The sequence below is a fragment of the Streptosporangium sp. NPDC051022 genome (assembly GCF_040683035.1).
In the GTDB taxonomy this organism is placed as follows: domain Bacteria; phylum Actinomycetota; class Actinomycetes; order Streptosporangiales; family Streptosporangiaceae; genus Streptosporangium.
Genome location: NZ_JBFBCF010000002.1, coordinates 230,004 through 287,674 on the forward strand (window position 1 = coordinate 230,004; position 57,671 = coordinate 287,674).

At 70.5% G+C, this 57,671-nt stretch carries 43 protein-coding genes and 2 tRNA genes (2 of these 45 cut by a window edge); 17 read left to right on the top strand and 28 right to left on the bottom strand.

Going from position 1 to position 57,671, the window contains the following annotated elements:
- On the bottom strand, positions 1–1,455 hold the 5' portion of the coding sequence (locus AB0N02_RS05080; protein WP_363942894.1) for a hypothetical protein. It extends 1,857 nt beyond the left edge of the window; only the first 1,455 of its 3,312 coding nucleotides appear in the window; it begins with the start codon at positions 1,453–1,455; the stop codon falls past the left edge of the window.
- Positions 1,456–1,951: 496 nt separating this feature from the next.
- Here AB0N02_RS05080 and AB0N02_RS05085 point away from each other — a divergent pair, with 496 nt between their 5' ends.
- Genes AB0N02_RS05085 through AB0N02_RS05095 form a run of 3 tightly spaced genes read left to right on the top strand, consistent with a single transcriptional unit; the run spans position 1,952 to position 7,301 of the window.
- Positions 1,952–3,616 (top strand): N-6 DNA methylase, encoded by a 1,665-nt coding sequence (locus tag AB0N02_RS05085; protein ID WP_363942896.1) that lies wholly within the window; start codon positions 1,952–1,954, stop codon positions 3,614–3,616.
- A 46-nt stretch (positions 3,617–3,662) separates the two neighbouring features.
- On the top strand, positions 3,663–5,216 hold the full coding sequence (locus AB0N02_RS05090) for a serine/threonine-protein kinase (protein WP_363942897.1): 1,554 nt from the start codon (positions 3,663–3,665) through the stop codon (positions 5,214–5,216).
- Entirely contained in the window at positions 5,217–7,301 is a 2,085-nt protein-coding gene (locus AB0N02_RS05095; RefSeq protein WP_363942899.1) for a UvrD-helicase domain-containing protein, read from the top strand.
- Between the two features lie 80 nt (positions 7,302–7,381).
- On the opposite strand, the gene AB0N02_RS05100 is transcribed toward AB0N02_RS05095, so the two are convergent.
- Complete coding sequence (locus AB0N02_RS05100) at positions 7,382–8,275, bottom strand: phosphorothioated DNA-binding restriction endonuclease (RefSeq protein ID WP_363942900.1); 894 nt, start codon at positions 8,273–8,275, stop codon at positions 7,382–7,384.
- Between the two features lie 167 nt (positions 8,276–8,442).
- On the opposite strand from AB0N02_RS05100, the gene AB0N02_RS05105 reads away from it, so the two are divergent.
- Positions 8,443–8,727 (top strand): hypothetical protein, encoded by a 285-nt coding sequence (locus AB0N02_RS05105; protein ID WP_363942902.1) that lies wholly within the window; start codon positions 8,443–8,445, stop codon positions 8,725–8,727.
- A gap of 42 nt (positions 8,728–8,769) precedes the next feature.
- Here AB0N02_RS05105 and AB0N02_RS05110 read toward each other — a convergent pair.
- The 9 genes from AB0N02_RS05110 to AB0N02_RS05150 form a co-directional block, all read right to left on the bottom strand.
- Positions 8,770–8,842: transfer RNA gene (locus AB0N02_RS05110), tRNA-Arg, on the bottom strand.
- A 4-nt stretch (positions 8,843–8,846) separates the two neighbouring features.
- Positions 8,847–8,919 (bottom strand) — tRNA-Met (locus AB0N02_RS05115).
- 307 nt (positions 8,920–9,226) lie between these two features.
- A complete protein-coding gene (locus AB0N02_RS05120) occupies positions 9,227–10,417 on the bottom strand; it encodes an aminotransferase class I/II-fold pyridoxal phosphate-dependent enzyme (RefSeq protein ID WP_363942904.1) in 1,191 nt (396 codons plus the stop codon).
- Between the two features lie 243 nt (positions 10,418–10,660).
- The gene (locus AB0N02_RS05125; protein ID WP_363942906.1) at positions 10,661–12,502 is read right to left on the bottom strand and encodes a radical SAM protein; all 1,842 of its coding nucleotides are present in this window, start codon (positions 12,500–12,502) and stop codon (positions 10,661–10,663) included.
- A 372-nt stretch (positions 12,503–12,874) separates the two neighbouring features.
- Positions 12,875–16,189, bottom strand: coding sequence for a glycosyl hydrolase family 18 protein (locus AB0N02_RS05130; RefSeq protein ID WP_363942907.1), 3,315 nt, complete (start codon positions 16,187–16,189; stop codon positions 12,875–12,877).
- Positions 16,190–16,577: 388 nt separating this feature from the next.
- On the bottom strand, positions 16,578–17,792 hold the full coding sequence (locus AB0N02_RS05135) for an SfnB family sulfur acquisition oxidoreductase (RefSeq protein WP_363942909.1): 1,215 nt from the start codon (positions 17,790–17,792) through the stop codon (positions 16,578–16,580).
- A gap of 69 nt (positions 17,793–17,861) precedes the next feature.
- Positions 17,862–19,079 (bottom strand): acyl-CoA dehydrogenase family protein, encoded by a 1,218-nt coding sequence (locus AB0N02_RS05140; RefSeq protein ID WP_363942910.1) that lies wholly within the window; start codon positions 19,077–19,079, stop codon positions 17,862–17,864.
- 113 nt (positions 19,080–19,192) lie between these two features.
- On the bottom strand, positions 19,193–20,368 hold the full coding sequence (gene sfnG, locus AB0N02_RS05145) for a dimethylsulfone monooxygenase SfnG (protein WP_363942911.1): 1,176 nt from the start codon (positions 20,366–20,368) through the stop codon (positions 19,193–19,195).
- A 284-nt stretch (positions 20,369–20,652) separates the two neighbouring features.
- Complete coding sequence (locus AB0N02_RS05150) at positions 20,653–20,937, bottom strand: putative leader peptide (RefSeq protein WP_363942913.1); 285 nt, start codon at positions 20,935–20,937, stop codon at positions 20,653–20,655.
- Between AB0N02_RS05150 and AB0N02_RS05155 the strand changes: the two genes are divergently transcribed.
- The 3 genes from AB0N02_RS05155 to AB0N02_RS05165 all read left to right on the top strand — a co-directional run bounded on the left by AB0N02_RS05155 (position 20,858) and on the right by AB0N02_RS05165 (position 23,894).
- Positions 20,858–21,760 carry a LysR family transcriptional regulator gene (locus AB0N02_RS05155; protein WP_363942914.1) on the top strand — a complete coding sequence of 301 codons (903 nt, stop codon included), beginning with the start codon at positions 20,858–20,860 and terminating at the stop codon, positions 21,758–21,760. The two genes, AB0N02_RS05150 and AB0N02_RS05155, sit on opposite strands and share 80 nt — an antisense overlap.
- 282 nt (positions 21,761–22,042) lie before the next feature.
- The gene (locus AB0N02_RS05160) at positions 22,043–22,759 is read left to right on the top strand and encodes a pyridoxamine 5'-phosphate oxidase family protein (RefSeq protein WP_363942916.1); all 717 of its coding nucleotides are present in this window, start codon (positions 22,043–22,045) and stop codon (positions 22,757–22,759) included.
- A gap of 4 nt (positions 22,760–22,763) precedes the next feature.
- Positions 22,764–23,894 (top strand): globin domain-containing protein, encoded by a 1,131-nt coding sequence (locus AB0N02_RS05165; RefSeq protein WP_363942918.1) that lies wholly within the window; start codon positions 22,764–22,766, stop codon positions 23,892–23,894.
- Between the two features lie 63 nt (positions 23,895–23,957).
- On the opposite strand, the gene AB0N02_RS05170 is transcribed toward AB0N02_RS05165, so the two are convergent.
- The 5 genes from AB0N02_RS05170 to AB0N02_RS05190 all read right to left on the bottom strand — a co-directional run bounded on the left by AB0N02_RS05170 (position 23,958) and on the right by AB0N02_RS05190 (position 28,381).
- Positions 23,958–24,782: an MBL fold metallo-hydrolase gene (locus AB0N02_RS05170; RefSeq protein ID WP_363942920.1), complete on the bottom strand. Its 825-nt coding sequence runs from the start codon at positions 24,780–24,782 to the stop codon at positions 23,958–23,960.
- A gap of 101 nt (positions 24,783–24,883) precedes the next feature.
- Positions 24,884–25,114, bottom strand: coding sequence for a hypothetical protein (locus AB0N02_RS05175; protein WP_363942921.1), 231 nt, complete (start codon positions 25,112–25,114; stop codon positions 24,884–24,886).
- Positions 25,111–26,262, bottom strand: coding sequence for an inorganic phosphate transporter (locus tag AB0N02_RS05180; protein WP_363942922.1), 1,152 nt, complete (start codon positions 26,260–26,262; stop codon positions 25,111–25,113). The genes AB0N02_RS05175 and AB0N02_RS05180 overlap by 4 nt, the downstream gene beginning before the upstream one ends.
- Before the next feature lie 209 nt (positions 26,263–26,471).
- Positions 26,472–27,131 (bottom strand): response regulator transcription factor, encoded by a 660-nt coding sequence (locus AB0N02_RS05185; RefSeq protein WP_363942924.1) that lies wholly within the window; start codon positions 27,129–27,131, stop codon positions 26,472–26,474.
- A complete protein-coding gene (locus AB0N02_RS05190) occupies positions 27,104–28,381 on the bottom strand; it encodes a sensor domain-containing protein (protein WP_363942925.1) in 1,278 nt (425 codons plus the stop codon). Before AB0N02_RS05190 ends, AB0N02_RS05185 begins: the two co-directional genes overlap by 28 nt.
- A 134-nt stretch (positions 28,382–28,515) precedes the next feature.
- Here AB0N02_RS05190 and AB0N02_RS05195 point away from each other — a divergent pair, with 134 nt between their 5' ends.
- Entirely contained in the window at positions 28,516–29,127 is a 612-nt protein-coding gene (locus AB0N02_RS05195) for an NAD-binding protein (RefSeq protein ID WP_363942926.1), read from the top strand.
- A gap of 95 nt (positions 29,128–29,222) precedes the next feature.
- Here AB0N02_RS05195 and AB0N02_RS05200 read toward each other — a convergent pair whose 3' ends face one another.
- Both AB0N02_RS05200 and AB0N02_RS05205 read right to left on the bottom strand, forming a co-directional pair.
- A complete protein-coding gene (locus tag AB0N02_RS05200; protein ID WP_363942927.1) occupies positions 29,223–30,116 on the bottom strand; it encodes a serine/threonine-protein kinase in 894 nt (297 codons plus the stop codon).
- A gap of 25 nt (positions 30,117–30,141) precedes the next feature.
- The gene (locus AB0N02_RS05205) at positions 30,142–32,040 is read right to left on the bottom strand and encodes an N-6 DNA methylase (RefSeq protein WP_363942929.1); all 1,899 of its coding nucleotides are present in this window, start codon (positions 32,038–32,040) and stop codon (positions 30,142–30,144) included.
- Between the two features lie 84 nt (positions 32,041–32,124).
- On the opposite strand from AB0N02_RS05205, the gene AB0N02_RS05210 reads away from it, so the two are divergent.
- On the top strand, positions 32,125–32,922 hold the full coding sequence (locus AB0N02_RS05210; RefSeq protein ID WP_363942931.1) for a PP2C family serine/threonine-protein phosphatase: 798 nt from the start codon (positions 32,125–32,127) through the stop codon (positions 32,920–32,922).
- Positions 32,923–33,025: 103 nt separating this feature from the next.
- Here AB0N02_RS05210 and AB0N02_RS05215 read toward each other — a convergent pair whose 3' ends face one another.
- Together AB0N02_RS05215 and AB0N02_RS05220 are read right to left on the bottom strand one after the other, a co-directional pair.
- Entirely contained in the window at positions 33,026–33,856 is an 831-nt protein-coding gene (locus AB0N02_RS05215; RefSeq protein ID WP_363942933.1) for a phosphoribosylaminoimidazolesuccinocarboxamide synthase, read from the bottom strand.
- Positions 33,857–34,843: 987 nt separating this feature from the next.
- Complete coding sequence (locus tag AB0N02_RS05220) at positions 34,844–35,605, bottom strand: protein phosphatase 2C domain-containing protein (protein ID WP_363942935.1); 762 nt, start codon at positions 35,603–35,605, stop codon at positions 34,844–34,846.
- Between the two features lie 225 nt (positions 35,606–35,830).
- On the opposite strand from AB0N02_RS05220, the gene AB0N02_RS05225 reads away from it, so the two are divergent.
- From AB0N02_RS05225 to AB0N02_RS05235, 3 genes are all read left to right on the top strand, one after another.
- Complete coding sequence (locus tag AB0N02_RS05225; protein WP_363942936.1) at positions 35,831–37,414, top strand: peptide chain release factor 3; 1,584 nt, start codon at positions 35,831–35,833, stop codon at positions 37,412–37,414.
- Positions 37,415–37,596: 182 nt separating this feature from the next.
- Entirely contained in the window at positions 37,597–38,577 is a 981-nt protein-coding gene (locus tag AB0N02_RS05230; RefSeq protein WP_363942938.1) for a Gfo/Idh/MocA family oxidoreductase, read from the top strand.
- Positions 38,578–38,664: 87 nt separating this feature from the next.
- Complete coding sequence (locus AB0N02_RS05235; protein ID WP_363942940.1) at positions 38,665–39,819, top strand: DUF5685 family protein; 1,155 nt, start codon at positions 38,665–38,667, stop codon at positions 39,817–39,819.
- Between the two features lie 174 nt (positions 39,820–39,993).
- On the opposite strand, the gene AB0N02_RS05240 is transcribed toward AB0N02_RS05235, so the two are convergent.
- The 5 genes from AB0N02_RS05240 to AB0N02_RS05260 form a co-directional block, all read right to left on the bottom strand.
- Positions 39,994–40,608: a hypothetical protein gene (locus AB0N02_RS05240; protein ID WP_363942942.1), complete on the bottom strand. Its 615-nt coding sequence runs from the start codon at positions 40,606–40,608 to the stop codon at positions 39,994–39,996.
- 11 nt (positions 40,609–40,619) lie between these two features.
- Entirely contained in the window at positions 40,620–41,048 is a 429-nt protein-coding gene (mscL, locus tag AB0N02_RS05245; RefSeq protein ID WP_363942944.1) for a large conductance mechanosensitive channel protein MscL, read from the bottom strand.
- Between the two features lie 67 nt (positions 41,049–41,115).
- Positions 41,116–41,316 carry a DUF397 domain-containing protein gene (locus tag AB0N02_RS05250; RefSeq protein ID WP_363942946.1) on the bottom strand — a complete coding sequence of 67 codons (201 nt, stop codon included), beginning with the start codon at positions 41,314–41,316 and terminating at the stop codon, positions 41,116–41,118.
- Between the two features lie 256 nt (positions 41,317–41,572).
- The gene (locus AB0N02_RS05255; RefSeq protein WP_363942948.1) at positions 41,573–41,785 is read right to left on the bottom strand and encodes a DUF397 domain-containing protein; all 213 of its coding nucleotides are present in this window, start codon (positions 41,783–41,785) and stop codon (positions 41,573–41,575) included.
- 54 nt (positions 41,786–41,839) lie between these two features.
- A complete protein-coding gene (locus tag AB0N02_RS05260) occupies positions 41,840–42,691 on the bottom strand; it encodes a helix-turn-helix transcriptional regulator (RefSeq protein WP_363942950.1) in 852 nt (283 codons plus the stop codon).
- Between the two features lie 968 nt (positions 42,692–43,659).
- Here AB0N02_RS05260 and AB0N02_RS05265 point away from each other — a divergent pair.
- The 4 genes from AB0N02_RS05265 to treZ all read left to right on the top strand — a co-directional run bounded on the left by AB0N02_RS05265 (position 43,660) and on the right by treZ (position 53,164).
- The gene (locus tag AB0N02_RS05265; protein ID WP_363942952.1) at positions 43,660–46,863 is read left to right on the top strand and encodes a BTAD domain-containing putative transcriptional regulator; all 3,204 of its coding nucleotides are present in this window, start codon (positions 43,660–43,662) and stop codon (positions 46,861–46,863) included.
- Positions 46,864–47,081: 218 nt separating this feature from the next.
- Positions 47,082–49,187: a glycogen debranching protein GlgX gene (gene glgX / locus AB0N02_RS05270; RefSeq protein WP_363942954.1), complete on the top strand. Its 2,106-nt coding sequence runs from the start codon at positions 47,082–47,084 to the stop codon at positions 49,185–49,187.
- Positions 49,188–49,227: 40 nt separating this feature from the next.
- Positions 49,228–51,456, top strand: a complete 2,229-nt coding sequence (gene treY, locus AB0N02_RS05275) for a malto-oligosyltrehalose synthase (RefSeq protein ID WP_363942956.1) — start codon at positions 49,228–49,230, stop codon at positions 51,454–51,456.
- Between the two features lie 4 nt (positions 51,457–51,460).
- Positions 51,461–53,164, top strand: coding sequence for a malto-oligosyltrehalose trehalohydrolase (treZ, locus tag AB0N02_RS05280; RefSeq protein ID WP_363942958.1), 1,704 nt, complete (start codon positions 51,461–51,463; stop codon positions 53,162–53,164).
- A gap of 220 nt (positions 53,165–53,384) precedes the next feature.
- On the opposite strand, the gene AB0N02_RS05285 is transcribed toward treZ, so the two are convergent.
- The 3 genes from AB0N02_RS05285 to AB0N02_RS05295 all read right to left on the bottom strand — a co-directional run bounded on the left by AB0N02_RS05285 (position 53,385) and on the right by AB0N02_RS05295 (position 56,387).
- On the bottom strand, positions 53,385–54,380 hold the full coding sequence (locus tag AB0N02_RS05285; protein WP_363943429.1) for a DUF523 and DUF1722 domain-containing protein: 996 nt from the start codon (positions 54,378–54,380) through the stop codon (positions 53,385–53,387).
- 167 nt (positions 54,381–54,547) lie between these two features.
- The gene (locus tag AB0N02_RS05290; RefSeq protein ID WP_363942960.1) at positions 54,548–55,072 is read right to left on the bottom strand and encodes a sigma-70 family RNA polymerase sigma factor; all 525 of its coding nucleotides are present in this window, start codon (positions 55,070–55,072) and stop codon (positions 54,548–54,550) included.
- Between the two features lie 223 nt (positions 55,073–55,295).
- Positions 55,296–56,387 carry a MerR family transcriptional regulator gene (locus tag AB0N02_RS05295; RefSeq protein WP_363942962.1) on the bottom strand — a complete coding sequence of 364 codons (1,092 nt, stop codon included), beginning with the start codon at positions 56,385–56,387 and terminating at the stop codon, positions 55,296–55,298.
- Between the two features lie 145 nt (positions 56,388–56,532).
- Here AB0N02_RS05295 and AB0N02_RS05300 point away from each other — a divergent pair, with 145 nt between their 5' ends.
- Positions 56,533–57,671, top strand: partial view of a deoxyribodipyrimidine photo-lyase gene (locus tag AB0N02_RS05300; RefSeq protein ID WP_363942964.1) — the 5' portion only. The gene runs 142 nt beyond the window's last position; 1,139 of the gene's 1,281 nt are visible here — the first part of the coding sequence; its start codon is at positions 56,533–56,535; the stop codon falls past the right edge of the window.

Genomic DNA, 57,671 nt, shown 5'->3' on the forward strand with positions numbered 1-57,671 from the left:
GCTGTAGACGCTGCCGCCACCCGCCCCCGGACGGATGTCGACCAACCAGGTGGTCGTCGTCTCGGCGGGCAGCCAGACTGCGGGCGGCACGGGAAAGACCGGCGAACCGTAGGGCGTGGAGACACCGGCCAACGGCTCGCCGGTGATCACCCGGGGCTTGCTGTGCCCACGTACCGGTCGACGCCTGGCATCCTCGCGGGACAGCCCGACCCAGGTCGCCCCCTCCAAGGCGATCTGTACGAGCCGCCAGCCGTCCCAGCCGATGGGAAGGGTGCCCTGAGCGACGGTCCGCACTGGAACGTCCGACAGCAGCTCGCGGTCGCCGGGGTGCAGCAGCCACACCGAGTCCGGAGGCACTCCGAGATGGTCGGCGAGCCGGTCGCCGTTCTCCGTGAAGATCAGCAGGGGGTTTTCCGCGTCGACGATGTCGATTTGGGACTCGTGTGCCGTGCCGTACAGGGAGACCTGGGCGACCCGCGCGGGCCTGGCGATCGGGAAAGAGGTGCTGGGGGCGGCTTCGGTGGCTCCCACCCACATGGACCGGCTTTTCACGACGTTCTGAACGCCGTCCACGGTGACACACCAGCGTGCGGCTCCGTCCGGAGCATCGCCCACCGGCGGCAAAACGATCTGAACACCCTGTCCGAAGGGATCGATGGCGAGCCGGGGCCGTTCCGTCCGGCGGGGGCGCGGGCCTGCCGCGATGGAGAGCGCAAGGTCGAGACCACGGTCGGCGATCAGGAGCTGGGCCTGGTCGAAGTAACGGGCGGGGAGACCGAGCCCGTCGAGGTCGTGATCCCCCGCGCGCAGCCGGTCGAGGAGGTCGAGGCAGCGGTCGATGACGTCGACGGCGTGGTCGGTGCCGTATCGGATGAACCACCGGGCGGGCTCATGCAGGCTGTGGAGGCGGCTTTCCCGCGCGGTGGCCCAGGAGAGCAGGCCGTCCGCGTCCAGGAGGGGATCCTGGGCGCGTCGCTGGAGGAGGAGCTTGAAGAAGTTCCCCAGGCAGAACGTGGGGATTCCGGCGTGCATGAGAATCGGCCCGACGTACTTCATGGAACGTTCCGCGAAGCGCGGTAGGCGGAAGGTGCCCAGGGCGTCAAGGAAAGCCTGGCCCCAGAGCCTCGCGTCCTGCTGGGTCACGAACTCCTGGTAGCCGATCGCGTTCCACCAGTAGGGCCAGAAGGTGCCCTCACGGTAGTCGTTGGCCGCCACCCCGCTCATCGCCACCGCCACGCAGGCGGGCCAGCGGCTGAAGAGAGACTGGTATCGGCCCTTGACGACCTTGAAACGGTAGAGATGTCCAAGAGCACGGGAAGTCTCGATAAGGACTTTTCGGTCGACCTCAAGTTCCGTTAGCAGCGAGACGCCGGGAAGTTGTGGCTTCCAGTCGGATTCGAGCCGATCAAGCAGCGCCGATGACTGTGCGGGGTCGGCGTCGAGGTGAAAACTCATGGGCACACCGTGTCGTCCGAAGTCCTGGGAAAGCAGTTGAGGTGCAGTGCTGCGGGGCCGAGAAGGTAAATCTGGCGAAGCGCATCACTTCGGTTGAGAATTACGCCGAAGGGGCGACCTGTGCGAGTAAAGCACTCGTGTCTCCTATTCACAACCCACTTGATGGAGTCGCAGCATCGTGAGATAGCGTGTGGCCGGATCGGGCAGGCCGAAACGAGAGAGGTCGGACATGCCGAACGACGCGACGGTGAACGCTGCGGACATCGCGCGGCTCGCTGATGTGGGGCGTGCGGCGGTCAGCAACTGGCGCAAGCGCTACGACGACTTTCCGCAGCCCGTTGGCGGGACGGCGACGAGTCCCGCCTTCTCCCTGGCCGAGATCGAGGACTGGCTGCGCAAGCAGGGCAAGAGGTTCACGGTCTCCCCGGCGGACAGGATGTGGCAGCGCCTCCGCAGCACCGTTGATGATCTACGTCTGGGAGACGTGGTCGGATCGGTGGGAGTCCTGCTTCTGTTCATCAAGCGCCACCCCGAAGAGTGGCGGAAACTCGCAGGGCAGGCGAACCTACCCGGTCTCCTTTCGGAGACCCTGCCGCGCGCCGTACCGGACGTGCCGGGGCGGTTCGAGACGCCCGATGACGTCGAACTCGTCCGTGGTCTGGCGGATCTCGCGGAGCAGGTGGGAGCGGCCGAAACCTTCGACTTCCTCTTCGACCGATATGCGGAGACACACTCCCGCCGCCTGCTCGCCACCCCTCCGGAGATCGCCAACCTCGTCACAGGCCTGGTCGAAGGACAGGTGATCTTCGACCCCGCATGCGGAATCGGCACCCTCCTCGTCGCGGCTCACGCTGAGGTTCTGCTCGGTCAGGAGGTCGATGAGGCGGCGGCGAAGCTCACCGCGGTCAGGCTCCTGCTCCACGACCGGCACGCGCGTATTGTGGCTGCCGACTCCCTCAGGCATGACGGATTCGCCGCCGATCAGGCCGACGCGGCCATCTGCAACCCACCTTTCGGAGAACGAGCCTGGGGCTACGAGGAACTGGCCAGCGACCCTCGTTGGGAGTACGGCCTGCCACCTCGGGGAGAACCCGAACTGGCCTGGACGCAGCACTGTCTGGCACATGTCAGACCAGGTGGTGTCGTCGCGATCATGATGCCCTCCGTTGCGGCCGATCGTCGCAGTGGCCGGAGAATCCGGGGCAACCTGCTCCGCTCCGGGGCGCTCAGAGCGGTGGTGTCACTGCCGGTGGGGGCTGTACCGGGCACGAGCATGGCCCCCGATCTCTGGCTTCTCCGAAAACCGGTACCTGACGACCCCGTACCCGCTCAGGTCCTCATGGTCGAGGCGGCCGAGGATCTCTCCCCTGTGCGGCGGGTGTGGGAGAGGTTCCGGCAGGACCCTGAAGCCGAGATGGCCGAACCGAACTGCCGGACGGTCCGACTCATCGACCTGCTCGACGAGGAGGTGAACGTAAGCCCGAGGCGGTATGTGACGTCCACGACGGTTCTCGCGGGGGAGACCTTCGAGCGAGCACATGAACGACTGCGCCGCCTGCTTCCCGCGGAGCTTCCCGAACTACGGGCGGCGCGTACCACTCGTGAGCTGTCAATGACCACGGTGGGGGAACTGGCACGAGCCGGAGCGGTGGAGATCCACCAGGCTCCGCTGAAGATGACCCTCGATGAGGGCGACCTTCCGGTCCTCACCGTCAGAGATGTCGCCCGGAGCGGTAAGCCGTCCGGGCGCACCAACCGCGAAGCGGGCACGGTGTTCTGCCGTGCCGGTGACGTGATCGCACCTGTACTGGCTCGGGAGTCGACGTCCATGGTGGTCGATGAGGAAGGGCAAGTTCTGGGGCCGCAGCTCTATCTCTTTCGGGCTGATTTGGGCAGAATTGACCCTTATTTCCTGGCTGGATTCCTTCGGATGGCGGGAGAATCCGGAGCCGCGCGTGCGTCCTCCGTGTCGAACAGGATCGATGCCCGCAGAGCTCCCATTCCACGGCTCCCGCTCGCTGAACAGAAGAGATACGGACAGGCGTTTCGGCGTCTGATGGTCTTCGAGAACGCCACCAGGGAGATCGCGGAGCTGAGCGCGGACCTGGTCCGGGCCGGATTCGAGGGTCTTGTTGACGGTACTCTCGATCCACATGCATAGATCGGTGTAACTTCTCCCACTGTAGCTGCACGTTGTGGGGGGTTGGATGGTCATCCTCGACCGTTACGAAGTGGGCCATCCCATCGGCAAAGGCGGCATGGGTGAGGTCTACTCGGGTCATGACCGCCAGCTCGACCGAAAAGTGGCGATTAAGTTCATTCGTTGCGTCGGTAACCTTCCGCCGGAGGAACTGGAGCGACGCTTCCTGCGCGAGGCCCGGATCATGGCGCGTCTCGACCATCCTGGAGCACCGGCCATTTACGACGTCGGCAGCTACGACGATCCACAGAGCGGTGAACGACGTCTCTTCGAGGTGATGCAGTTCGTCAAGGGCAGCACCATCGCCGATCTGCTCGCCGAACTTGGACCGCTCCCGATCGGCTGGGTGGCGGGTATCGCGGCGCAGGTCTGCGCCGTCCTGGGAGCCGCCCACGAGTTGTCGATCCTGCATCGTGATCTCAAGCCGTCCAACCTCATGATCTGTCCGGACGGCAGCGTCAAGGTGCTCGATTTCGGCCTGGCGATCTTCACCGACCCGCGCTTTTCGCGATACACCCGGAGCGGCCAGGTCGTGGGGAGCGCGCACTACATGTCGCCGGAACAGGTGCGCGCTCAGCCGCTCGGCCCCGGGAGCGACCTCTACGCGCTCGGCTGCGTGATGTACGAGATGCTCACCGGCAAGCACGTGTTTCCTGGGCCGTCGGAGTACGAAACGCTTCATCAGCAGGTCAGTGACGCGCCTCGGGCAGCCAGCCGGATTCGTGGCGAGATTCCCCGTGAGCTCGACGAACTCGTTCTCGGCCTGCTGGAGAAGCGTCCCGAGGACCGCCCTCGGGACGCTCCGGCGGTCTTCGCCTACCTGTCGGCACTGACCTCGGGGACTGTCCACCTCCCGGACTTCGTTCACCCGGCATCGGCCGACTCGCCCGTTCGGATGTACGCGCGGGCCCTCGCCGCGCTGGTGGGCGGTGATCGGCCGGACGTGATCGACCAGGTGAGGCAACCGGTTCTCCTCGATGAGGAGCCGCAGCTGACCGGTGTCGCCGATCTGCCGGCGATCCGGGCCCGGGTGACGGACCTGGTCAGGGAGTCCCGCTACACCCAGGCGGTCGAGATCCTCACCGAGGTGGCGGGTTCAGCGGAACGGCTTCTCGGATCGGACGACGGCGAGGTGTTGAGCCTGCGACTGGAACTGGCCGACATCCTGTTCGAGGGCGGTGACTACCGTCCCGCCGCGTCCCACTATCGAGAGCTCGCAAGCCTCTACGCCCAGCGCGGAGACGACGGGGTCGATCTGGCCTTCCACTGCAGGCTCCGCGAGGCGAGCTGTCGTGCCATGGGCGGGGAGACCCGGCTCGCGCTTCGGCAGTTGACCTCGCTTCTCCAGGACGAGCGGACCTTCTACGGCGACGCTGATTCCCGGCCTCTCGAGCTGCGCAAGCAGATCGCCGTCCTCCAATTGGGGGCAGGAGACCTCGGTGAGGCCGAGCACACGCTTGTCGCGCTGCGGAGTGACATCGTCAGGTTCCGCGGCCCGGATCATCCACAGGTGGCCGAGGTCGGCCGCCTCATCGACGAAATCGACCATAAGGAGTCGTGAGTGGCCCGGCTCGGCATCCACATCGAATGCCTCAAGGAGGTCTTCCGGATGGACGCTCCCATCCGGGTGCGCATCGGCGAGGTGTTCGGCAAGTTTGAGCAGGCCACATATGCCAGCCTGCACCTGGAGAAGGTCAACAACGCCCGCGATGACCGGCTGCGTACAATCAGGGTCGACATTTTCTGGCGGGGCGTCGTTCTCGCCCCCAAGGGAGGTGACAACTACACGCTGCTCAAAGTGCTTCCACACGATGACGCCTACCGATGGGCCGAGCGTCACAAGGTGGAGGTGAACGTGGCGAACGGCTGTATAGACATCTGGGACCCCGCTGCCCTTCATGACGCGCTCGGTGAGATCGAGGACGAGGCGCAAGAGACTTTGCGGCACCTGTTCGACCACGTCAGCGATTCAGATCTCATACGGCTCGGCGTCACGAAAGAGACCCTGGCGTTCGCGCGAGAGCTCACCCGGGTGGAGCAGCTGGAAACCGCCAAGACCTTCCTGCCTGCGACGCAGTGGGACGCGCTTTTCGGCCTCGCGGCCGGAATGACCCCGGAAGAGGTCTGGGCGGACCTCGGATGTGGGGGGGAACCCGAATCGTTCGACCCGGAGGATCTCTCTGCGGCCGTGATGCGTACCTCGGACCGGGTCCTTCTCGTGGACGGCCCCGCGGACTTGATGAAGATCTTCCGCGAGTCGTTCGCGCTCTGGCGGGTCTACCTCCATCCCCTCCAGTACCAGGCCGCGCACGCCTCCTACCGCGGGCCCGCACGGATCACCGGAGGGCCGGGGACGGGTAAGACGGTAGCCGCCCTGCACAGGGCAAAGCATCTTACTGTCCGTAATGAAGGCCCCATTCTGCTCACCACGTTCACATCGGCACTGGCCTCCTCACTGGGGCGTGACATGGCGCTCCTCCTCGAGACGCCGGAGCAGGCACAGCGGGTGTCGGTCCTCAACGTAGATCAGGTCGCACACCGTGTCTTCACCGAACGGCATGGCCGACCTGTGATTCTCCGCAAGGAGGAAGAACTCGAAATCTGGAAACGGCTCGCGAAGAAGAGGAATTCGTCGCTCAGCGAGCAGTTCCTGTACGACGAATGGCGACAGGTCGTGCTCGCCCAGCAGGTCACCAGCGCCGGCGCCTACCTCCAGGCGAAGCGTTCCGGCAGAGGCCGTGGCCTTCGTGCGCAGCAGCGTGCGCAGGTGTGGGAGATCATCTGGGACTTCCAACAGGAGCTGCGACTCATCGACCGGTGGACTCACGAAACGGTCTGCGTCGAAGCCGGAAAGATCCTCGCGGAGACTCCCGAGAAGCCGTACCGGCACATCATTGTCGATGAGGCGCAGGATTTCAGTCCGATGCAGTGGCGCCTTGTCAGGGCGGCGGTCGAGGAGGGGGCCGACGACCTGTTCATCGCAGGGGACACCCATCAGCGGATCTATCACTATCATCCGTCGCTTCGTGAAGTGGGTGTCGACATCGGCGGACGGTCGGTACGGCTCACCCTGAATTACCGGACCACAGCCGAGATCCTGGCCTGGAGTCTGTCCATGCTGCACGGTGTTCAGATCGATGACATGAACGAGGCCCTGGAGAAGATCGCCGGATGCCGTTCGCACGTCCATGGGGACAGACCACTTGAGCGAGGATTCCCCACACCGCTCGACGAGAGGGAGGCGCTTGTCGCGCAGATTCAGGAGTGGGTCAGGGCCGGGGTGGAACCGGGAGAGATCGGTGTCGCGGCGCGGTCCGACATCCTGATCAGGGATGCCAGAGAACTCCTGGAGCGGGAGGGTATCCCCGTGGGCGCGCTCGCACGGCTGGGGCAAGGCAACGCGGTACAGGTCGGGACGATGCACGGAATGAAGGGGCTCGAGTTCCGCTGCGTGGCCGTGATCGGGGTGGGCGAGAACCAGGTGCCTTCGACAAGGGCCGTCACGCCTGTGACGGAAGACGAGATCGCACACGCGCGTGACCTACAGCGCGAGCGGTGTGTTCTCTTTGTTTCCTCCACCCGAGCCCGTGAACGGCTTTATGTCTCGTGGCATGGTCAGCCGAGCGCGTTTCTGCCGATGGGGTAACCGGATCTCGTGTTCGCTGTGATCATTCGGCGTGGACGCGGTCTTCCTGGAAACACCGATGGAATTCCGGCGGGGCAGGGTCAGGAAGCACGGGCAGGGGAACGGAAGATCTGACGGCTGTGCCAGGCTATATGGTCTGTTTCGACCGGCTCCAAACCTGGCTGCGGACTGCGGACGGGGCGTCCGGCCAGGGTCGTCACCATGTTCCGTGCGGCACCCGAACGGCCGACGAACCTGGCTGAGACGGTCACCGTATGCTCTGGACTCACTCCGAGGACGCCCTTGTCGAACAGCTTGTGGTGAATTGCGCACAGGCACAACCCGTTGCTCAATTCGTCAGGGCCGTCGAAGGCCCGCCAGCGCACGTGCGCGGCGTCCAGGCCGACCGCTGTGCCGTCCAGCCAGCCGTCATAGTCACAGAACGCGCAGGCGTACTCGTACGCCATGAGCACCTGTGAGCGGAAGGCGGGATCCCGGCGTATGGCGATGCCGTTCGTCCTCGTCTCCCCGGTGCTCTCCAGAGGGTCCAGATCGAGACCGACGAACAGGCAGAGGTCGGTGTGCAGGGAGGGGGCGAAGTTCGCGTCCAGCAGGAAGCGGGCGATCCGGGCGACCAAGGCTGGCTCCTCGGACAGGGCACGGGCCAGATCGGGATGGAGGCGGCCGGTGGCCTGGCTGTCGCGCAGACGGCCCAGTTCCGGACCCGGGCTGCCCGGCCCGGTGGCGGTGTCGACCAGCCACAGGCCATCGCTGGTCAAGTGGTGGAAGGGGTAGCCGGGGCTGGTGTCGCGAGGCGGGCCGTACTCCTTGAGCAGGCTTCTGAGCTCCGCCTCGGCCGCGCTGAACGGGATCGGCCTGTTGCCGTGCCGCTGGAAGCGGCCCAGGGCGTAGAGAAGAAGAAGTGGCTTGTGCGGTGCACGCTCGCCGCCCTTGCTCCAGCGTCGGATCCCGGCGACTCTTTCGACCCAGTCCACGGTCCGTCAGTCTAGGGCGATCTTCGTCATCGTCGACAGGGGCGGAGGGTCGCTGAGGGTCCGCTCGCTGCCTTCCCGCCGGGCTCCTGGTCCCCTCGGAGAACAAACCCGTTTGTGCGTCATCAGATCGCTGTTCGGTGCGTGCTGCTCCGATCTATCATGCCGGGATGGGCTTGTTCGATCTTCGTAGGGAGATGGTCGTCGCCGCCATCGAAGAGTGCGACGAGCTGGGCCGTGACGTTTTCCTCGAGCGGTACGGCTACCGCCCGGCCCGGGGTTACTTCCTCGTCTACGAAGGGAGGAAGTACGACTCCAAGGCTGTCGCCGGGGTGGCACACCGTGGAGTGACCGGTCGTCCTCTACGCCCCTCGGAGTTCTCCGGCGGTAACGCGACCGTGGCTCGTGCGCTCTCCCAGCTCGGCTTCGTGGTCACGACACCCGGTGACGCCTGAGGCCCGACGTGCCTGACTCGGGTGAGCCGTCGCGATGGGATGTGTCCCCGGCCGGATTCGAACCGGCGGCCTCCTGCTCCGCAAGCAGGCGCGCTCTCCACTGCGCCACGGGGACCGAGTAGCGGGTGCGGGAATCGAACCCGCCCGGTGCGGCTTATGAAACCGCTGAGCACACCAGCGCCCTCACCCGCTCAGAAACGAGAAAGCCGTCCCGGACCGAGAGGTCGGGGACGGCTCACGTGATCCACGCGATCGGTGTCACATGTGAGCCTCCGAGGGGACGCGCATTCGGCGCGGCGTACGGTGTCGCATTCGGCGCATGACCCCTCCTGTCTGAGAATCGGCCGGTTCCGGTGCCGATCGGTGTGGTCATGAGGATGCTCGATGTCCGGGATGACACGCAACGGGTTTTCAGGGAAGAGGCGGGATCCCGGACAGGGAACGGGCGGGGAAGCGGGCGTGGGTGGGGGCGGTAGGGGAGCGGGCGTGGGGGTGGGAATCAGCGGGGGAGGGCGGTGCGCATTCGGGTCAGGAGTTCGTCGAGGACGGCGGGGGAGGTGGCGAAGTTCAGGCGGGCGAAGCCTCTGCCCTCGGGGCCGAAGTCCGGGCCGCGGAAGAGCATCACCTTGGCCCGTTCCAGGAAGAACGCGGAGGGGTCGTCGCCGAGGCCGAGGGCTCCGCAGTCCAGCCACGCGAGGTAGGTGGCCTCGGGGGGCAGGTAGCCGACGCCTTCGGGCAGTCCCTCGGCCACCGCCCGCCGGTTGCGCGCCAGCAGCGCGCGCACGGCGTCGAGCCAGGCGTCCCCGCCGGTCCACGCGGCCCTCAGCGCGTCGACTCCCAGTGCGCTCACCTGGCCGAACAGGAGGCCGCGGTGCGCGTCCACGGCCTCGCGGATCCTCCGGACGCCGATGTGCGCGACGGCGCAGCGGGCACCGGCCAGGTTGAACGCCTTGCTGCCCGAGGTGATGGTCACCGTGCGCGCGGCGGCCTCCTCGGAGATCGCGGCGAACGGGATGTGCCGGTGTCCCTCGTAGGCCAGCTCGGCGTGCACCTCGTCGGAGATCACCAGCAGGTCGTGTTCGGCCGCCAGCCTCGCCAGTTCCTCGAGTTCCTCCCGCCGGAAGACCCGCCCGGTCGGGTTGTGCGGGTTGACCAGGAACAGCGCGCGGCACGGGGTGCCGCCGCGGCCCCGGATCTCGTCCGCGAGCAGGTCGAGGTCGAGGTGCCAGCCGCCGTTCCGCGGGCGGATCGGCACGGGCCTGGGCGGACGGCCCAGTCTGGTCAGGGTCTCGGTGAACGGCGGGCAGACCGGCGCGTGCAGCGCGACCGGGTCGCCGGGCGAGGTGCCCAGGTGCAGCGCGATCTGCATCGCCTGGTTGATGTCGGTGAACAGCCGGACGTGGGCGGGGTCGGCGGTGAACCCGAAGCGGCCGAGCATGCGTTCGGCGAACGCCTCTCCGAGCGGCCCGCCGTGCGACTCGTCGTACCAGGCGGGGTAGCCGAGGTCGGTGTCGATCCGGTCGACCAGCGCGCGCCGGATGACCGGCGAGACGGGGAAGTCCATGTCCGCGACCCACGCGGGCAGTACGCCTTCGGGGGCCGAGGCCCACTTCTCCCCGTCCCGCAGGGACAACGTGGCCAGATCGAGGGCCTCCAGGGTCATCAGACGCTCACCACGTTCCTTCAGCATGGATGCCCCGTCCTTCAGGGCGGGGAGGAAGTGCGGAACGGTCTCTCATGGTGTTCTCCGGATTTGCTCGGCGGGGCTTGTCATGGTGATCGGGCCGGCGATGACCAAGCCGGCATCGCGGGACCGCTCCAGGGCATGGGGTGGCGGCGCGGGGAGCCCTCCAGCCGTCAGGTGGGGCTGTGAACCGCGAACCACCCGGCTTGGGCCGGGAATCCTGGTCCTTTCGAGCCGGGAGGATGTCAACTAGTCCTGTTCGAGGTTGGGGCCGAGCGGTACCGGCGCGCTGTCGTTGCGGGTCGCGCCCCAGCGCCGCTCGGTCTCGTGGTGGATGTACCAGAGGTCGTCCTCGGTCAGCGTGACGGACACGACGCCGGGAAAGGCCTCTTCGAAGTAGATGTACGGCTTGCGGTTGTCGACCCACGGCGAGTGGTAGTCGAGCTTGTCGGCCATGCCGTGCATCCGGGTGATCGGCGTCGCGGGATGGTAGGTCAGGATGTTGGGGCTGGCCAGATCGATGAGCTTGTCGTCGATCAGCTCGCTCACCCCGCTGATCGTCTCGTCGATGCTGGCACGGGTCTCCCCGTCGAGCCCGAAGAGGACGGACGTGCCGACCCGGAGCCCGTGCGCCTTCACCAGCGACGTCGCCTCGCGCACCTTCAGCGCCCAGCCACGCCCCCCGCCACGGCGGAGGTTCTTGTGGATTCCCTCCATCACCCGCGCGGACATGCTCTCGATGCCGATGTAGACGTAGGTGCATCCCGCCTCGCGCATCCCGTCCAGGATCTCGCCGGTCGCCTCGGCGGAGTGCAGACCGGCCAGGACGTCCACGGTCAGCTGCGCCCCCCACTGCAGGCCGCGCAGGCGTCCGAGGTCCGCGTCGGCCCTGAGGAAACGCCGGAGATCCTCGTCCAGCTCGTCGGCGGGGCACCGGCGGATCCTCCGGAGCTCGGCGCAGAACTCCGCGATGTCGCGGAAGGCGCCGCTCCAGAAGATGGAGTCGTCGAAGAACATCGCCTCCGCGCCGTAGCCGACGTATTCGCAGACCCGCTCGATCGCCGTCGACGTCCGGCTGAACCTCTTCAGCCCGCCCGCCAGCCTGGCCGTCTCCGAGCAGAAGTTGCACTGGTAGGGGCAGGCGTTCGACACCATCACGTGCGCCGTCCGCTGGATCTCGCCGGTCGCGCCGTCGACGAAGATGGGGAACCTGGAGCGGATCGCGAACGCCTCGTACGGCGAGGGCAGCGCGGCGAGGTCGAGCTTGGCGCCCTCCTGGGGATAGGCGTGTACCGCGTCGCCGGCGATCAGGGTGACGAGGGAGCGTCCAGGCGAGGTGCCGTGCCGTCGCAGCAGTTCCTCCAAGTTGTGGCGGACCCGGCCGGGGGCCACCCAGCCGGTGTTCAGGTCCACCGAGAGCGCGACGGCCCGCATGAGCAGGTCGAGCGAGTGGTAGGCCTCGCCCGAGACGACGGCGTCGACCACGCGCGGCCCCCTGCCGTCGGCCATGACCGCGAGGGTGCCGCTCGGCGCGATCGTGAGCGTGTCCTGCCCGGGGGCGCAGCCGATCGTCTCGTCGGCGTGGCGCCCGCCCAGGATCACGTAGGCGCCCGGCACCTCGGTCTTCACCAGCCCCGCGATGTCCAGCGCGTACCGGTGCGCCGGTGAGACGCTGCTGATCAGCACGACCCTCGGCCGTGCCCGGCGGAGCAGCCGGATCCAGCGGGCCCGCGCCTCCCGGTCCCAGACCCGTGGGTCGAAGACGGTCTGGTCGGTGTTGGGTGACTCGGTGTGGGGCCGGTACCCGTCGTGGCCTGCGGACATGCGGTAGTCCCTGTCGGGGAACCGGGTCCACCGGGGGGCCACGTCGTTGTAGTGCCCGGCGCGTTCGAGGGGGCCGGCGTCGTGCACGGCGTTGTGCACCGCGACGGAGAGCGCCGCGTACAGGCACATCGGGTCGCCGGGATAGGTGATCTCACCTTCCGACTGCGTCATCACGGGCGCGAGAACCGCGAGCACCGGGAAGTATCGGCTGTCCACCCGCCCGTGCGCGAGGTCCTCGGCGAGCCGTTCCCTGCGCGCGGACAGCATCTCCTCGAATCCGGGGGAGACGGTTGATCGTGAGAGTCGGTGAACGTGGATGTTTTCCAGCAATTGCAGACTCTTGTCCCTCTGTGCCGGCGGGTCCGTTCGTATCCGCAGTCGGGCCCGTACGCAGAGGGAGCCGGGGAACGGGTGAATTGTCTCCCGTGTGATCCGGCGCTGCTTCTCGTAGCGATCGTCCGACTCGTCACCTTGGCACGATTGAATCAGACCGCCCGTGGACGTCAAGCGGGCATGAACGGGACGGGCGGCCCTGGGAACGCCTCCGGACCGCGAAGGTCCGGGAAAAGCGTTCCGCCCGGCCGGATCGGCCGGGCGGAACGGATCAGCGGATGTGCTCGGGGTCGTGCCGGAGGGTCGTCAGCGTGGGTAGTCGAAGGCCATCCGGTAGGACTTGCCGCCGAACGTCACGACGAAGTTGGACGGGGTCGCGATGGGCAGGTCGTAGCGCAGCTGGACCTCCTTCGACTGCCCCGGGGCGATGCTCTCCCAGGTCGGGACCGTCAGCCGGACCCGATGGAAGTCACCCTTGAGGCCGCCGGTGTTCGGTCCGGTGTGGCCGGTCGAGACGATGGACAGCGTCCAGCCGGTCGTCTGGCTCATGGTCGCCGGGGCCGAGGTGCCGTAGTCGAACTCGATGGTGGCACCGCCGGGGATGGTGGTCGTCGAGTTGTTGGTGAACTTGAGCTTGGGGGAGATCGGGTAGTTGGCGTCGCCGACGGCGTAGCCGTACAGGTCGGCCTGGACGTTCAGGGTGTCGGTGGGCATCGTCTTGCCGCCCGCCTTCAGGTTCCCGTACGGCGCGGCCGTCTTGAACGTGTTGTAGATCTTCGTGGTGAGCGTGTCGCCGATGAAGTACTCGCCCTTGCCGTTGTCACGCTGGGGGTAGTAGTTGTAGTCGCCGGCCAGCTCCCAGATCATGATGCCGCCGAGGCCCTTGCTGGCCACGTAGTCGGCCTTGGTCTGGACGGACTGGTCGTCCTCGGTGGACAGGTAGACCTTCTTGTCGTTGTTCCACAGCCAGGGGGCGACCATGGAGGAGGAGTACTTGCGGGCGTAGGTGCCCGAGATGCGGTCGGTCGGGTCGGTGTCCGGGGTGAGGCCGTACTGGGTGATGTAGCTGCCCTGCTTGCCTTCCTGCAGGTTCTTGAAGTGCCAGACCGGGTTGACACCGGCCGGGACCTCCTTGCCCGCCTTGTCCAGGTCGTGCCAGAGGTTGTCGATGCCGATCGCGCCGTCACCGCACTGCACCTTGGAACCGATCTTGCCGCCGGTGCCCTCGGGACAGTTGTTCTGGTCGGGCAGGTCGGAGGTGCCCCAGAGGCCGTCGGTGCCGCCGACGACGTTCTTCCAGCCTCGGCTGTAGTAGCCGAGGCCCAGGTTGATCCGGCCCGCCTGCATGGCGCCGCGCAGGTGGTGGAAGGCCCAGTCGCCGTTCATGTATCCGATGCCGCTGTAGGTGCCGTAGACGTTCCAGTACTTCATCTCGGCGTCGCTGCCGTCGTCGTACAGCGCCTGCAGCGGGCCGACGAAGCGGTTCCACGCCCCGTGCAGGTCGTAGGTCATCATGTTGGCGAAGTCGAGGTACGGGGTGACCTGGTAGGACTCGCTGCCGCGCAGGATCCAGCCCGACGCGGTGGTCGCCGCGGTGAGCAGGTAGTACTTGCCGTCGGCCGCGGCGGCGGCGTCCAGCTTCTGGCGCAGCGTCTTCATCAGGTTGACGTAGCCGGCCATCAGTGTGGCGCGGCGCGGGTTGGAGAAGCTGAAGTCGTCGGGGTTACCGGCGTTGGGGGCGGAGGTGGCGTACTCGTAGTCGATGTCCACGCCGTCGAAGCCGTAGTCCTTGATGAACTTCACGGCCGAGTCGGCGAAGGTGTTGATGCTCGCCTGCGAGCTGGTCATCGTGTAGAAGCCGCCGCTGGCCTGCCGGGTGCCGTTGTCGTCGATGTAGCCACCGGTCTCGGCCCAGCCGCCGATCGACAGCATGGTCTTGACGTTGGGGTGCTGCTTCTTGAACTTGTTGAGCTGGTTGAAGTGACCCTTGTAGGAGTACGCCGGGTCCATCTCGGCTCCGGCCACGCCCGGCCACTCCATGCCGATGGAGGGGTTGTTCGACCCGGGGGAGCCGACGGAGACCTTACCCTGCCCGTCGATGTGGGCGAAGGCGTAGTTGATGTGGGTGATCTTGTCCCAGGGGATGTCCTTGGCCAGGTAGGAGGGTGAGCCGTCCTTGCCGGTCCGCCAGCTGGTGAAGTAGCCCACCACGCGGCGCGGGTGGTCGGCGCCCATCTTCTCGCGCCCGTTGGTGTCGTAGACGGTGCAGTACGGCACTCCGGTCACGCCGGGCGACTGGTAGAGACCGTCGGGCCGGCAGGCCGACTGGTCGGTGGGCAGTTTGTCGGTGCGTACGGTGACCGTGCCGGAGAAGTCGGACTGGTTACCCGCCGCGTCCTTGGCCCGGACCTTGAAGGTGTACTCGGTGTCCTCGGTCAGGCCGGTGATGGTCGCGGTGGTGCCCGGCGGCGTCCCCGTCACCGTGGTCGCCGACGAGTCGCCCCTGTAGACCTCGTACGCGGTGACGCCCTTGTTGTCGGTCGAGGCGCCCCAGCTCAGGGTCACGCTGTTGTTCGTCTTGCCGGTCGAGGTCGGCGTTCCGGGCACGGTCGGCGCCTCGGTGTCCGGCTTGTCGGTGCGTACGGTGACCGTGCCGGAGAAGCCGGACTGGTTGCCGGCCTTGTCCTTGGCCCGGACCTTGAAGGTGTACTCGGTGTCGGCGGTCAGGCCGGTGATGGTGGTGGTGGTGCCCGGCGGCGTCCCCGTCACTGTGGACGCCGACGAGTCCCCGTTGTAGACCTCGTACGAGGTGACGCCCCGGTTGTCGGTGGAGGCGCCCCACTGGAGGGTCACGCTGGTGGTCGTCCTGGCGGTCGAGGTCGGCGTGCCGGGCACGGTCGGCGCCTCGGTGTCCGGGGTCTCGTCCTTGAGGGTGCGCACGGTGGTCGCCGGGGAGGCGGGCGACTCCTGGTTGATGGTGTCCCGGGCCTTGACGGTGAAGGTGTACTCGGTGTCGGGGGTGAGACCGTCGACCGTGGCCGAGGTGGTCGTGACCGACTTGACCTTGGCGGTGCCCTGGTAGACGTCGTAGCCGCTGACGCCCTTGTCGTCGGTCGAGGCGGCCCAGGTCAGGGCGACGCTGTTGGTCGTCGGGGTCGCGACCGGCTTGCCGGGCGCGGTCGGCGGGGTGTCCGGCGGCGGGCCGCCCTCGCACGGGTTACCGTTGATCTTGCAGTTGGCCGGTGGCGTGGTCGGCCCCATGCCGACGAAACCGAAGCTGTTGCCGCCGGTGGTGCCGCCCGCGGGCACGTTGGCGTTGCCGCTGCCCGGTTTCACGGTCACATGGCTGCCGCTTATGGTCGGAGTGCCGTTCCACCAGTTGCCGATGGACTGGCCGGAGTTGAGGTCGAATTCGAGGGTCCAGGTGGTCGCGGCGCTGTCGCCGGAGTTCTTCACCTCATAGCCGCCCTGCCACCATGTGCCTCGGTCGGAGGCGGTGAACTTGGCGGTCAGCGATGCCGCGGCATGCGCGGCCGGCGCACCGACCGCGGCCATTCCCGCCGTGGCGGTCGCGTAAATGACCGCAACGGCGACTGCTCTCCATGAGCGGAGACGGGACATCGTGCTTCCTCTCTAAAGGAGTAGGTAAGGCGTGTGTCCCCCGAAGATGGTGCTCGCGCGCGTGTGACCTTCCCGGCCAAGCGGTGGAAGCCGCCTGTCAAGGAAGCAACAAACAAGAAACCTTCTTATTTAATTCGGGAAGCTACTCGCGCTGACATAGGTCGTCAACCCTTAGTTTTTCCGCCTGTTCGTCCTCGTCCATCCGGGTGCGGAACGGGTGTGATCCACGTGTCTCCACGGGCGTGCGCCGTCGCCGGAGCGGGCGGTGGCGGATGCCGGAGCGGGCGGTACCGGGCGCCTGAGCGGGCCGTGCCGGAGCATGGGAACGGGCCGTGCCGGAGCGCCGGAACGGCCGTGCCGGGGTACCGGAGCGGGCGGTACCGAGGCGTCAGAGCAGGCCGTGGCGGGGCGGCAGGGTGCCGTTGAGGAGATAGCGGCCGATGTGCTGCACCTTCCACCGGGCCGGGTCGTGCAGGGTGTGGGTGCGGGCGTCCCGCCAGAAACGGTGCAGGTTGAGGCCGTCCAGCGCGGAGCGGGTGCCGGCCAGTTCGAACAGGGCATCGCCGGTCTCGACCGCCGTCGTGCCGGCGAACACCTTGGCGGCGGCCACCGCGACGGAGGCCGCCGCCGCGGTGTCGTCGGTGAGCCTCTCCGCCGCCGCGTCCACGGCCCTGGCCGCCGTCGCCAGGAGCGCCTCGGCCGCGCGCAGCCGGATGTCCAGCTCGCCGAACCGCTGGATGAGCAGGGGGTCCTCCGCGGCGGTCTCGTGGCCGCTCTCGAACCAGGGCCTGCTGCGGGTCCGGACGAACTCGGCGGCCTCCGCCAGCGCCGCCGCGGCTATCCCGGCGTCGATGGCCGTGTGCAGCAGCTGGGCGACGGCGCCGTGCAACTGGGGGCCCCGGAAGGTCAGGTGGTGCGGCACCACCCGGTCGGCGGGCACGCGGACCCGGTCGAGCTTGACGGTACCGCTCGCGGTGGTGCGCTGTCCCATGCCGTCCCAGTCGTCGACGACGGCGAGGCCGGGTGCGTCGCGGGGCACGTAGGCGACGTGGAGCGCGTCGTCCTCGGCACGGGCCAGCACCGGGATCCAGTGGGCGAACAGCGCGCCGGTCGAGTAGTGCTTCACCCCGCTGAGCAGGAACGACCCGTCGGGGGCCGGGGTCAGCCGGGTGTGGATGTCCTGGACGTGCCTGGTGCCGGCCTCGGACTGGGCGTTGCCGAACCTGCGCCCGGCCAGCACCTCGCGGAAGAAGAACGCCTGCTGGCCGGGGGTGCCCTGGCGGCGCAGGACGTTGACGTAGACGAAGTGGCTCTGGGGGATCTGGGCGAGGCTGGGGTCCCCGGTGGCCAGCAGCCGGAAGACCTCGGCGAGGGTCTCGGCCCTGACCTCCGCGCCACCGTGACCGGCGGGAACGGTCACGCCCAGCAGCCCGCTCGCCGACAGCCGCTCCACCTCGGCGTGCGGGAGCTTCCGCGCCGCGTCGCGCCCGGCCGCTCCGGCGCGGAACTCGGCGGCCAGTTCCTCGGCCACCGCCAGCGCCTCGGCGTCGTCGGCGATCACGTGTGCGGACCCCGCGGCGGGGGAGCGGGTCGGTCCGGTCACGGTGCGCTCTCCAGGGGTGTCGGTCCGGCGGGACGGCCGGTGGTGGGGGACGGCCGGGAGCGCGGGCGGTCAGGAGTACCAGGTGGGCTCGGGGATGTCGCCTGTGAGGACGAAACGCCCCACCTCACGGCGCTTGTAGGCGACCGGGTCGTGCAGGGTGTGGGTGCGGACGTTGCGCCAGAAACGGTCCAGGCCCTCCGCGCGGGTGGTGGCGCGGGCGCCGGTGACCTCGAAGATCCGGCTGGTCACCTCGAGGGCCACGTCGGTGGCCACGGCCTTGGCGGCGGCGACCCGCACCTCGAACTCGCCGCGCGCCCGCTCGGTGACCGCGTCGGGGTCGTCGTGCAACTTCTCGCCCTCCTGGGCGATCCGGTCGGCCAGCGCCTCGGCCGCCCAGAGCTTGGCGGTGAGGTCGCCGTAGGCGTCGACGACGTACGGCTCGTCGACGGCCCTGTCGTATCCCCCGTGCAACCAGGAGCGGGACTTGGTGCGGGTGTAGGTGGCGGCGGTCTCCAGGGCGCCCGCCGCTATGCCGAGGTAGAAGTTGACGAAGACCAGCTGGATGGTCGGGACGTTGAGGCTGTTGTAGACCCGCGGCCGGAACACCTTGTCGACGAAGCCCGCGGCCGCCGCCCAGGGGGCGCGGACGCCGTCGAGGGTGACGGTTCCGCTCTCGGTGAGCCGCTGGCCGATGTTGTCCCAGTCGTCGTGGAAGGTCAGCCCCTCGCTGTCGGAGGGCACGATCGCGAAGACGTGCGCGTCCGTCCCCTCGAAGACGCCCTCCAGCACGGTGACGTCGGAGATCTTGCCGCCCGTCGAGAAGGACTTGCGGCCGGTGAAGACCAGGTCGTCGCCGTCCTCGGTGACGACCACGTCGTTGTCGCGCGGGTTGACGGCGCCGCCGAAGAACCACGTGTTGCGCGCCGCCTCGGCCTCGACCAGCTCCCACTGCTCGCGGGTGCCGACCAGCCTGGCCGCCCAGTTCCACAGGTAGTGGTAGCCGAGCAGCTGGCCGATGGAGCCGTCCGCCTTGGCGACCTCGCGGACGACGCGGTAGGCGGTCGGCCAGCGCTGTCCGCCGCCGCCGTGCTCGGCCGGGCCGAGCAGGGTGACCAGGCCGGACTCCTTCAGCAGCCGGATCTCGGCGTACGGCGTCGCCCCGGCCCTGTCGCGGGCCGCGGCGTCCGTGGACAGTACGGCGGCCACCTCGGCGGCACGGTCGATCCAGCCCTGCGGGTCGTCGGGGGCGGGCCGGGTCTGCCAGGCGGAGGGTACGACGGTGGTCATGATGAGCCTCTCGTTCGGACCGGCGGTCGGGTACGGAGATCGGGGGCGGGAGACGGGGGACGGCGGGGGACGATGGGGGACGACGGGGGACGGGGAGAGGGCCGCCGGGCCGGTCAGGAGCCGACCGCGGCGGGTTCGGTCTCGGCGGCGGGCAGCCGGGACTCCAGCTCGCGCACGAGCGGCAGCACACGCCTGCCGAAGTACTCGACCTCCTCCAGGTAGTGCAGGAAGCCCAGCAGGAGGAGGTCGACGCCGAGCCGCCGGTAGGCGACGATCCGCTCGGCGATCTGCTCGGGGGTTCCGATCAGTCCCGTGCGGAACCCGTCGTTGTACTGGACCAGGTCCTCGAAGGTGGAGTCCTGCCACATGCCCTTTCCGTCGGGGGCCGACCGGCCCGCCTGCCGTACGGCGTCGCCGAAGCCGCGCACGGCGTCGGTGTCGGCCTTGGCGACGATCTCCCGGAGGGTCTCGCGGGCCTCGGCCTCGGTGTCGCGGGCGATGAGGAAGCCGTTGAGGCCGAAACGGGGCGGGACGCGGCCGACGCTCGCCGCGGCGGCGCGGACGTCGCCGAGCTGTTCGGCGACGCCGGCGAAGTCCTTGCCGTTGCTGAAGTACCAGTCGGAGACCCGGCCGGCCATGGCGCGGGCCGCGGTCGAGTTGCCGCCCTGGAAGATCTCCGGGTGCGGGCGTCCGGGCGTGCTCAGCGGTTTGGGCTTGAGCGAGAAGTCACGGATCCGGTAGAAGTCTCCGGCCAGCTCGGCGTGGTCCTCGGTCCAGATGGCGCGCAGGGCGCGGATGAACTCCTCCGAGCGGCGGTAGCGCTCGTCGTGCTCCAGCCACGGCTCGCCCAGCGCGGTGAACTCCCCCTTGAACCAGCCGCTGACGACGTTCACCGCGAACCGCCCGCCGGACAGGTGGTCGGCGGTCGCGCCGAACTTCGCCAGCACCCCGGGGTGCCACAGACCGGGGTGGATCGCCGCGATCACCTTCAGGCGCCGGGTGGCCAGCAGCAGGGCCAGGCTGAAACCGGTCGACTCGTGCTGGTACTCGGCGCCGTAGCCGGCCATGTAGCGGACCTGGCTCAGCGCGTAGTCGAAGCCGTTGTCCTCGGCGAGGACGGCCAGCTCGCGGTTGTAGTCGTATCCCCAGTCGGTGCGCTGTTCGATCCCGCTGGTGACCAGGCCGCCGCTGACGTTGGGCACCCAGTAGGCGAACCGTACGGGTTCCGCCGAGGGGGACGCCGGAACCGAGGAGGACGTCGGAGGAAAGGCCGGAGGGGACGCGGACATGAAGACTCCCGGCACGTGGAGGAGGGCACGGAGGGCAGGGCCGGTGGCCACGGAAGGGGGCGGTGCCCGCGGATGGAACGGCGGTCACCGCGAGAGGATAAAACGGGCACCGAATAATAAAGGCGATGAATCCATATGAATTATCGCCCGTGGGCGTTTCCCTGGTAACCGGAATGGCACGCGGTGGTGCGCCCCTTCCCGGCGGGCGGCCGACGCCGCCCTGAGCCGTCGCCGAAGGACCCGGGCTCCGCGGTGTCCGGCCTGGTGGGAAGGCGAAGGGACGCTCAGGCCTCGCGGCGACAGATGGCGCTGGAGACGCGGGCGAGATCGACGTGGCGCCGCCGCGTGAGATCCGGTCGCTTCATCATGTCAGTAAGAGTAATCGAGACGTCACCGGCGGTCGAGAAGGCATTTGCGAAAGCCTGATAGGTTTTTCCTGTAACCCCCAGCGGGAGATATTCCGCGGTCCTGAATGAGGCGCCGGCCACGATGCGGATCGAGCAACTCGAGTACATCGAAGCGGTCACCCGGCTGGGCTCGCTGCGCCGGGCGGCGGAGGAGCTCCACATCTCCCAGCCCGCGCTGAGCGAGACCGTGCGCAACCTCGAGCGTGAGCTGGGGGTGGACCTCCTCGACCGCAGGCGCTCGGGGGCCACGATCAGCGACGAGGGCCGCGAGCTGCTGCCGTACATCGTCAACGTGCTGGAGGCGGTCGACAGGCTGCGCCGCGCGGCGGACGCGCAACACCACACCAGCCGTGTGGTCCGCCTGGGGACCGTCAACGCCGCCACCGTCCCGCTGCTCGTGCCCGCCGTCCGCGAGTTCCGCCGGGCGCACCCGGGGACCCAGGCCGAGGTGATCACGGCACGGCAGGCCGAGATCCACCGCGCGCTCCTCGAAGGGAGCCTCGACCTGGGGCTGGTGAACTACCTGCGGGGTGATGACATGCCCCCCGACCTGCAGACGACCGAGCTCCTGCGCGGCCGGGCCGTGGTCTGCGTGCGGCCGGACAACCCCCTGGCGGAGCTGTCGGCGGTCGGGGTGGACGACCTGCTCACCGAGCCGTTGATCGTCATGCGGTCCGGCTATGTCATGCACCGCTACGTGCACCGCCTGCTCAAGGATCGGACCCCGTCCTTCTCCTACTCCACCGACGGCGCGGAGATGGGCAAGCTGATGGTGGCCGAGGGCCTCGGGGTGACGGTGCTGCCGGACTTCAGCGTCGCGGGCGATCCCCTCGAACGCGCCGGGGCCATCACCTACCGGCCGATCGAGGCCGGCGACACCGACGTCCTGCTGGTGATCCAGCGCCGTCGCGCGGGCTCCGCGCCCCGGGCGGCGCGCGACCTGCACCAGATCCTCGTCCGGTGCGCCCAGCTCCTCCCGCGTTGACCTGCGGTGATGTCGCCGAAAACGGCATCACCTCGGGATCTTGACCGAAATGTCAGGACGATTGTGTTTGGTATGGCCGAACCAGGGTAACTGGGGCGACTGTGATTCATGTGGCCTCTGTGACGGATTACGGAAAGTTTCGTAAACATTGCAGAAAGCCGTGATCCATGCTCTAGGCTCCATCGCTTATGTGGGTGAGGGCGCCGACGTAGCGTGCCGCCGCTGGCAGCCGCCGTGTGCCGGCCCCAGGTTCGCCCACTTCACAGGCCTCGGGACGCGGGGATGGATGGGAGCGATGTCGAGTTGATGGACCAGCGCACGCCGTACGACGGTCCGGACGGTGGAGAGGACCTGCCCGGATCGAGAGGGGAGCACGTGCTGCAGCGGCTGTTCGCCACCCGCGACAGGGCGCGGCGGTTCTACGACCGCCAGGTCGTCGATCACCTGACGCCGCACATGCGGGAGTTCGTCGCCCGGCAGGAGATGGTCTTCGTGGGAACGGCGGACGCCTCGGGCAACTGCGACACCACGTTCCGCGCCGGGCCGCCGGGATTCGTCCGCGTGCTGGACGACAGCACGCTGATGTACCCGGAGTTCCGGGGCAACGGCGTGCTCGCCAGCCTGGGGAACATCCTGGAGAACCCGCACCTCAGCCTGCTGTTCGTCGACTTCTTCGAGGACCTGGTCGGACTGCACGTCAACGGCGCCGCCACCATCACCACCGCCTACGACGCGGCCCGCCGCCACGGGCTGGCCGACGAGGACCGGACCGTGCCGGGCCGCAGGGCCGAACGCTGGGTCATGGTGAGGGTCGAGGAGGCCTACATCCACTGCTCCAAGCACATCCCCCTGCTGGCCAGGCAGGACCGCAGGCGGCGCGGCCCCGAGGCCGGCAGGCCCGCGGGGGACGACTACTTCGGCGTCGGACGGCTGAGGCCGGGGTCCGCCGGGCGTGAGCGGGAACGCGAGTGGGAAGAAGCGGGGAAACCGGTCGGATGACACCATGACGATCGACATCGCGCTCATCCGTCACAGCTGGCTGCTCGTCGCCCCCGCGGCCGAGAAGGTCACCATGCACTTCTACGGCAAGCTCTTCTCCGAGTACCCGCACATCCGCGAGCTGTTCCCCCCGGCGATGGACCTCCAGCGCGACCGCCTGCTCAGGGCGCTCACCCAGGTGGTGCTCGGCCTGGAAGACGGCGAGGCGCTGGGCGGGTATCTCGGCGCGCTCGCGCGGGACCACCGCAAGTACGGCGTCCGCCCCGAGCACTACCCCGCGGTCGGCCAGTGCCTGCTCGCCGCGATGCGCGCGAACGCCGGAGGCGCCTGGCTGCCCGCCTACGACGAGGCTTGGGCGACCGCCTACCGCTACATCGCCGAGGTGATGATCCAGGCGGCCGAGGAGGACGCCGCCCACGCGCCCCCCCTCTGGACCGGCACCGTGGTCTCGCACGAGGTGCGCACCTCCGACATCGTCGTGATCGGCGTCGAACCCGACCGGCCCTACCCGTTCCGGGCCGGGCAGTACGCCACCCTGCAGAGCGCCCACTGGCCCAGGGTGTGGCGCCCCTACTCGATCGCGAACGCGCCCCGGCACGACAACCGGCTCTCCTTCCACGTGCGGGCCGTGCCCGGCGGATGGGTCAGCACGGCGCTGATGCGGCACACGCGGGTGGGGGACAGCCTCCTGCTGGGGCCGCCGAGAGGATCGCTCGTGCTCGACCGGGCACGCACCCCGCACCTGGTGTTCCTGGCGGGGGGCACCGGACTGGCCCCGCTCAAGGCGCTCGTCGAGGAGTCGGCGTGGATGCCGGAGCGCCCCTCCATCGACCTCTTCCACGGCGTCCGGCACAGTGGCGACGCCTACGACGTGCAGGACCTGCGCCGCCTGAGGGCGCAGCACAAACGCCTGCGGATCATCCAGGCCGTCTCCGGCGAGCCGGAGCACTGGCCGTGCCACACCGCCGTCGACGCCCTGGAGTATCACCGGGTCACGCCCGACGGGGACGTGTTCGTGTGCGGCTCCGAGGAGATGGTGCGCGAGACGACGGCCCGCCTGCGCGCGATGGGGGTGCCCGCCGACCGCGTGCACACCGAGTTCAGCCCGGAGAGGCCCAGCTTCGTGAGGTCGTGATCCCCGGCGGGGACGAGCCGTCCGGTCGCGGGGTGGCCCGGCCCCGCCGGGGGACGGGGCCCGCTACCGGGGGAACGGGCCGTCCGCCGCCCGGCGCAGGGCGGTCCTCGTGGTCTCCGGGGGGTAGGGCGACAGCCGCAGGGCGCTCTCGGCGTTCATTCGGCCGGCCGTCACCTCGCGGCAGAGCGCGGCGACCGCGGTGATCTCGGCGTGCTGGGTCATGACGAACTCCCGGCCGACCGGGTCGCCGTGGCCGGGAACGACCGTGCCGCCCGCGCTTCCGATCAGGCCGAGCAGCCCCTCCAGGGCGGCCGGCCAGTCGAGCGGACGGGCGTCCTCGTAGTCGGGCGGCGCGCCGTTCTCCACCAGGTCGCCGGCGAACGTCACCCCGGCGTCCGGCACGTGGACCACGAGGTCGTTGCCGGAGTGGCCGGGACCGAAGTGGGACAGGACGACGGCCCGCCCGCCGACGGACAGCTCCGCCCGGTCGGTCACGAGCCGGTCCGGCAGCACGATCTCCGTCCCGGCGATGTCGTCGGCGATACCGGGCTCCCCCCGTTCCCGGTACCACCGGGCCCACACCTCCCTGGCCGCGGCCCCGTTCTCGGCGAGGTCGGTCCGGCAGTTCTCGTGGGCCCAGACGGGGCAGTCGAGGAAGGGCCGGGTGCCGAAGCCGTGGTCGAAGTGGGAGTGGGTGATCACCACCGCCCACGGGTCCGGCGTGATCCTCCGGACCTCCGCCAGGAGCTCCGCGCCCTGCCGTTCGTCGCCCCGCGTGTCGACCACCAGGCAGCCGCCGTCACCCAGGACCAGTCCGACCGACAGGTCCAGCTCGGTGTGGCGGCGCACCAGCACCCGGTCGGCCACCTCGATCCATCGCCCTTCCACGGACCGTATTCTCCCTCATGGCCCGCGTCACCACCTGCGTCCTCGGCCGCGGGTTCCCGGCCTGTCCCGCGGGGCGCGGCGACGGGACAGGCCGGGGACGCTCACTTGTTCAGCATCACGGAGATCCCGAGGACGACCCCGGCGGCCACGACGAGAAAGCTGATCACGGCGACGGCCCAGCCCAGCGGACGCCCGCTCCTGTCCTCCGAGGAGGACAGGGCCGAGGACAGGCCGACGAGCCCGACGGAGAAGATCGCCACCAGTCCCGCGCCGCCGAGGAGCGCGGCGACCAGAACCCTCCACAGCGCGTCCAGGTCGAGGTAGGCGTTCACACCGGCTCCTTCACCGCGGCGGCGGGCGCCAGCCGCCCGTCCCACTCGTCGTTGACGTTCGAGGCGTTCACCGTGCTACGCCGGGAGGCGAGGTACAGGCCGGTCCCGCCCAGCAGCGCCAGAACGAAGACGACGGCCACCCCTCCGGCGCCGCCGATGAGGTCGGCTCCCTTCCACGACACGGCGCCGACCAGGGCGGCGGCGGGCAGCGTCAGCAGCCACGCGGTGGCCATCCGGCCCGCCACGTTCCACCGCACCTCGGCCAGACGCTTGCCCAGGCCGGAGCCGATCACCGACCCCGCGCACACGTGCGTCGTGGACAGCGGGAACCCGAAATGGGACGAGGCGAAGATGACCGCGGCGGAGGAGCCCTCGGCGGCGAAGCCCTGCGGTGTCTCGATCTCGGTGAGCCCCTTGCCGAGGGTGCGGATGACCCGCCAGCCACCGATGTAGGTGCCCAGCGCGATCGCGGTCGCGCTGGCGACGATCACCCAGATCGGCGGCCCGGCGTCCTTGCCGAGCGTGCCGTTGGCGATCAGCGCCAGCGTGATGATGCCCATCGTCTTCTGGGCGTCGTTGGTGCCGTGGGCGAGTGAGACCAGGGAGGCGGACCCGATCTGGCCGAGCCGGAAACCCCGGGTGCGGATCTCGCCGGGGATGTTCCTGGTGATCATGTAGACCAGGTAGGTGCCCACGGTCGCGACCAGCATGGCGGCCACCGGTGCGAGGATGGCGGGGATGATCACCTTCGACACGATGCCCACCCCCTTGATGGCCGAGGGGCCCGCGGCGATCAGCGTGGCGCCGACGACTCCGCCGATCAGCGCGTGCGACGAACTCGAAGGGATGCCGAAGTACCAGGTGAGGAGGTTCCACGCCAGGCCGCCCACGAGGCCGGCGAAGACCACGGTGAGGGTGATGGCCCCCGCGTCGACGATGCCCTTGGCGATGGTGGCCGCCACGGCGAGGGAGAGGAAGGCGCCGAGGAAGTTGAGTGCCGCTGACAGAGCTACGGCGATCTTGGGGCGTAGCGCCCCGGTGGCGATGGAGGTCGCCATTGCGTTCGCGGTGTCATGGAAACCGTTGGTGAAGTCGAAGGTGAGCGCGGTGGCCACCACGACTACCAGTAGCACGGTGTTGGCGTCCATAACAGCTGTATGACCCCGGGGAGGCGAATAACCCTTCAAACTGGGGCCATTTTGGAGAATTCATCTCCTGTACGGCTCGCCGTCACCCTGGCATGATCATTCCCGTCCACCCCCGCGATTTCGCCGTTCCGGCCCGCCTCCACGGCGCCCGGCCGCCGAGTCCGGGTCCCCGGGATCCGGGGCGTCCCGGGACACCGGCGGGCGGGAGCCTAGCCCCGCAGGTAGGTCACCACGGCCAGCACCCGGCGGTGGTCGTCCTCGGCCGGAGGCAGGTCCAGCTTGGTGAGGATGTTGCCGATGTGCTTGCCCACGGCGGCCTCCGAGACCACCAGGCTCCTGGCGATGGCCATGTTCGAGCGGCCCTCGGCCATCAGCGCGAGGACCTCCCGCTCGCGTGGCGAGAGCCGTTCCAGCGGGTCGCGGCGGCGGCGCAGCAGCTGCCTGACCACCTCGGGATCGACGACCGTCCCGCCCCCGGCCACGCCGAGCAGCGCGTCGACGAACTCCTCCACGTCCCCCACCCGGTCCTTGAGCAGGTATCCGACCCCGGTGCCGTCACCGGAGTCCAGGAGCTCGCTCGCGTACGTCTGCTCGACGTACTGGCTCAGCACGAGGACCGGCAGGCGCGGGTCGGCCGCACGGAGCGCCACCGCGGCCCGCAGGCCCTCGTCGGTGAAGCCGGGCGGCATCCGCACGTCGGTGACCACGATGTCCGGCGCGTGCGCGCCCACCGCCTCGACGAGGGCCTCGGCGTCGCCGACCGACGCCACCACCCGATGCCCGAACCGGGTCAGCAGCCCGGCCAGCCCCTCGCGGAGCAGTACCCCGTCCTCGGCGAGGACTATTTCGAGTGATCGGTCGGCGCGCAAGGGATCTCCACACGTAGCAGGGTGAATCGGCCGACGGGGCTGGAGATCATCAGTTTGCCGTTCACGACCGAGACGCGGTCGGCCAGGCCCGCCAGTCCCGTCCCGGTGGACGGGTCGGCCCCGCCGACGCCGTCGTCGGAGATCTCCATCACGAGCAGGTCGCCGTCGAGCCGTCCGGTGACCGCGGCGCGCGTGGCGCCGCTGTGCTTGGCCACGTTGGCCAGCGCCTCCGAGACCACGAAGTAGGCGACGTACTCCACGGCCTCGGGCAGCCGCCGGGGGAGGGCGACGGAGACCTCGGCCGGGATCGGCGAGCGGTCCGCCAGGTCGGCCACCGCCGCGGGCAGCCCCCGGTCGGTGAGGATCTGCGGGTGGATCCCCCTGATCAGGTCGCGGATCTCGGCCAGGGCCAGCTTCGCCTGCTCATGGGCCCGGCCGACCAGCTCGGCCGTCTCGGCGCCCTCCGTCAGCTTGGCCATGCCGAGCGTCATGGTCAGCGCCACCAGCCGCTGCTGGGCGCCGTCGTGCAGGTCCCGCTCGATCCGCCGCCGCTCCGCCTCGAAAGCCTCGACCAGGCGGGTCCTGGACCGGGTGATCTCGGCGAGCCGCTGCCCCGTCTCGCTCTCCCGGGGCGCGAGGAACGCCCTGGCCAGCGTGCCGTGGGCCGCGGCGAGCAGCGTCAGCGGGTACAGGGCCAGGGCGAGCCAGACCGCCCCGACCGCGAGCGCGGCGAACGCCTCCGCGTCGCTGGTGACCAGCCAGAACTTCAACACCCTGACGTCGCCCGTCTGGGCGCGCAGCACCGGCGTCAGGATCATCGACATGGGCGCCCCCAGCCCGAAGACCACCGCCAGCAACTCGACCGGCCACAGCAGCACGACCAGCAGGACCAGGTAGGCCAGCTCACGCCAGGTGGCCTGCTCCCGGACGCGCAGCAGCAGCCACTCGCGCGCCCCGGGCCGTTCCGGCCGGCGGTGCGGGTTCTCCACCGGCTCCGGGTCGATGATCATCAGCCGGCGGCGTTCGAGCGCGGCCACCGGTATCCCGCCCAGCGCCAGTGCCAGCAGCAGCGGGATGCCGACCAGTACCGTCGCCAGGATCGCCCCGGTGAAGAGGGTCGCCAGGAAGGTCAGCAGGACGACCTCGCCGAGAAGCACACCCGTGATCAGGTAGGCCAGCGAACGCCACGGCCACGAGGTCAGCAGCAGGTCCCCTCTGGGGAGGGCCCGCCACACCGCCGATGATCGCACCCGACGACCCTACGGCCTGCGCCGACGTGCTCTCCAACGGGCTGGACCGACCTTTGGGGGTAGGGCCAGGCATACCTCAAGACTAGGTTCCGGCGTCCTGCGCCCGACGCCTCCCCGGCGCTGTCATGGGGCCCATGAACGAGACAGTCGCCGCCCCGGACCTGAGGGCCTTCATGTCGGCCGCGCTGCGCAGGCAGGGCGTGGTCGGCGCCATCGCGCCGAGCTCTCCCGCCCTGGCCAGGGCCCTCACCGCGGTGGTGCCCACGCGTGGCGCGTCGACGGTGGTCGAACTCGGCCCCGGCACCGGCCCGATCAGCGAGGCCATCCACCGACGGCTCGCCCCCGGCTCCCGCCACCTGGCCGTCGAGATCGACCCGGACCTGGCGGCGCACCTGCGCCGGACCAGGCCGTGGATGGAGACCGTCCACGGCGACGCCGCCGACCTGGGCAGGCTCCTGGCCGAGGCCGGGATCGACAGGGCGGACGCGGTCGTCAGCACGCTGCCGTGGTCGCTGTTCCCCGCCGGCCTGCAGGAACGCGTCCTGGGGGAGGTCGCAGGGGCGCTCGCTCCCGCGGGGGCGTTCACGACGGTGACCTACCTGCCCGCCTTCGCGCTGGCCGGGGCCAGGGCGCTGCGGCGTCGGCTGCGCTCGGTCTTCGACGAGGTGCTGATCACGGGACCGGTCTGGCGGAACCTGCCACCGGGGATGACGTACGTGTGCCGCAGGCCGGGGAAGCGTGTCTGACCCGCCCGGCCGCCTTCCGCCGCCACCCGCCTCTCACCGGGGCGGTCCGGGCCCCGCTCGCTCCCCGGCCCGCTCCCGGGCCGGGAGACGGCCTCTCAGGCCAGGACCCGGCCGACCACGCGGGCGTACATCCGGCCGGGGCTGGGAACCGAGGGCGGATTGAGGAAACCGGGCAGCATCGGCAGGTCGACGGCGAACGGCTGCAGGCGCTCGTAGAGGACGTCGGCCCCCGACGGCCGCCGCTCCGGATCCTTCTCCAGGAGGTCCTGGATCAGGCGGTTCAGCTCCGCCGGGACGCCGGGGACGGCGGGCGGGCGCTCCTTCACCTGGCGTTCGAACACGGCGTACTCGGTGAGCCCGGTGAACAGCTGCTCGCCCGTCAGCATCTCGTGGATCACGCAGCCCAGGGCGTAGAGATCGCTGCGGGGACCGGTGATGCCGCTCTGGATCTGTTCGGGGGCCATGTAGGCCGGGGTGCCGAGGATCTGGCCTATCCGGGTGAACTGGGTCGAGTCGGCCTCGCGAAGCATGGCGAGGCCGAAGTCCAGCACCTTGACGCTGCCGTCGGGACAGAGCATCAGATTGGTCGGCTTGAGATCGCGGTGGTAGATGCTCAGCGCGTGCGCGGCCGCCAGCACCGCGCAGGCCTGCGCGGCGATCGCGGCCGCCCAGGGCACCGGGAGCGGGCCGTGCTCGCTGAGCAGGTCGGCCACGGTGACGCCCGCGATGAACTGCATCACCTGGAACAGGCGATGGTCGAAGGTGCCGAAGTCGTAGAGGACGGGGGCGCCGGGGTGCTCCAGCTTCGCCAGGATGCGCGCCTCGCGCAGGAAACGCCGCTTCAGCTCCTCGTCGGGGCCGGTGACCAGCCGCAGGAACTTGACGGCCACCCTGCGGTCGAGATGCCTGTCGTGACCCGCGTATACGGCGCCCATGCCCCCCTGGCCGAGAGGGAGGTCGTCGAGCACGTACCGGTCGCCGATGACCATGCGGCCCTCCCCAGCCTGCGGGACATCACACTCCTTGGTCGCACGGCCGGAGATGACCGTCAACCAGTCCGTCAAAGCCTAGCCGGATCAAGGTTTCCCCCAGTGCCGCCGTCTCACGCAACCTGTCTTCCAGTGCGAACAGTTCCCGGAAGGCGGAGCCGTAGCGCCGCTGTTCGGCCAGGGGCAGCATCGGGACCCGGGCGCGCCGTACGTCGAGGCGGCTGGAGCTGGGGTGGACCCGCGCCGCGTCCGCCGAGCGGAGGAACCCGGCGAGGAAGTCCGGGTCGAGCCGCTGGGGGTCGACCCGGTAGAGCGTGAGCTGCGGCCCGAGCGCCGCCCCGCTGCGCGTGATCACCCGGACCGCGCCCAGGACGGTGGCCACGACGTCGCCCGGCCTGATCATGACCAGCGCGGGCTCCAGCGTGGTCCGGCCCGAGGGGGAGGTCCCCAGCGCGGTGTCGTCGGCGGTCAGGACCGGGAGGGGGCCCTCGTCGACGGACATCCTCGGCGGGGCCTGCAGGATGCTGATCAGCCCGGCCTTGGCCAGCTCGCCCACCGTGGTCGTCGGCAGGTCCTGCCGCTCGGTGAGCAGCTCCAGGGCCGGGGGAGCCTCCGAGAGCGTCGCCGACGTGCCCCGGAAACGGTCCAGCGCCTCGGTGAAGTCCCGCATGAAGTCGGGGCCGCCCTGCGTCGGGCGGTATCGCGCCGGACTGAGATCGACCTCGTCGTCGAGCAGGTCGATGATCCGGACCGTACGGCTGTCGCCGGACGTCTCGGCCTCCGGGGCGTCCAGGTAGGCACGCCAGGCGGGCTCGACGACCGACAGGTCCTCACTCGCGTCCACGACCAGGAGCCGGGAGGGCGGCCGCTCCCCGTCGGGACGGCGCAGCAGCCACAGGTCGGGGCCGCCGGGCCCCAGCGTCACCACGGCCCGCAACGCCCCGGCGCGCAGCAGGTTGCCGCGGATCCGCTTGCCGGGACGGCGGCTCGCCGCGGCGGTCGGCATCAGGATCGCCACCAGGCCGCCCGGCCGTACGCGGGCCAGGCAGTGCTGCACCCAGGCCAGCTCGGACTCCCCGCGCGGGGGCAGGCCGTACTCCCAGCGGGGGTCGCCGGTCAGCTCCTCGTAACCCCACGCGCGCTCGTTGAACGGCGGATCGCAGACCACCGCGTCGGCCAGCTCGCCCCCCAGGCCGTCCTCGCGGAGCGAGTCACCGGAGACGATCCGCGCCCTGGCTCCGCGCAGCAGCAGCCGCACCGCGGTGAGCAGCGCGTTCGTCTCGCTGATCTCCTGCCCGAACGAGGTCTCCGCCGATAACAGGAGGGTTCCGACGCCGCAGGCGGGGTCGAGGACGGTCCCGCCCTCCCGGCGGGCGAGCCGGAGCATGAGCGCGGCCACGTCGTCCCTGGTGACCGAGAGCCTGCGGGAGTGGGCCTCGACGTAGCGCTCGCAGAGGAACTCGAAGGCCTCCAGGGGACCGCGCTCGGCGGCCAGCTCGGCCACCAGGCGCAGCAGGGCCGCGTCGTCGAGGTGCGGGGCGGGGGAGCCGGGAAGGTCGGCCGTCGCCGAGGCCAGACCGGGCAGGGAGCGCGTGCCGTGCTCGCGCCAGGCGCCGGGCTCGCGGTGCAGGAACAGCAGGAACGCGCCCACCCTGCCCACCACGTCGCCTAGGCGCAGGTCGTCGACGGAGGTGCGCAGCCGCTGCCAGACCAGGTCGCCGAGGGAGACCTCGAAGGACTTGCCGTTGCGGCGCAGCCACGCGGTGACCTCGGGCAGGGAGAAAAGAGGGCTGGACGTGGTTCCGCCCACGGGCTGGGGGAAGTCATCGTGGCGGCGGCGCCAGTTACTGACCGCGGCACGGCCGACGGCGGCGAGCCGGGCGATGTCGCCCGCGTTCACCGTGATGTCCTGGCTCTCCTCCATACTGGGCCACAGTAGTTGACTGTGCCGCAACGGTCTACAACAGCTTTGCTTGTGAAGTGCTTCAACCAATGATTTACTGCCTTCATGGCACTGAACGAAGCACCGGCACTGCGTTACGCCGCCCGCTCGGATGTCGGCGTCCGCCGCGAGGCGAACGAGGACTCGGGCTACGCGAGCGCACGCCTGCTCGCCATAGCGGACGGCATGGGCGGTCACGCGGGCGGAGAGGTCGCCAGTTCGCTCGCCGTCGCGGCCATCGCGGCGCTGGACGAGAGTCTCCCACGGACCGGCGTCGATCTGGTGGCCGCCATCAAGAGTACGGCGAGGGACGTCAATCACAAACTGCGCGAGATGAGCGAGCACGACCCCACGCTGCGCGGGATGGGCACGACCCTGACCGCCATGCTCTGGGACGGCGCCTCCTTCGCCCTGGCCCACGTCGGCGACTCCCGCGCCTACATGCTGCGCGACGGCGCCCTCTACCAGATCACCCACGACCACACGCTGGTCCAGTCGCTGGTCGACGACGGCCGGATCACCCCGGAGCAGGCCGCCGAGCATCCGCGCCGCTCCATGGTGCTGCGGGTCCTGGAGGGCACCGGCGACGGCGAGCTGGACCTGTCGCTGCGCGAGGCCCAGCCCGGGGACCGCTACCTGCTGTGCTCGGACGGCCTGACCGCCGTGGTCGGCCCCGAGACCCTGTTCAACACGCTGACCGACATCGGCGATCCCGACGAGGCCGCCAGGTGGCTCATCGACCTGGCCAACCGGGGCGGCGGCCCCGACAACATCACCTGCGTCGTGGCCGAGTTCGGCGACCACCCCGTCTCCGCGAACCGGTTCGTCGTGGGCGCGGCCGCGGAGCGGAAGCTGACCGCCTGACGGGCCGCAGCGGCCCCGAGCGGCCCCGAGCGGCCCCGGGTGGTCCCGGGCGACCGCCGGCGGGCCCGGCGCCGGTCTCCCGGCACCCGGTCCGGTCGCGTCCCTACCAGGTCTTGCCGGTGATGCGCTCGTACGCCTCGATGTAACGCGCCCGGGTGATCTCGACGATCTCGGCGGGCACCTCGGGCGCGGGCTCCTTCTTGTCCCATCCGCTCCCGGCGGCCCAGTCGCGGACGAACTGCTTGTCGAAGGAGAACTGCGGACGGCCGGGCTCCCACTGGTCGGCGGGCCAGAACCGCGAGGAGTCGGAGGTGAGCACCTCGTCGCCGAGCACCAGCGTGCCGTCGGCCGCCCGGCCCAGCTCGATCTTCGTGTCGGCGATGATGACGCCGCGCCCGCGCGCCAGCTCGGCGCCGCGCCGGTAGACCTCCAGGGTGATCCGGCGCAGCTCGGCGGCGACGTCCGCGCCCTCCTGGGCGACCACGTCGTCGTAGGTGATGAACTCGTCGTGCTGTCCGAGCGGTGCCTTGGTGGTGGGCGTGAAGATCGGCTCAGGCAGCTTCGAGCCCTCGACCAGGCCCTCGGGCAGCGTCACCCCGGAGACCGAGCCGCTCGCCTGGTACTCCTTCAGCCCCAGCCCCGTGAGATAGCCCCGGGCGATGCACTCGACCTGCACCATGTCCAGCCGCCTGCACCGTACGGCGCGGCCCTCGAACTCCGCCGGGACGTCGGTGGCGGAGATGACGTGGTTGGGCACGACGTCGGCGAGCTGCTCGAACCACCACAGCGACAGCTGGGTGAGGATCTTCCCCTTGTCGGGGATGGGGGTCGGCAGGATCACGTCGTAGACCGAGACCCGGTCTGAGGCCACGAGGACGATGTCGCCCCGGTCCTCGTAGACGTCGCGGACCTTCCCGGAGTGGAGAAGCTTCACTGTTGTTTCCCTGTCCCCTGTGCTTGCTCGACCCGGTGGTCGCGTGGAGCCACCGGCCGTTGGTCGACACCTACTCGCCTCACCCGGTGACGGGACCGTCCACGCGGACGCGGGGGCGCCCGCGCGCTCTCCGTCACCGCCGTGCCCGCCGGCGGGCCGTCCCCGCAGGTGCGGGACTGATCGGCACTCACAGACTAGTCGCAGGGCCGCGGAAGCCCTCACGGGCGGTGGCCGTGCGGGGTTCCGGTACGGCGCCGCGGACCGTCTCCCGGACCGGGCCGGGGCTCACCGCCCGGGGCGGTGAGCGGTCGCGGAAGGGGAGGTCGCGGAAGGGGAGGTCGCGGACAAGGGGAGGTCGCGGCGGGAGAGCCGGAAACGGTGTCGCCGTCTTCGCCGGGGCGGGAGATGCCGGGAATGGCGGCCACGGGAATTTCCCGGTGAATATGCACGGCCTTATGCGGCTACATGCGGATAAAGGCTGATTTAAAAGGATGAGTCCTGAAATTCAGGGGGCCGGGCGCGCCGTACGTGAGGGCGTGGCGGGACGGACCGCCGGGCGCGAGAGGGCGCCAGGGGACACCGGGGGACATCGGGGGGCATCGGGGGCATCGGGGGGCATCGGGGGGCGCGGTGAAGCGGGCCGGAGGCGGAGAGGCGGGGGCGCCGGGACCTGCGCGTCCCGGCGTCCTGGCCGTGTGCGGGAGGGGTCAGGCGGGTTGCGTGATCATGAAGGCCAGGCCGACGAGGATCACGACGGGGATGAGCCACACGATCGCCTCAATGGCGAATTCCTTGTACACGACGGACATCCCTCCGGGGCGACGATCGTTCAGGGGCGCGGAGAACCGACGATAGCGCCTCGTTCCCCCCGCGACCAGAACCTTCCCGGCGACCGGAGGCCGCGGCTTTCCCCCGGTCTCTCCACGGTCTCTCCACGGTCTCTACACGGCCTCTCCACGGTGTTCCGCCGGTCGCCGGCCGGGCGGATCAGGAGGGGCTGGCCGAACCGACGACCACCGGGACGTCCGAGCCGGGGCCCTCGACGACGTCCGCGACCACGCAGGTGATGTTGTCGGGCCCGCCGGCCTCGCAGGCCAGCTCGATGAGCCGCCGCGTCACCTCGCCGAGGTCGTCCACCTCGGCGAGCACCTGGCGCAGCCGTTCGGCCTCGACGACCCCCGACAGCCCGTCCGAGCAGAGCAGGTAGCGGTCGCCGACCTCCGCCTCCCGCGACGTGATGTCGGGATCGATGGCGTCACCGCCGTCGAGGACCTGGAGCAGGATCGACCTGTGCGGATGCCTGGCGGCCTCCTCCGGGGTGATCCGGCCGTCGTCCAGCAGTGTCTGGACCAGGGTGTGGTCGTAGGTGATCTGGTAGAGGTTGCCGTCACGCAGCATGTAGGCGCGGGAGTCGCCGATGTGGGCGAGGGCGACCCGCGGGCCGTCCCAGAGCATCAGGGTCAGCGTGGTGCCCATCCCGGTCAGGGAAGGGTCCTGCTCGACGAGCTCGCGCAGGCGCTGGTTGGCCTTGCGCAGTCCCGCCTCGGCCGTGGCGGCCAGGTCACCCGGGGGCTCGTGGTCCAGTTGCGCGATCGTGGCGATCGCCGCCGAACTCGCCACCTCCCCGCCCACGTGGCCGCCCATCCCGTCGGCGACGGCGAGGAGCCTGGCGCCGGCGTAGGCCGCGTCCTCGTTTCCTTGGCGAACCCGGCCGACATCGGAGCCGGCGGCATACCGGAGCGTGATCATCTACACACCACTGGAAGGTCGAGTTGCACGAGCGGGTCGCTTTCGGGCAGTCGGGATGGGCATGGGCGAACTGAGATGTTCCACGATCCACTTAACACCATGGTGACGCAAGCGGCCTGGGGAAGTGTTGCCACATCCGTTGACAGTCGCGGTGGCGCGTAAGCTGTTTCGGCGCCCCGCACCGCCGGGGGCTCCCCACCCCACGCACGGCTAGGAGACCAGGAAATGACCGCGGTCACTCAGGAGGCGGCGCGGCGCCGTACGTTCGCGGTGATCAGCCACCCCGACGCCGGTAAGTCGACGATGACCGAGGCGCTGGCCCTGCACGCCTCCGCGATCAGCGAGGCCGGTGCCGTGCACGGCAAGGCCGGCCGTCGCGGTGTCACCTCCGACTGGATGGACATGGAGAAGGCCAGGGGCATCTCCATCACCTCCGCGGCGCTCCGGTTCGAGTACCGCGACCACATGTTCAACCTGGTCGACACTCCCGGCCACGCCGACTTCTCCGAGGACACCTACCGGGTGCTCGCCGCGGTCGACTGCGCCGTCATGCTGCTCGACGCGGCCAAGGGCATGGAGCCGCAGACCCTGAAGCTGTTCGAGGTCTGCCGCCACCGCCGGATCCCGGTCATCACGTTCGTCAACAAGTGGGACCGTCCCGGGCGCGAGGCGCTGGAGCTGCTGGACGAGATCCAGGAGAAGACCGGCCTGCGGCCGACTCCGATCACCTGGCCGATCGGCACCGGCGGCTTCTTCCACGGCGTGATCGACCGTGCCGCGGAGCAGGCGGTCCGCTACACCCGCACCCCCGGCGGGGCGACCAAGGCCATCGAGACCGACCTCACCGCCGAGCAGGCCGTCGCCGAGCTGGGGGAGGACTGGGAGCGGGCCAGGGACGAGGTGGACCTGCTGTCGGCGATCGGGGCCGACCACGACCAGAAGGCCTTCGAGGCGCACGAGTCCACGCCGGTGCTGTTCGGCGCGGCGCTGAACAACTTCGGCGTCGGGCGCCTGCTCGACGCCATGGTCGACGTCGCCCCGGCCCCCGCGCCCCGCCCGGACGTGAAGGAGAACCCGCACCCGCTGGACAAGCCGTTCTCCGGCCTGGTCTTCAAGGTGCAGGCCAACATGGACCCCTCGCACCGCGACCGGATCGCGTTCGTCCGGGTCTGCTCGGGCCGCTTCGAGCGCGGCATGGTGCTGACCCACGCGGCGACGGGACGCCCCTTCGCCACCAAGTACGCCCAGTCGGTCTTCGGCCAGGAGCGCGCCACGATCGACGAGGCCTTCCCCGGCGACGTGATCGGACTGGTGAACGCGACCGCCCTGCGTCCCGGGGACACCCTCTACGACGGCTCGCCGGTCGAGTTCCCGAGGATCCCCAGCTTCGCCCCCGAGCACTTCTGGACGGCCCGCTGCCGCGACTCCAGCCGGGCCAAGCAGTTCCGCAAGGGCATCGACCAGATGGAGGCGGAGGGCGTCGTGCAGGTCCTGCGCTCCGACGTCCGGGGTGACCAGTCGCCGGTCCTGGCCGCGGTCGGGCCCATGCAGTTCGACGTGGTCAAGCACCGCCTCGCGGGGGAGTTCAACACCGAGATCCTCATGGACCGGCTCGACTTCAGCCTCGCCAGGATCACCGACGCCGAGTCCGCGCCGATCCTGGCCCGCCAGCGGGGCGTCGAGGTCTTCACCCGGTCGCTCGACGGCGAGCTGCTGGCGCTGTTCAGCGACGAGTGGCGGATGCGCGGCGTGCTGCGAGACCATCCCAACCTGGTGCTCAAGGCGCTGCTCGCCGACACCCGCGGCTGACCGGCCGTCCGTGACCGCCGGTGGCCGCCGGTGGCCGTCAGTGGCCATCAGTGACCGCCGGTGGCCGTCCGGCACGCCGGGCGGCCGGCCCGCGGCCCGGCGGTGTCCACGGCCGGTCGTCATGTGAGGCTCGCTCGCGTCCGGTGATCCGGAACGGGCCGTGCATGGTGAGATGAGTCCCCATGAGCACTATCAAATGGGGCATTCTGGCGACCGGTGGGATCGCCGCCACCTTCACCGAGGACCTGAGGCTCCTGCCCGACGCCGAGGTGGTGGCGGTCGGGTCCAGGGCGCGGGAGACGGCCGGGGCGTTCGCCGACCGGTACGGCATCCCCCGCGCCCACGGCTCCTGGGCCGAGCTGGCGGCCGACGAGGACGTGGACATCGTCTACGTCGCCAACACCCAGAACGCCCACCGCGAGGCGGTGCTCACCTGCCTGAAGGCGGGCAAGGCCGTCCTGTGCGAGAAGGCGTTCACGCTGAACGCGGCCGAGGCGGCCGAACTGGTCGACGTCGCCGCCGAGCACGGGCTGTTCCTCATGGAGGCCATGTGGATGCGCTGCAACCCGGCCATCCGCAGGATCGTCGAGCTGCTCGGCGAGGGCGCCGTCGGCCCGGTCGAGGCCGTGCACGCGGACTTCGGGATCTCCGTCTCCGTCGGTCCCGGCCACCGGCTCCGCGACCCGGCGCAGGGCGGGGGAGCCCTGCTCGACCTGGGCGTCTACCCGATCTCCTTCGCCAATCTCGTGCTTGGCGCCCCGGAGAGGGTCCAGTCGTGGGCGCGGCTGACCCCCGAGGGCGTGGACGAGAACACCGGCGTACTGCTCGGCCACCCCGGCGGCGCGGTCGCCCTGCTCTCCTGCGGCATGACCACCGACGGCCCGGTCACCGCCTCGATCTCCGGCAGGCTCGGCCGGATCGAGATCCCCCACCTGTTCTTCCGGCCCAGCACCTTCACCCTGCACCGCACGGGCGCCGAACCGGAGACCTTCCACGTTCCCTACGAGGGGACCGGAATGGTGCACGAGGCCGCCGAGGCGATGCGCTGCCTGCGCGAGGGCCTGCTGGAGAGCCCGCTCGTGCCGTGGCGATCCACCCTTGAGGTGATGCGCGTCATGGACGAGGTGCGAGGGCAGATCGGAGTCCGCTTCCCCGGTGAGTGACCGGTTTCCCGGCGGGTGACCAGGGCTGTTGCGGACGGCGGCCGGTGGCGGAACCCTTGGCGGCAGCCGTACGACAAAAGGGAACAGATGTTTGGGATTGTCCGTCCGTGTCGCCATGGGATGTGCAGCGGGCTGTTCAAGGAGTGGATGGCGCACCTGTGCGGGCTCTGTCTGGCGCTGAGGGACGAGCACGGCCACGCCTCCCGGCTGGTGACCAACTACGACGGCCTGCTGGTCTCGGTGCTGACCGAGGCGCAGGCGGTCGAGTCCTCCCCGCACCGCAGGGCGGCGGCGTGCGCCCTGCGCGGGTTCAAGGGCGCGGACGTCGTCGAGGCCGAGGGGGTGCGGCTGGCGGCGTCGGTCTCCCTGATCCTGGCCGCGGGCAAGATCAGGGACCACGTCGCAGACGGTGACGGCCTCTACGCGCGCAGGCCGGTCGCGGCCGTCGCCGAGCGGGTCGCCGCCCGCTGGTCGGCCGCGGGCTCCGGTACGGCGGTCGCCGTCGGGTTCGATCCGGACGTCCTGGTCCGGGCGGTCGAGGAGCAGACCCGCCTCGAAGGCGTCCCCGGGCTGCGCCTGCTGGAGCTCACCGCCCCCACGGAGGCCGCGGTCGCCGCCGCCTTCGGGCACACCGCGCTGCTCGCGGAAAAGCCGCACAACCGGGAGACCCTTGAGGAGGCGGGCCGTCACTTCGGCCGCCTGGCCCACCTCCTCGACGCGGTCGAGGACCTGGCCGAGGACCGCGCCACCGGCGCCTACAACCCGCTGGTCGCCTCCGGCACCGACCTGGCCGCCGCCCGGCGGCACTGCGACGACGCGCTGCTCGGCCTGCGGCTGGCGGTCGCCGAACTCGACCTGGAACGGCGGAACCTGGTCAGGGCGCTGCTGGTCAAGGAGATCGGCCGCTCCGTCACCCGCGTCTTCGACATGGCCGCGGCCGCCGCCGAGACGGAGCCGGGAACCAAACGGAGGAAGCCCAAGTCGCCGTCCCGCGACCCACGGCTCAAGCCGGACCCGGGCGGCCTGCTGTCGGTGATGTGCGCCGCGGCGACGTGCTGCACCTGCGGCCTGTACCGGGCCCCGTGGGACGAGGAGCGGTACAGGTCATGCAGCGAACGGTGCGACGCCAGCGGCTGTGACGCCTGCGGCAACTGCGGTGACTGCTCCAACTGCTGTGACTGCTGTAACTGCGGAGGTGACGGCGGTTGCTGTGACTGCAACTGCGACTGCGGCTGCAGCTGACGCGGTGACCGCTCGCCCGCGGTGTGCTCGTGATCGCGCGGGTGCCGGGGGGCGAGGCGAGGCCGGGTGACGCCGGTGAGCGGTACGTGACGCGGTGGGCAGACGGCCCCTGGCGGGCGCTGTGAGCGTTCTCCGGGGCGGTGGGAGTGGGAACCGGGGTCAGGGGAAGGGGTGTCAGACCTGACGCCACTCGTGGCGTTCCAGGAACGTGCGGTGGCCCGTGGCGTACTCGCCGAAGGCCTCCTGGACCGCCTCGATGCCGGGGACGTGGCAGCGGAGCATCAGGTCCCGCACGCTGTCCTTGTACTCCAGCTCGTATCCCGAGATCTCCGGCGAGGTCTGGACGAAGTGCTCACCGAAGACGACCAGCGCCGTGAACGGGTTCTGCGGCGACATGGTGGCCACCGCGTCGGTGACGAGCCGCAGGTCGGGGTCGACGACGATCATTCCGTCGCCGGTGCGCAGCTGCATGCCCGGATAGGCTCCCAGCGGCGCCAGGTTGTGCACCAGCCGCCGTTGCGGGTCGTAGCAGACCAGCCCGCACCGGCGGGCCAGCGCGAAGGCCTCGCCGGACACCTCGTCCGACCGCTCCAGGTCCACGGTGACCAGCGCGTGGGCGGGCGAGACCGGCTCGGCCTCGGGCAGCAGGGCGGCGAACTCCGCAACCCCGGGGCAGGGAACGGCGGCCCCGGCCTCTCCCGCGCGGAGCGCCCGGAAGACGCTCTCCGCGCGTTCCCTGCTTATCGGCTCAGGCTCGTACCAGACGGCCAGTTCGAAGTTCGTCTCCACGTCTTACGGTCTCACAGGGCGGGCTCCTCCGCGGCCACGACCGGGGACAGCACCGCGGTGCAGAAGGCGCAGCGGCTGGCCTCGACGGGGATGTCGCTGATGCACTCGGGGCACTTCTTCTCGGTGGCCTGCTTGTTCCTGTCGAAGAAGGAGATGAGCCGGCTCATCGGCAGGACGACCAGCCAGTAGATGACCGAGGCGATGATCAGGAAGCTCAGCAGCTGGTTGACGAAATCGCCGTACATGAACTTGGCGCCGTTGATCGTGAACACATACTGGGAGAAGTCCGGCTGGCTGCCCCCGGTGATCGCCGCGATCAGCGGGGTGATGAGGTCCTTGACCAGGGCCTGCACCAGACCGCTGAAAGTCGCGCCGATCACCACCGCCACGGCGAGCTCGACGAGGTTTCCCCTCATCAGGAACTTCTTGAAACCGCTCATCCTGCCTGTCCTCCGCGTCGTGTGGACGCAGAGCCTATCGTGAAGCCCGGCCGGTAAGAAGCCCAGCTCAGAGGTCGAACTCCCCGTTCTTCGCGGCGGCGATGAACGCCCTCCACTCCTCGAGGGTGAACGACAGGACGGGGCCGTCTCCGTGGTCCTTGCCGTCGCGCACGCCGACCCGGCCGTGTTCCGCGGCGACCTCGACGCAGTTGCCGTTGTTGCACCCCGACCGCCAGGTGGCCCCGTCGAACCGCGAGCCGTCGTCCATGCGTTTCCTCCCGGAAAGATTGACGACTCTTCGCAGCAGAGCGCCGCGTCAGGGGAATTGTAGTCCATTCCCGCGCCGCCGGCCCGTGCTTTCCGCTGTGGCCGCTGGGCGGGGAGTGCCCGGTGTGACGCCGGAAATCAATTCCGCGGGCCGCGCGAGAAAGAGAGCGAACCGCCGGGACAGAAAAACGGCACCGCCGGGGTTCTCCCTCGGTGCCGTTCGATGCCATGTCGCTCCCCTTTTTGAGGGGCGGTTTCTACAGGCCGAGACTTCCGTCCTTGATGCCGTTCACGAAGTCCCGGAATTCGGCGACCGTGAACTCCAGCACCGGTCCACTCCTGTGCTTGCCGTCACGCACGCCCACGCCTCCGCCGGGAAGCGCGGCGACCTCGACGCAGGAGCCGTTGTTGCACCGGCTTGACACCCGCCACTCAAGAGTGGAGAAATCGGCAGGGTTGGAAGACGTCATCGTCTCTCCGTGAGAATTTGTCGGGATGGTTTCCTGCATGGCAGGGCGCGCCGGTCAGGTCGCGAACCTGTCGCATGCCCTCGCGATGTGGACCGCCGACTCCTGTGGGCTCAGCGCCACCGCGCGAAGATGGTTGAGCGTCTCCCTGAAACGCTCAAGTTCTTTGGCCTTCTCCAGGTAGAAGCTACCCATCAGGGTATCGAGATAGACCGTGTCGCCGATCGTCGGATCGGAGAACTCCAGTAAATTGAAAGCAGTGTCGAACCCCATGTGCGCGCCGATGGTAAAAGGAATCACCTGGATGGTCACATGAGGGAGTTCGGAGACCTTTCCGAGATGCTCCAGTTGCTTTCTCATGACGGCGGCCCCGCCCACGTGGCGGTGCAGCACCGACTCGTCGAGGAGAACCCAGTAATTGGGCGGCTGGGGCCCGTGCAGGCGTTCCTGGCGCCGCAGGCGGTAGGCGACCCGCTCCTCGAGGATTTCGGAGCTCATTCGCGGGAGATATCCCTTGATGATCGCTCGGGCGTAGTCCTCGGTCTGGAGGAGACCGGGAACGGTCGTCGTCTCGTACTCGGAGATCGAGGTCGCGTCGATCTCCAGGCCGAGGAACGCCCGGAAGTCGACGTCCTCCGTCTCCTGCCACCACACCTGCTGCTTGGCCTCCCGGGCCAGGGTCATCAGGGCGTCGATCTGCGTCTGGTCGGTCATCCCGTAGTAGAGGCAGAGATCACGCACGTCCCGGGGGAGCGCGCCGCGCTGCGCGGTCTCGATGCGGCTGATCTTCGCCGGTGAGCATTCGAGGTGCTCGGCGGCGTCCCTGATGCTCCTGCCCGCCTGTTCGCGGAGCTCCCGCAGACGGCCGGCGAGTTGTCGGCGGCGCAGAGTGGGGTTGGTTCCGGCCATCGCGCTCACCTTCTTCTGTTGACGAAGCAGGCGGCTGCCGCTTCACATCCGGGAGTCTTCCCAGGTCATGGGGACGGTACAAGCAAACGACAACATCATATGGCAATCTCGGAAGGTAACCGCCAGAGGTACATTCCTGTGGCAATTGCCAAAGGTAGCCGTCAATGGCACAAGCCAGGGTAAAAGTGAAGAGGGGGTCCTACCGGGACGAACCTTCAAGGAGGTGACGATCCTTGAGACATGACATGCAGGTCCGGATCGGCGGCCGGACCGCTATGACAAGCCTACTGATCATTTACCTGCGTGCGCTAGACGGCTGGATCTTCGGGGAGCCGGATTCGTTCGCCTGGGTGCAGGAGTGGCAGATCGGCAGGGGCCGGTTGCTGCGGCGCAGTTACCGGGACGCCAGGTTCGCCGCCCTGCTGGAGTGCGGATTGTGTCACGGCGAAGGTAGGGCCGGCTGCCCGGGCTCAGCGACCCCGCCGACCCCGCCGACTCCGCCGACCCCGGCGGCCCCAATGACCCCACCGGCCCCGGTGGCCCCAATGACCCCACCGGCCCCGGCGGTCACGGCGGCTTCCGGTCGCGAAACCGGTTCCGGTTCGGAGAGAGGATGCTCGCTGTGTGACGGCACCGGGCGGATCGACCGCCTGTGGCTGTGGGAGCGGCGCTGACCCGTGAGCCGATCGGGAACGCCCACCGGGCCGCGCGCCGCTCACCGGCGCCGCCCCGCCACGTCCCACCGCTCGCCGTACCGGCGCCGTGAGCACCCCCGGGCGGGGTGAGGGGGGTTGGGCGCGCAGCCCCTGCCGGCCGGTGGTGTCGTTCGCGGTGGCGGGAGTTGGAGAGCGGTGGCGGGAGTGGGAGAGGGGAGGTCGACGGGGATTCGGGAGTGGGAGAGGGGGAGGGCGGTCGCGGCACGGGCCGGAACGGCTAACATCTGCCGAGTTCGTGAACGAGGTGGCCGGATGGACTTTCGTGTGCTGGGGCCGGTCGGTGTGATCGCCGACGACGGGGTACCGCTGGACGTCGGGCCCTACCAGCAACGGGCCGTACTGGCCCTGTGCATGCTCGCCGCGCCCCGTCCGGTCGGGCCGAACCGGATGATGGACGCCCTCTGGGAGGACAGGCCGCCGCCCAGGGCGGCCAACGCCGTTCAGGCCTACATCTCCAAGCTGCGCCGCGTCCTCGAACCCGGCAGGAGACGGCAGGTGCCGCCCACGATCCTGGTCAGCAGACCGGGCGGGTACGCCCTTGAGGTCCCCGAGGGCGCGCTCGACCTGGCCAGGGTGCGCGGCCACGCGGCCGAGGGCAGGCGGCTGGCCGCGGCGGGCGACCACGAGGCCGCCGGCGGACTCCTCCGGCTGGCGCTGGAGGAGTGGCGCGGGGAGCCGCTCGCGGACTTCGCGGGCGCCCGGTGGGCCGAGGAGGAGATCGCCCACCTGACCGAACTGCGGCTGGCCCTGGGAGAGGACGTCGCGGAGAACGATCTCGCGCTCGGCCTCGGGGCCTCGCGCGTCGGCGAGCTGGCGCAGCTGGTCGCGGCCCACCCGTTCAGGGAGCGCCTGCGCGTGCTCGGCGCCCACGCCCTCTACCAGGCGGGGCGGCAGGCCGACGCGCTGGCCGTGCTCGCCGAGGGACGCAGGCTGCTGGTCGAGGAACTGGGCCTGGACCCCGACCCCCGCTCCAGGGAGATGGAACGGCGCATCCTCGACCAGGACCCCGCCCTCGTCCCCCGGGAGACCGTGACGCTCGCGCGCGGGTCCCGGCTGGTCGGCAGGGACGCCGAGACCGAGGCGCTGGAGGCGGCGATCGCCGCCGACGGCCACCGGGTGGTACTGCTGGCCGGGGAGCCGGGCATCGGCAAGACCAGCCTCGCCGAGCAGGCGGCCGAGACCGCCCGCGCCCTGGGGCGGCGGGTGGTGTGGGGCCGCTGCTGGGACGGCACCGGCGCGCCGCCCTTCTGGCCGTGGACGCAGGCCGTACAGGATCTGGCGGGCGGGGACGGCGGACTCGCCAGGCTCGCGGGAAGCGGGCGCTTCCAGCTCTACGAGGCCTTCGCCCGGCTGCTCAACGGGCACGGCCGTGTCCTGGTGGTGCTCGACGACCTCCAGTGGGCGGACGCCTCGTCGCTGCGGCTGCTGGAGTTCCTCGCCTCGACCCGGCTCTGCCCGGGGCTGACCGTGGTCGCGACCTACCGCGACACCGACGTGCGTCCCGGCGGGGCGCTGGAGCAGGCGCTCGGCGCGCTGCTGCGGCTGCCGCACGTGCGGCGGCTCCTGCTGCGGGGCCTCGGGGAGGAGGAGATCCGCGAGTATCTCGGCCGGGCGGGCGCCGACCCGGACCGCGCCGCGGAGATGGGCAGGCTGACCGCGGGCAACCCGTTCTTCATGGGGGAGGTCCTGCAGCTCGGCGAGACCCCCGAGGGACTGTCCGACGTCGTGCGCGGCCGGATGGCGGACCTGCCGCCGGAGACCGAGGAGGTGCTGACCGTCGCGGCGCTGCTCGGCAGGGACGCCGAGACGGACCTGCTGGTCCAGGTGGCCGGGCTGCCGGAGGAACGGGTGCTGGACATCGTCGACGCCGCGGTCCGGGCCCGGCTGCTGACCGAGGGCGAGGGCCTCGCCTGCCGCTTCGTCCACGACATCGTCCGTGACGCGCTGCGCGAGGCGCTGCCGCCGCTGCGCCGCAGACGGCTGCACGCCCGCATCGCCGAGGTGCTGGAGGCGCGGAGCGGGACCCGGCTCACCGAGATCGCCCACCACTACCGTGAGAGCCTGCTCACCGCCAGGATGGCGGGCAAGGCCATCGGCTACACCCGGCGCGCCGCGGCCCAGGCCACGGCGCAGTTCGCCCACGAGGACGCGGTCGAGAACCTGGAGCAGGCGCTCGCGCTGGTCGACCGGCTGCCCCGCTCCGACGACGCGCTCCGCTGCGACCTGCTCCTCGACCTGGCGGAGGCCCAGGCCGCGGCGGGGATGAGCGTCGCGGCCCACGCCTCCCTGGAGGCCGCCGCGGAGATCGCCGAGGGGCTCGGTGACGACAACCGGCTGGCCAGGGCGGCGCTCGGCTTCTCCGACCCGATCTCCCTGGCCATGTACGAGGAGACGACCGGCATCGGCAGGCTCGCCGAGCGCATCGACAGGGTCCTCGCCTCCGGTCTGGCCGAGGGGTCGCCGTGGCGGGCCCAGCTGCTCGCCGCCGCGGCGATGACCGGTTCGACGGTCAGGCCCGTCGAGGAGAGCGCGGCGATGGCAGGGGAGGCCGTACGGCTGGCCCGGCGCACCGGCGACGACAGGACCTTGGCCCGGGCGTTGATCGTCCAGGAGCTGCTGTCCAGGACCGACCACGACCACGACCGCAGGCAGGCGGTCATCGACGAGATCACCGAGATCGGCCGCAGGACCGGCGACCTGGCCACCGAGTGGATCGGCCGGGAGACCGCCTACGTCGAGCTGACCGCGCAGGGCAGGACGGAACGGGCCCCGGAGCTGCTGGACTGGCTCACCGAGACCGCGGACCGGCTCAGGCTGCCCTCGATGGTGAGCCTGGCGGCCTGGCAGCGCGCGGTCCACGCCTACCTGGGCGGACGTATCACCGAGGCGCTCGCCGCGGCCGACGCGTCCGCGGCGGCCTACCCCGAGGGGGTGCTGGGCCGGGACGACGCCGAACTGCGGCGCGGGGTCTTCCGGTTCCTCGCGCTGAGGGCGCGGGGCGCGGCCGACGAGGCGCTCGCGGTGGCCGGGGAGATGCTCGACCGGCGCCCGGGGCAGCGGCCCTGGCAGATCCTGCGCTGCCTGGCCCTGATCGACCTGGGCAGGGCGGGGGAGGCGCGTGCCGTCTTCGCCGACCTCGCCGGTGACGGCTTCGCGGCCGTCGGCCCCGACCTGCCGTACCGGTTCGTGCCGGACGCCCTCAGCGAGATCTGCGCCGCGCTCGGCGAGACGGCCGCCGGACGGATCCTGTACCGGCTGCTCGCGCCGAACGCGGGCCGGTTGCTCGGCTGGTCGGTGACGGACCTGTGCCTGGGACGGCTCGCCCTGCTGGAGGGCGACGCCGGGCGTGCCTCGGCCCACCTGCGGGCGGCGGAGGAGTTCGTCGGACGCGCGGGGCTGGCCCGGTACGAGCCCGCGCTGCGGGAGCTGACCGGCCGGTGCGCGCCCGCCCGCTGAGGGCCGCCGGACCCGGCCTGTGAGGAGGGCGCGCGAATCGCCGGGCGAGATCCTGTCCTCCCGCCGGAGAGCAGGGAATACTCCCATGTCACCTGGCATCTCGCCGCCGGAGCGGTCAATGTCCGTATGTGGGGCCACGTTCACGATGGCAAAGGTGGGCATGCGTGCATGACGGGGAGAACGTGGGGCATGTTCTCCCACCGCTGAAGGGCGGTGCAATGATCGAGATCTGGCCTGGTGACCCCTATCCCCTCGGGGCCACCTACGACGGCGCGGGGACCAACTTCGCGCTTTTCACCGAGGCCGCGGAGCGGGTCGAGCTGTGCCTGTTCGACGAGGACAACCGGGAGACGAGGGTTCCCTTCACCGAGTGCGAGGGGTACGTCTGGCACGGATACCTGCCGGGCATCGGCCCGGGGCAGCGCTACGGCTACCGCGTGCACGGCCCCTACGACCCGGCGCGGGGGCTGCGGTGCAACCCCGCCAAGCTCCTGCTCGACCCCTACGCCAAGGCGGTCGAGGGAGACGTGAGGTGGGACGAGGCGGTGTACGGCTACCGCTTCGGGCAGCCGGACAGCCGCAACGACGCCGACTCCGCCCCGTTCGTCCCCCGCTCCATCGTGATCAACCCGTTCTTCGGGTGGGGACACGACCGTCCGCCCGCGACGCCGTACCACGACACGGTCATCTACGAGGCGCATGTCAAGGGCCTGACCGTGAACCACCCGAAGATCCCCGAACGGATCCGCGGCACCTACGCGGCCATCGGCCACCCGGAGATCATCGACCATCTGACGGGGCTCGGGGTGACGGCGATCGAGCTGATGCCGGTGCACCAGTTCGTCGTCGACCAGGTCCTGACCGAGCGGGGCCTGACGAACTACTGGGGTTACAACAGCATCGGGTTCTTCGCCCCGCACAACGCCTATTCGAGCACCGGCCAGCGCGGCGGGCAGGTGCTGGAGTTCAAGGCCATGGTCAAGGCGCTGCACGAGGCGAACATCGAGGTCATCCTCGACGTCGTCTACAACCACACGGCGGAGGGCAACCACCTGGGGCCGACGCTGAGCATGCGGGGGATCGACAACCCCGGCTACTACCGGCTGGTCGACGACGACAAGCAGTACTACATGGACACCACCGGGACCGGCAACAGCCTGCTCATGCGCTCCCCGCACGTGCTTCAGCTGATCATGGACTCGCTCCGCTACTGGGTCATCGAGATGCACGTGGACGGGTTCCGGTTCGACCTGGCGGCCACGCTGGCGCGGGAGCTGCACGAGGTCGACCGGCTGAGCGCCTTCTTCGACCTGGTGCAGCAGGACCCGGTGCTGTCGCAGGTCAAGCTCATCGCCGAGCCGTGGGACGTCGGCCCCGGCGGCTACCAGGTCGGCAACTTCCCCGCCCGGTGGACCGAGTGGAACGGCATGTACCGCGACACGATCCGCGACCTGTGGCGGGGGGAACCGGCCTCCCTGCCGGAGTTCGCCTCCCGGCTGACCGGTTCGAGCGACCTGTACCAGGACGACAGCCGCAGGCCCGCCGCCTCGATCAACTTCGTCACCTGCCACGACGGGTTCACCCTGCAGGACCTGGTCTCCTACAACGGCAAGCACAACGAGGCCAACGGCGAGAACAACCGGGACGGGACCGACGACAACCGTTCCTGGAACTGCGGCGCCGAGGGGCCTGCCTCGCTCGCGATCGAGTCGCTGCGCGAGCAGCAGAAGCGCAACTTCCTGACCACGCTGTTCCTGTCCCAGGGCGTACCGATGATCTCCCACGGAGACGAGCTGGGCCGCACGCAGCGGGGCAACAACAACGTCTACTGCCAGGACAACGAGCTGAGCTGGGTCGACTGGTCCGACATCAGGGAGAACTGGCTGCTGCTGGAGTTCACCCGGCGCCTGGCCAGGCTCCGCGCCGACCACCCGGTCTTCCGCAGGCGCCGGTTCTTCTACGGCCGCCCGGTACGGGGCTCGGGCGACAACCTCAGCGACATCGCCTGGTTCACCCCCCAGGGGGAGCGGATGACCGACGCCGACTGGAACGTGGGCTACGCCAAGTCGCTGGCGGTCTTCCTGAACGGCGAGGCCATCACCGAACCCGACCGCAGGGGGCGGCAGATCGTCGACGACTCGTTCCTGCTGCTGTTCAACGCCCACAACGACGTCATCGAATTCACCATCCCGAAGGACTACGGCGAGATGTGGCTGACGGAGATCGACACCGCGATGCCGATCACGGTGGACACCCGGCTGTGCCGGGCGGGCGAGAAGGTTCCGGTGGTCGGACGGTCGGTGAGGGTGTTGCGACGTGTCTGAGAGGTCTGAGGGGTCCGTGTCTGAGGGGTCTGAGGGGTCCGTGTCTGAGGGGTCTGAGGGGTCTGAGGGGTCTGAGGGGTCCTGCCCCGCGCCGCTGTCGACCTACCGCGTCCAGCTGACCCCCGACTTCGGCTTCGCCGAGGTGGCCGAGCTGGCCCCCTACCTGCGAGATCTGGGGGTCGGCCACGTCTACCTGTCGCCGATCCTGCAGGCGACGCCGCACTCGCGGCACGGTTACGACGTGACCGACCACTCCCGGATCAGGGAGGAGTTCGGCGGCCTGGAGGGACTGCGGGCGCTGTCGGAGACGCTGACCGCGTACGGCCTGGGAGTCGTCGTGGACATCGTGCCCAACCACATGACGATCCCGGTGCCCGAGACGGGCAACCGGCAGCTGTGGTCGGTGCTGCGGGAGGGGCGGGCGTCGCCGTACGCGTCGTGGTTCGACATCGACTGGGACGGTGGCGGCGGCAGGGTGAACATGCCGGTGCTCGGCGACGCCGTCGAGCCGGTGGCCGACGGCGGCGTGCTCCGCTACCACGAGCACGAGTTCCCGCTGCCCGGCATCCACTACCGGCTGGTCGACTGGCGCGAGGGGCCCGGCTACCGGCGCTTCTTCGACGTGTCCTCGCTGATCGGGCTGCGGGTGGAGGACCCCGCCGTGTTCGACGCCACCCACGAGGTGATCCTGAGCCTGGTCGAGGCGGGCGTCGTCCACGGTCTGCGGGTCGACCACCCCGACGGCCTGGCCGACCCGCGCGGCTACCTGGCCAGGCTCCGCGAGGCCTCGGGGGTGTGGACGGTGGCGGAGAAGATCCTGGTCGGTCCCGAGCGGCTGCCCGCCGACTGGGACTGCGACGGCACCACGGGTTACGAGGTGCTCAACCGGATCACCCGGCTGTTCGTCGACCCGGCGGGCCGGAAGCCGCTCGTCGAGCTGTTCGCCGCGCGGACCGGGATGCCCCGCGACTACGCCGCGGTCGTCAGGCGGTCCAAGCGGGAGGTCCTCGACCTGTTCTTCTCCGCCGAGATCGACCGGCTGCACGCCGTCGTCGGCTCCGACCGCGAGACGCTCGTCGAGCTGCTGGCCGCGATGCCGGTCTACCGGGCGTACGCGGTGCCGGGGGAGCCGGTGCCCGCGATCTCGGCCGAGATCGTCGAGCAGGCCGGGCGGGTCGCCGCCGCCAGGCTGCCCGAGGGCGCCCCGGTGGCCGAGGTCGTCGACAGGGTGCTGTACGGCCCCGCCGAGGCGGTCATCCGCTTCCAGCAGACCTGTGGCCCCGTGATGGCCAAGGGGGTCGAGGACACCGCGCTCTACCGGTGGTACCCGCTGTCGTGCCTGAACGAGGTGGGCGGCGAGCCCGACCGGTTCGACGGGACGGTCGACGGCTTCCACGCGTTCTGCCGGGAGATGGCGCCGGGCACGATGACGACCCTGTCCACGCACGACACCAAGCGCTCCGAGGACGTGCGCGCCCGCCTGGCCGTGCTGTCCGAACTGCCCCACGAGTGGGCGGCGGCGGTCGGGGAGTGGTCGGCGAAGGTCTCCTTCGACCCGGTGCTCGACCATCTCGCCTGGCAGAACCTGATGGCCGCCTGGCCGATCGGCGAGGACAGGTTCTTCGAGTATCTGTTCAAGGCGGCACGCGAGGCCAAGACCTCGATCTCCTGGGCCACCCCCGATCCCGGCTACGAGCGGGGCATCCGCGACTTCGTCACCCGGGCCGTCGACGAGTGCGGCGCCTCGGTCGCCGAGTTCGCCGCCGTGATCGAGCCGTACGCCCGGTCCAACTCCCTGGGCCAGAAGCTCGTCCAGCTCATGATGCCCGGGGTGCCCGACCTCTACTGGGGCAACGAGATCACCGACTTCTCGCTGGTGGACCCGGACAACCGCCGCCCCGTCGACTTCGCGCGCCGTCGCGCGCTGCTCGCCGGAGGCCCGGCGGGTCCGGGGCGGTCGTGGGACGAGGACAAGCTGCTGGTCACCACCCGGGCGCTGCACCTGCGCCGGCGGCTGGACCCGGCGCTGCCGTACGTCCCGATCGAGGCCGGAGAGCACGCGGTCGCCTTCGCGCGCGGTGACCGGGCGGTCGCCGTCGCCACCCGGCTGCCGGTCGGGCTGGCCAGGCGCGGCGGCTGGGGGAGCGACACGATCACGCTGCCGCACGGCAGCTGGCGGGACCTGCTGTCCGGCGCCGAGCACACCGGGCGGATCCCGCTCGCCCACCTGCTGTCCGCGCTTCCCGTCGCGCTTCTGGAAAGGGAGTAGGCCCGTGTTCGAGGTCTGGGCGCCGCAGGCGGCGGCGGTCGAGGTGGAGATCGGGGAGGTCCGCCACCCGATGACGGCGGGGGCGGGCGGCTGGTGGTCGGCGGAGGTGCCGGGCGCCGGGCACGGCACCGACTACCGGTTCCGCCTGGACGGCGGTGAGGCGCTGCCGGACCCGCGCTCCCGGTGGCAGCCGGAGGGGATCTTCGGGCCCAGCAGGGTCTACGAGCACGACAGGTTCGTCTGGAGCGACGATCTGTGGCGCGGGCGCGACCTGCCCGGCTCGGTGATCTACGAGCTGCACGTCGGCGCCTTCACCCCCGAGGGGACCTTCGACGCGGCGATCGGGAGACTTCCGCACCTCGCCGCGCTGGGCGTCGACTTCGTGGAGATCATGCCGGTGGCCCCGGTGCCCGGCGGGCGCAACTGGGGTTACGACGGGGTCGACCTGTGGGCCGTCACCGACAACTACGGCGGCCCCGACGGGCTCAAGCGTTTCGTCGACGCCTGCCACCGGCGCGGGATCGGCGTGATCCTCGACGTCGTCCACAACCATCTCGGCCCGTCGGGCAACTTCCTGGCCCCCTTCGGCCCCTACTTCCACCCCACCGCCTCCTCCTTCTGGGGGCAGGCGGTCAACCTCGACGGTCCCGGCTCCGACGAGGTGCGCCGCTACTTCGTCGGCAACGCGCTGCAGTGGCTGCGCGACTACCACGTCGACGGCCTGCGCCTCGACGCCGTGCACGCGCTGCGCGACACGCGGGCCACGCACCTGCTGGAGGAGCTGGCGGCCGAGACCGAGGCGCTGTCCGCGGCCGTCGGCAGGCCGCTGACGCTGATCGCCGAGTCCGACCTCAACGACCCCCGCCTGATGACCCCGAGGGAGGCCGGAGGGTACGGCCTGGCCGCCGTCTGGAACGACGACGTCCACCACGCGCTGCACGTGGCGGTGACCGGGGAACGGCACGGCTACTACGAGGACTTCGCCGGGGCACTGGCCAAGGTGCTGACCTCGGGCTACTACCACGACGGGACCTACTCGGCCTTCAGGGGGCGCTCCCACGGCCGCCCCGCCCGCCACGTGCCGGGATACCGCTTCGTGTGCTGCGCCCAGAACCACGACCAGATCGGCAACCGCGCCGAGGGCGACCGGATGCCGCCCGAGGCGCTGCGGCTGGCCGCCGGGCTGCTGCTGACCTCGCCGTTCACCCCCATGCTGTTCATGGGCGAGGAGTGGGGGGCGCGCACGCCGTTCCTGTTCTTCACCGACCACGTCGAGCCCCGACTGCGGGAGGGCGAGGCGGAGCGGCGGCGGCGGGAGTTCGTCGGCTTCGGCTACGACGACTGGGCGGAGAAGGCCCCGGACCCCGGTGAGGAGCTGACCTTCCTGCGCTCCAAGCTCGACTGGAGCGAGCTGGACGACGACGCCCACCGGGCCCACCTCGACTGGTACCGGGCGCTGGTCGCGCTGCGCCGCGCGCACCCGGAGCTCACCGACCCGAGGCTGGACCGGGTCCGGGTCGAGCACGGCGAGGACTGGCTGGTCGTCCACCGGGGAACGCTGCGGGTGGCGGCGAACCTGGGGCCGGTCGCGCTCACCGTACGGCTCGCCCCCGGTCGCGTCCTGCTCGCCTCCGACCCCTCGACGGCCCTGAACGGGGAGGAGCTGTTCCTGCCCGCCCGCTCGCTGGCCGTGGTGAAGACCGGCTGACCCCGGATCCGCGGCCGGGGACGACCGTCGGCGTCGGTCGCCCGGGTCGGCACTCGGAGCGGCCTGTCCGGGGGCCGGCCCGAGGGCGGTCGTTCCGGGGACGGTCGTTCCGGGAGGGGCGTTCCGGGGCGGCCGTTCGAACCTCCGGACCGGCCGAGCCTTCCGGCCCGGAGGCGGTCGAACCCCGCGCACGCCCGGGAGGGGGAGCGCCGGGGCGGGCTCAGGCGGGGACGTGGTTGCGCAGGCGGAGCTCCTCCGGATAGGGCGCGAAGTAGGTCTGATCCCTGACGTACCCGGCGTCCTGGCCCCGCGCGTGGTGGCGGAGCAGGGTGGTGGGCACGCTGAGCGCGATCCGGCCGGCCCGGTAGGAGGCGATGACCTCCGCCATGTCGGCCCGTCTGGCCGCGTCCAGGGAGTCGCTCATCATCCCCAGGCAGTGCTGGAGCACGTTGACGTTGCGCCCGATGCTCGCCTTCCTGGCGAAGGCCGTGCCGAACGCGCGGGCGTAGTCGGCGGCCAGTTCCTCGCGGGGGCGCACGCCCGCCAGGGCCACCAGCCGGCCCGCCTCGCGGTAGGCCGCGGGGTCGTGGGCCAGCATCTGCATCTTGTGCCGGGAGTGGAAGGCGACCAGGTCGCGTGCGTGCCAGTCGCTCTCCAGCAGCGCGCGCAGCCGGGCGTGCGCGAAGATCCGCTCCACGAACGTCTCGCGGAGCAGCGCGTCGTTCAGCCGCCCCTCGTCCTCGACCGGCAGCAGCGGGTGCGCCCGGAGGATCAGGGCCGCGAACACGCCGACGCCCCTGCGGTCGACGACGGTGTCGCCCGCGTGGACCGGGATGCCGTGCACTCCGCAGCTGGGGCTTCTCGACTTGAACACGTAGCCGTCCACGTCGAGGGCGCGTGCCCGCCGTACGGCCAGGGACGTCATCCTGTCCGTCAGGTCGATCCCGCTCCTGCGGGTGACCAGGCGCGGTCCCGCCGGGGAGCGTTCGAGGCGGAGGCTCTCGCGCGGGGCGCCGAGGCCGATCTCCATCTCCGGGCAGACACGCACCCAGTCGACGTAGGGGTCCAGCTCCCCGTTGAGGAACCTGTCGCGGCTGTGGCCGCCGTTGAACCGGACGAGTTCGCCCATCAGGCAGCTCGAAACCGCGACCCTGGGCCTGATCTCCCCCCGGGGGCGGCCGACGTGGCTCGGGCCGCCGCCGCTCTCCCCGCTCATCCCGCCCCGCCGGTCCACGCCGTCCATGCCGTTCACGCGGTCCACGCGGTCCACGCGGTCCACGCGGTCCACGCGGTCCACGCGGTCCACGCGGTCCACGCGGTCCACGCGGTCCACGCGGTCCACGCCGTTCACGCCGTTCACGCGGCTCACGCGGCTCACGCGGCTCACGCGGCGACCGGGGTGAGCAGGTCCGACAGGCGGCGCAGGCCGCGGGCCGTACGGGCCTTGACGGTGCCGAGCGGCACGCTCAGCCGTTCGGCGATCTCACGCTGGGTCAGGTCGCCGTAGTAGGCGAGCTCGATGGCCTGGCGTTGCGGGGCGGGCAGCTCGGCCAGCGCGCGCTGGACCTGGTCGCGCTCGGCCACGCCGTCCCCGTGCGTCCGGCCGTCCTGGCCCGCGGGGTCGGCGACCACGTCCAGCGGTACCGTCCGGGGTGCCCGCGCCCGCAGGTGGTCCACCGCCCGATTGTGCGCGATGCCGAGCAGCCAGGCGGGGAGGCTGCGGGCCGGATCGAAGCGGTGCCGTGACCGCCAGACCTCTGCGAACACGATCTGCTGCAGGTCTTCCACATCCTGCGGAGGCACGAAACGGCGCAGGTAGGAGCGGATGAGCGTGCCGTGAGTGCGGAAGCACTCGGCCAGCGCGGTGTCGTCGCCCTCGGCGAGCCGGACGTTCAGGGTGCCTGTCATGGTGACTCCCCTTGCCGAGAAAACCTATTCAAAACTTATTCATACTCCTCGGCCGGAGAGAACGCAACCTTGACGGGGGAGGCCGGTGTGGTGCGGAGCCGGCCCCGGCGGACGGTGTCCGGGCTGAGGAACGCGGAGGCGAAGCGACGGAGTGACGAGGGAGGACGCCGGCTCAAGGGCGTCCAGGCCCGCGACGCCGCCGGGCGCCGCGAAAACAGCGCGGTCAGCGTACGGAGGAGACGATCCGGGTGAGCGCCTCGGCGAACGAGGTCACGCGTGGAATCTCCGGCGGCAGGTCGTCCCACCATCCCCTGCCGCCCACGACGACGCGGCTCGGCGGGCGTAGCCGGGGCAGCGAGGTCAGCGGCGCCGGGTCGCCGGTCTCCCGCAGCTGGGACCAGACGAAGACCACCGAGGGGCCGAGGCGGTGCATCGCGTCACGGAGGGCCCCGTACGGCGTCCGCGCGCCCAGCACGCGTGTCTCGACGTGGTAGTCGCGGCCCAGTACGGCGGCCAGCGCGTAGAGCGGCAGGCTGTGCTGCTCCTCCTCGGCGCAGGCCAGCAGCACCGGACGGTCGTTGATGGGCCAGGAGGGATGCTCGATGAGCCGGGTCAGCGCGGCCAGCACCCGGTCGGAGAACAGGTGCTCGACCTCGACGCTCGCGCCGGTCTCCGCCTGACGTCTGCAGATCGTCTCGAAGACCGGCATCACCAGGTGCTCCCAGGTCCACATGACGCCGTTCCTGGACAGCGCCACGTCGATCCAGCCGGAGACGGTCTGGCTGTCCAGCGCGACGGCGGCCCGCGCCAGCATCGCCGCGGTCGGGATCTCAGGCCTGGGCCGCGGCGCGGCGGGGGGAAGTTTCTCGCGGGCGGCGGCCGACGGAAGCGGCGGTCTGTACCGGACCGCCTCGGGCGCCGGGCGGCCGGGCACACCCGGGACGGGCTCGGGAGCAGGCACACCAGGTACGGGTCCGGGAGCAGGCACGCCCGGTAGGGGCTCGGGAACGGGCTCAGGGGCGGGCGGGGCCTCCGCCGCCGCGGGGCCGGGCGGGGCGGCCCCGATCCTCAGGACCTCACGCGCGGCGTCGGCGGCCGGGACCCCGCTCCTGATGAGCCGGTTCATCTCCTCAAGGCGGTGCAGGTCGTCGGTGTCGTAGCGGCGGTGGCCGCCCGGGCTGCGGCGGCTCGGGCCGATCCCGTAGCGCAGGTTCCAGGTGCGCAGGGTGGGGGCGGGTACACCGAGCCGGCGCGCCACAGCCCCGATGCCGTAGCCCGGGTCACCGTCGTCGACCCCCTGGCCCTGCCTGTCCACCCTTGGCTCACTCCGTCCGATAACACCCACGATCCCCCCGCGGACTTCCGGCCGGTCCGGGTGGCCCCTCCGTCCATGAGGTTTCTTCGAGCACTCGGTCCCCGGTGGATGCAACCACCGGCTCCGGAGTTACGAAGGTCAGTCCATGATGGAGAACGTCGTCGTCCTGCTCAACCGGGACCTGCGGGTGCACGATCATCCCGCGCTGGCGGCCGCGTGCGCGCACGCGCGTCACGTGGTGCCCCTCTTCGTGGTCGACCCCGCCCTGTCGGCGGGTCCCCGGACGGCCTTCCTGGCCGAGAGTCTCGCCGATCTGCGGGAGTCCCTTCGCGGGCGGGGCGGTGATCTCGCGGTCCGCTGGGGGGATCCGGTGGCGCAGGCCGTACGGCTGGCGCGGGAGGTCTCGGCCCAGGGCGTCTACGTCAGCGAGGACGTCAGCGCGCTCGCCCGGCGCAGGCAGCGGCTGCTGGCCGAGGAGTGCGAGCGGAACCGGATGGAGTTCCTGACCTTCCCCGGCGTGACGATCGTGCCGCCCGGAGCCCTGAGGCCCTCCGGCGGCGGCGACCACTACCGGGTCTTCACCCCCTACTGGCGGGCCTGGAGCGACCACCGGCGCAGGCGGGTGCTCGACGCGCCGGAGAAGGTGTCCTTCCCCGAGGGGGTGGAGGCGGGCCCGCTGCCGGTGTCGAGGCGCGCGTCGCACGGGCTGTTCAGGGGTGGGGAGACGGTGGCGCGCGAGCGGATGAGGCAGTGGCTGAAGTACTGCGTCGACGACTACGCCGACGGCCACGACGACCTCGCGGGCAACCGCACCTCCAAGCTCGGCCCCTACCTGCGCTTCGGCTGCCTGTCGCCGCTGGAGCTGGAGTCGCTCTCCGAAGGTGGTGCCGACTTCGTCAGGCAGCTGTGCTGGCGTGACTTCTTCCACCAGGTCACGCTCGCCTTCCCGCGCATCAACCGGGACGACTACCGGCCGCGCGGGCAGGTGTGGCGCGACGACCGGGACGCGGCGCAGGCGTGGAAGGAGGGCAGGACCGGGGTGCCGATCGTGGACGCGGGCATGCGGCAGCTGCTCGCCGAGGGCTGGATGCACAACAGGGCCCGGATGCTCACGGCGTCGTTCCTGGTCAGGCGGCTGCAGGTGGACTGGCGGGTGGGCGCCGAGCACTTCTTCGGCCTGCTGTTCGACGGGGACGTGCCCAACAACTACGGCAACTGGCAGTGGGTGGCCGGAACCGGCAACGACACCCGCCCCAACCGGATCGTCAACCCGGTCAGGCAGGC

Excerpts from the sequence above, each read along its gene's own strand:
- AB0N02_RS05125 (WP_363942906.1), bottom strand. The coding sequence starts at position 12,502 with ATGCTGTCCGCGCGCAGGGAACGGCTCGCCGAGGACCTCGCGCACGGG.
- AB0N02_RS05120 (WP_363942904.1), bottom strand. The coding sequence starts at position 10,417 with ATGCTGAAGGAACGTGGTGAGCGTCTGATGACCCTGGAGGCCCTCGAT.
- AB0N02_RS05250 (WP_363942946.1), bottom strand. The coding sequence starts at position 41,316 with ATGGACGACGGCTCGCGGTTCGACGGGGCCACCTGGCGGTCGGGGTGC.
- AB0N02_RS05165 (WP_363942918.1), top strand. The coding sequence starts at position 22,764 with ATGACGATCGACATCGCGCTCATCCGTCACAGCTGGCTGCTCGTCGCC.
- AB0N02_RS05200 (WP_363942927.1), bottom strand. The coding sequence starts at position 30,116 with ATGGTCATCGGCGACCGGTACGTGCTCGACGACCTCCCTCTCGGCCAG.
- mscL (WP_363942944.1), bottom strand. The coding sequence starts at position 41,048 with ATGAGCGGTTTCAAGAAGTTCCTGATGAGGGGAAACCTCGTCGAGCTC.
- AB0N02_RS05285 (WP_363943429.1), bottom strand. The coding sequence starts at position 54,380 with ATGAGCGGGGAGAGCGGCGGCGGCCCGAGCCACGTCGGCCGCCCCCGG.
- AB0N02_RS05260 (WP_363942950.1), bottom strand. The coding sequence starts at position 42,691 with ATGGCCGGAACCAACCCCACTCTGCGCCGCCGACAACTCGCCGGCCGT.
- AB0N02_RS05220 (WP_363942935.1), bottom strand. The coding sequence starts at position 35,605 with ATGATCACGCTCCGGTATGCCGCCGGCTCCGATGTCGGCCGGGTTCGC.
- AB0N02_RS05265 (WP_363942952.1), top strand. The coding sequence starts at position 43,660 with ATGGACTTTCGTGTGCTGGGGCCGGTCGGTGTGATCGCCGACGACGGG.
- AB0N02_RS05230 (WP_363942938.1), top strand. The coding sequence starts at position 37,597 with ATGAGCACTATCAAATGGGGCATTCTGGCGACCGGTGGGATCGCCGCC.
- AB0N02_RS05225 (WP_363942936.1), top strand. The coding sequence starts at position 35,831 with ATGACCGCGGTCACTCAGGAGGCGGCGCGGCGCCGTACGTTCGCGGTG.
- AB0N02_RS05140 (WP_363942910.1), bottom strand. The coding sequence starts at position 19,079 with ATGACCACCGTCGTACCCTCCGCCTGGCAGACCCGGCCCGCCCCCGAC.
- AB0N02_RS05150 (WP_363942913.1), bottom strand. The coding sequence starts at position 20,937 with ATGTGGAGCTCCTCCGCCGCCCGGCGCAGCGAGCCCAGCCGGGTGACC.
- AB0N02_RS05210 (WP_363942931.1), top strand. The coding sequence starts at position 32,125 with ATGGCACTGAACGAAGCACCGGCACTGCGTTACGCCGCCCGCTCGGAT.
- AB0N02_RS05290 (WP_363942960.1), bottom strand. The coding sequence starts at position 55,072 with ATGACAGGCACCCTGAACGTCCGGCTCGCCGAGGGCGACGACACCGCG.
- AB0N02_RS05180 (WP_363942922.1), bottom strand. The coding sequence starts at position 26,262 with ATGGACGCCAACACCGTGCTACTGGTAGTCGTGGTGGCCACCGCGCTC.
- AB0N02_RS05105 (WP_363942902.1), top strand. The coding sequence starts at position 8,443 with ATGGGCTTGTTCGATCTTCGTAGGGAGATGGTCGTCGCCGCCATCGAA.
- AB0N02_RS05255 (WP_363942948.1), bottom strand. The coding sequence starts at position 41,785 with ATGACGTCTTCCAACCCTGCCGATTTCTCCACTCTTGAGTGGCGGGTG.
- AB0N02_RS05160 (WP_363942916.1), top strand. The coding sequence starts at position 22,043 with ATGGATGGGAGCGATGTCGAGTTGATGGACCAGCGCACGCCGTACGAC.
- AB0N02_RS05235 (WP_363942940.1), top strand. The coding sequence starts at position 38,665 with ATGTTTGGGATTGTCCGTCCGTGTCGCCATGGGATGTGCAGCGGGCTG.
- AB0N02_RS05090 (WP_363942897.1), top strand. The coding sequence starts at position 3,663 with ATGGTCATCCTCGACCGTTACGAAGTGGGCCATCCCATCGGCAAAGGC.
- AB0N02_RS05205 (WP_363942929.1), bottom strand. The coding sequence starts at position 32,040 with ATGGAGGAGAGCCAGGACATCACGGTGAACGCGGGCGACATCGCCCGG.
- AB0N02_RS05195 (WP_363942926.1), top strand. The coding sequence starts at position 28,516 with ATGAACGAGACAGTCGCCGCCCCGGACCTGAGGGCCTTCATGTCGGCC.
- AB0N02_RS05130 (WP_363942907.1), bottom strand. The coding sequence starts at position 16,189 with ATGTCCCGTCTCCGCTCATGGAGAGCAGTCGCCGTTGCGGTCATTTAC.
- sfnG (WP_363942911.1), bottom strand. The coding sequence starts at position 20,368 with ATGTCCGCGTCCCCTCCGGCCTTTCCTCCGACGTCCTCCTCGGTTCCG.
- glgX (WP_363942954.1), top strand. The coding sequence starts at position 47,082 with ATGATCGAGATCTGGCCTGGTGACCCCTATCCCCTCGGGGCCACCTAC.
- AB0N02_RS05155 (WP_363942914.1), top strand. The coding sequence starts at position 20,858 with ATGCGGATCGAGCAACTCGAGTACATCGAAGCGGTCACCCGGCTGGGC.